Origin of the sequence: Glutamicibacter sp. JL.03c (assembly GCF_025854375.1) — a bacterium.
GTDB lineage: Bacteria > Actinomycetota > Actinomycetes > Actinomycetales > Micrococcaceae > Glutamicibacter.
In genome coordinates this window covers 57672-115342 of sequence record NZ_CP107575.1, presented here as the reverse complement: position 1 = coordinate 115342, position 57671 = coordinate 57672, and the positions used below count along the sequence as shown (strand labels likewise).

The window sequence follows — 57671 nt, the reverse complement described above, 5'->3', positions numbered from 1 at the left end:
ATATCCTCGCCAACCGCACCTTCGGTGAAGGCGACGGCACGCTTCCAGCGGTCCTTGATCTGCTCAACACCGCCGAGCTTGGCAGAGTAGAAGGAGAAATTCTCATTGACGAAATCGCTGGAGAGATACGGGGCAAAGGAACGCAGCACCTGCACGCGTAGCCAGTTCTTCCATGCTTCCAGCGGCTGGCTGTCGAACAGCTCCGCGAGGCCCTGCAGGTAGCTTGGCTGCCAAACGACAACTTCCTGGTAGTACTTCTCTTCAATGCCTGCTCCAGCTAGCCAGGTTTTCAGGCCAACGAACAGCTCGAAGAGATCAACACCTGTCATCAGGTTGTAGCGTGCCTGGGCGTCGCGAACCTTGACGCGGTCCCAGTGGTGTGAGGCGATGGCCTTCTCGAGGTCTACAACACTTGCGGCCGCAGCCTGGGCATCAGCGATGGCGCCCAGGGCCAGAAGCCGCTTGAGGTGCTCCTGATAGTCGGCAAGGGTTTCAGCGAACTGCTCCTCGCGATAGTAGGACTCATCGGGCAGGCCAAGTCCGCCCTGCAGGAAGGTCAGGAGGTTGCGGTCTGGATTGCCCGCATCATTGCTGGCACCGATGTCCAAGAATCCGCTGATGCCCTTGCGGTGGAATGAGCCGGTGACCTCGAGCAGCTGGTCGGTGCTCTGGATATCCGAGATGGCCTCCAAGAAACCGGCAACCGGTGTCGCACCGCGTTCTTCGATGACTGCTTCATTCATGAACGAGCCATAAAGCTGAGCAATACGCTGGGTTGCTCCGTCGCTGGCCGAACCGGATTCGTAGGCCTCGACCGTTTCTTTGATGATCGCGTGAACGGCATCTTCTGCCTGATCGCGAAGTTCCATGAAAGAACCGTAGATTCCCTGGTCACCTGGGATAGTGGCGGTTTCGAACCACTTGCCGTTGCTGTGCCGATAAAGATCGTCCTGGGGACGAATCGAATCGTCTCGGTAGCGCAGCGGGCTCGTTGTCTCGGTGGTCAAGGCGGGGCTCCCCCTAAATAGCAGATCTCGTTTTATCTACTACACACTGTAACCAGTTCACCGACGAAAAAGAGCGTCAGTGCCGCTGATGCGCGGACGGCTTAAACAGGTGAGGCCCTGACACACACCGTGTGCCAGGGCCTCAAACCATCATCTCAAGTTAAGTCCGGCGGTGACCTACTCTCCCACACCCTCACGAGTGCAGTACCATCGGCGCAATGGGCCTTAGCTTCCGGGTTCGGTATGGGACCGGGCGTTTCCCCCACGCTATGACCGCCGTAACAATCACGAAGCACACAAACCAACTCATGGTGAACGTGTATTCGGTGCTACCAGCAAGACCACCAAGGGTCCTGCCTCAAACCTCATGTTTTCCGGTAAGAGGTTGTTGTCTCGTAACCGCATAGTGAACGCGAACAGCAATAATAATTGCTAGTAAAATATTGTTTTATTGTGTGTTGAAAGTCATCGGCCTATTAGTACAGGTCAGCTACACAAGTCTTCAGTCCTTGCTTCCACATCCTGCCTATCAACCCAGTGGTCTAGCTGGGGGCCTCACACACACAAGGTGCATGGAAATCTCATCTCGAAGCAGGCTTCCCGCTTAGATGCTTTCAGCGGTTATCCCTTCCCAACGTAGCTAATCAGCGATGCACTTGGCAGTACAACTGACACACCAGAGGTTAGTCCGTCCCGGTCCTCTCGTACTAAGGACAGCCCTTCTCAAATTTCCAACGCGCGCAGCGGATAGGGACCGAACTGTCTCACGACGTTCTAAACCCAGCTCGCGTACCGCTTTAATGGGCGAACAGCCCAACCCTTGGGACCTACTCCAGCCCCAGGATGCGACGAGCCGACATCGAGGTGCCAAACCATGCCGTCGATATGGACTCTTGGGCAAGATCAGCCTGTTATCCCCGAGGTACCTTTTATCCGTTGAGCGACGGCCCTTCCACGAGGTGCCGCCGGATCACTAGTCCCGACTTTCGTCCCTGCTCGAGCTGTCACTCTCACAGTCAAGCTCCCTTGTGCACTTACACTCGACACCTGATTGCCAACCAGGCTGAGGGAACCTTTGGGCGCCTCCGTTACATTTTAGGAGGCAACCGCCCCAGTTAAACTACCCATCAGGCACTGTCCCTGAACCAGATCATGGTCCGAAGTTAGGTGACCGGTACAGCCAGAGTGGTATTTCAACGATGACTCCACCTGAACTAGCGTCCAAGCTTCACAGTCTCCCACCTATCCTACACAAGCTGCACCGAACACCAATACCAAACTATAGTAAAGGTCTCGGGGTCTTTCCGTCCTGCTGCGCGTAACGAGCATCTTTACTCGTACTGCAATTTCGCCGAGTTCATGGTTGAGACAGCGGGGAAGTCGTTACTCCATTCGTGCAGGTCGGAACTTACCCGACAAGGAATTTCGCTACCTTAGGATGGTTATAGTTACCACCGCCGTTTACTGGGGCTTAAATTCTCAGCTTCGCCACAAGGGCTAACCAGTCCTCTTAACCTTCCAGCACCGGGCAGGAGTCAGTCCGTATACATCGTCTTGCGACTTCGCACGGACCTGTGTTTTTAGTAAACAGTCGCTTCCCCCTGGTCTCTGCGGCCCACACCCGCTCAAAGAAGCAAGTTCTCATCACGAGGCAGGCCCCCCTTCTTCCGAAGTTACGGGGGCATTTTGCCGAGTTCCTTAACCATGATTCTCTCGATCGCCTTAGTATTCTCTACCTGATCACCTGTGTCGGTTTGGGGTACGGGCGGACTGGGACCTCGCGCCGATGCTTTTCTAGGCAGCATAGGATCACCGAATCACCCGCCAAAGCGGGCGCCTATCAGGTCTCAGAACATATGAGCGGCGGATTTGCCAACCACTCTTCCTACACCCTTGGACCAGGTCAATTCCATTGCCTGGCTCGGCTACCTTCCTGCGTCACACCTGTTAATACGCTGACCTCACTGCATCGGTTCCCACCACACCACCAGCAACCATTCCCGAAGGAACACATCACCGGATCCGTCATGGTTAGCATCCACAGCTCAGTATGGGCGGTCCTTCGCCGGTACGGGAATATCAACCCGTTATCCATCGACTACGCCTGTCGGCCTCGCCTTAGGCCCCGACTAACCCAGGGCAGATTAGCTTAACCCTGGAACCCTTGATCATTCGGCGGACGGGTTTCCCACCCGTCATTCGCTACTCATGCCTGCATTCTCACTCGTATAGCGTCCACCGCTGGTTTCCACCGCGACTTCACCCGCTATACGACGCTCCCCTACCCATCCAAACACCCAATCGAAACCGGGCAAAAATTTGAATGACGCAACTTCGGCGGTGTGCTTGAGCCCCGCTACATTATCGGCGCGGAATCACTTGACCAGTGAGCTATTACGCACTCTTTCAAGGGTGGCTGCTTCTAAGCCAACCTCCTGGTTGTCACAGCAACTCCACATCCTTTCCCACTTAGCACACGCTTAGGGGCCTTAGTTGGCGTTCTGGGCTGTTTCCCTCTCGACTATGAAGCTTATCCCCCACAGTCTCACTGCTACGCTCTCACTTACCGGCATTCGGAGTTTGGCTAAGGTCAGTAACCTTGTAGGGCCCATCGCCTATCCAGTAGCTCTACCTCCAGCAAGAAACACGTAACGCTGCACCTAAATGCATTTCGGGGAGAACCAGCTATCACGAAGTTTGATTGGCCTTTCACCCCTACCCACAGCTCATCCCCTCCATTTTCAACTGAAGTGGGTTCGGTCCTCCACACGCTCTTACACGCGCTTCAACCTGGCCATGGGTAGATCACTTCGCTTCGGGTCTAGACCGTGCCACTCAAACGCCCTATTCAGACTCGCTTTCGCTACGGCTACCCCACACGGGTTAACCTCGCGACACAGCACTAACTCGCAGGCTCATTCTTCAAAAGGCACGCCATCACCCAGGAACAAGTCCCAGGCCCTGACGGATTGTAAGCGCACGGTTTCAGGTACTATTTCACTCCCCTCCCGGGGTACTTTTCACCATTCCCTCACGGTACTGATTCACTATCGGTCATCAAGTAGTATTCAGGCTTACCAGGTGGTCCTGGCAGATTCACACAAGGTTTCACGGGCCCCGTGCTACTCGGGTATCAACACTAGAACGGCAGACACGCATTACACCTACGGGACTATCACCCTCTATGGTCCGGCATTCCAACCGATTCACCTATACGCCTGCACCTCATCCCGCCAGCAAGATAGCACTGGCACATGTCAACCCCACAACCCCGATGATGCAACGCCTATCCGCTATCACACACCAACCGGTTTAGCCCCATCCGCGTTCGCTCGCCACTACTAACGGAATCACTATTGTTTTCTCTTCCTGCGGGTACTGAGATGTTTCACTTCCCCGCGTTCCCTCCACACAGCCTATACATTCAGCTGCAGGTCACACCACATAACATGGTGCGGGGTTCCCCCATTCGGAAATCCTGGCCTCAACGTCCGGTTATCGACTCCACCAGGCTTATCGCAGATTCCCACGTCCTTCATCGGCTCTTGATGCCAAGGCATCCACCGTGCGCCCTTAAAAACTTCAACACAACATCAAAGTCTCAAAAGTATGAGCAATAAAACAATCTAACAAAATCACGCAGACAAGACTCAAACACCAGGCAACCCCAGGAAAAGGGCCACCCGACTCATCTCATCCGCAAGATGCTCGCGTTCACTATACAGTTCCCAAACAACAACCCCGCACCCCCGCAACCACACCACCGGCAAAGGCAGCACGACCACGGCAAACACAGGACAAACACCGAAACACCAAGAACCCCACACCACAACAACAACCCCCACAAAAAAGGGGCCATCACCGCGGCCTGGAGGCTTGTTGCCTCAAAACCCAACAGCATGCCAAACCATACAAACCACACAACACCACCACCGCTTTTCCAACACCACAACAACCCCGAAAGATCATCATGCTGCGTACTCACCAGCAACAACACCATGCAGCCACAGCCAGTACCCCACACACACCACACAACCCCACAAAGGATCGAACAGCATGCATGCCTTCCAGTACTGAGTCCATTGATATTCCACCCATGAGCAACCCACCCGCACCACACTCGGGCACAGACATGGGCAACCAAAAATGGTTAGCTCCTTAGAAAGGAGGTGATCCAGCCGCACCTTCCGGTACGGCTACCTTGTTACGACTTAGTCCCAATCGCCAGTCCCACCTTCGACGACTCCCCCCACACAAGGTGGTTAGGCCATCGGCTTCGGGTGTTACCAACTTTCGTGACTTGACGGGCGGTGTGTACAAGGCCCGGGAACGTATTCACCGCAGCGTTGCTGATCTGCGATTACTAGCGACTCCGACTTCATGGGGTCGAGTTGCAGACCCCAATCCGAACTGAGACCGGCTTTTAGGGATTAGCTCCACCTCACAGTATCGCAACCCATTGTACCGGCCATTGTAGCATGCGTGAAGCCCAAGACATAAGGGGCATGATGATTTGACGTCATCCCCACCTTCCTCCGAGTTGACCCCGGCAGTCTCCCATGAGTCCCCACCACTACGTGCTGGCAACATGGAACGAGGGTTGCGCTCGTTGCGGGACTTAACCCAACATCTCACGACACGAGCTGACGACAACCATGCACCACCTGTGAACCAGCCCCGAAGGGAAACCCCATCTCTGGAGCGGTCTGGCACATGTCAAGCCTTGGTAAGGTTCTTCGCGTTGCATCGAATTAATCCGCATGCTCCGCCGCTTGTGCGGGCCCCCGTCAATTCCTTTGAGTTTTAGCCTTGCGGCCGTACTCCCCAGGCGGGGCACTTAATGCGTTAGCTACGGCGCGGAAAACGTGGAATGTCCCCCACACCTAGTGCCCAACGTTTACGGCATGGACTACCAGGGTATCTAATCCTGTTCGCTCCCCATGCTTTCGCTCCTCAGCGTCAGTAAATGCCCAGAGACCTGCCTTCGCCATCGGTGTTCCTCCTGATATCTGCGCATTTCACCGCTACACCAGGAATTCCAGTCTCCCCTACATCACTCTAGTCTGCCCGTACCCACCGCAGATCCGAGGTTGAGCCTCGGACTTTCACGGCAGACGCGACAAACCGCCTACGAGCTCTTTACGCCCAATAAATCCGGATAACGCTTGCGCCCTACGTATTACCGCGGCTGCTGGCACGTAGTTAGCCGGCGCTTCTTCTGCAGGTACCGTCACTTTCGCTTCTTCCCTACTGAAAGAGGTTTACAACCCGAAGGCCGTCATCCCTCACGCGGCGTCGCTGCATCAGGCTTCCGCCCATTGTGCAATATTCCCCACTGCTGCCTCCCGTAGGAGTCTGGGCCGTGTCTCAGTCCCAGTGTGGCCGGTCACCCTCTCAGGCCGGCTACCCGTCGTCGCCTTGGTGAGCCATTACCTCACCAACAAGCTGATAGGCCGCGAGTCCATCCCCCACCGATAAATCTTTCAACAACCCACCATGCAGTAGGAAGTCATATCCGGTATTAGACCCAGTTTCCCGGGCTTATCCCAGAGTCGGGGGCAGGTTACTCACGTGTTACTCACCCGTTCGCCACTAATCCACCCTGCAAGCAGGGCTTCATCGTTCGACTTGCATGTGTTAAGCACGCCGCCAGCGTTCATCCTGAGCCAGGATCAAACTCTCCATAAAAAACAAAAAGCCACCGAAACCCCTCGGAAAATAAGGGAGAATCAATGAAAAAATCCTGGCGAATAAAAAACACTCAAGAACACTGCACGGGGGTGCAATGCCTCAAGCAAATGTCATGTATTCACCAAATAAAATAATTCGGTATCAACAAACTTGGCACACTATTGAGTTCTCAAACAACAAACACTTACCGGTTCTCCATTGCACAGCAATTCAGGCAATGATTTCGTCCAGCGTTATATTCAAATCTTATCACCGCGAATTTCTGAAAGTCAAATCAATTGTTTGTGATTTGAAACAGTATTCTTGGTTCCCATTCTTTCATCATTTTCCCACAGTGACCTGTGTGAAACCGTTGATTTTCTGGGGTTTCGCCGCTGTTTTGCATCCGGTTATTTCTTCCGTTTTGCTCTCGGCGACAAGGAAAAACTATACACAGGTTTGGGGGGCCGTGCAAATCGGGTGGCTGCTTTTTACGGGTGAGCGTCGACACTTAATTTCTGCATCGCTGTTTAGACCCCCGTTGCCCACCCAATAGCGAAGTACAAATGCACGTTTAGAGTCGCTCAAGGGGTCCCGGCTCTGCACTATGTACCGGACGTCTCCCCTTATTCCACTCTCTGAATCGCGAAGCAACGCGGTGGCCTCCCAGCCGCATCTACGAATGATGCCGTACCTGCGCAGTCGTACGTCTGAGCAACGGATATATACCGCAGCGAGGATCGAAGCTGAACGCGAGTGGCCTACAGGCATAATCCAGCCGGTTCAGGGACAGCAGAGCGCACGACAAGGCATACAGGCCAGGCAGTCCTCTCCTCGTGCCTGCGAGTGATTCTCTGCAGGTATCGCATTCAGCTACTGCGAAATGCGATGTGGCTGAGCTACAGGCCAACGTATAGTTCTCAATGACATCACTACTGTTCTTGGTGGACCGCCGGTAGCACATAGGAAGGCATGAATGACCTACACCGCGTTAGACCGCTACTGCCTCATCACTGGGCAGGCACACGGCGAAGTTATTCCCGAAGAGCAACAGAGCGATTACCAAGCCGGCATCGCTGAAATCGACGGTCAACTATGGCGAATAAGAACCGCAAGGACCACGCCAACGAAGTCTGGCGGCTTCGTAGCCATATGGCATCGCGATGAAACTGGATCCACCGCACCGTACGTTTCCGATGCAGAGCTGCACGGCGCAATGGTCTTTATCGAACAGTCCGAGTACTTCGGAGTCTTCCGCTTCACGCAGCAGCACCTCGAGCAGCTGGGCGCCTACGCATCAGCGACTGCTCCAGGGAAACGCGGCTTTCGCGTCTACCCTTCATGGGTCACTGGGCTCCATGGGCAAGCGAAGAAGAGCCAAGATGCCCAGCGGCCCGCATTCTTCGTGCTCGTAGACTGACAGCCGATACCTGGCTCTCTACTCCAGCTCCATCCGTCGGAACCTCAGTTCCCGTTGGGCACCGCGTAGTGGCGACCCCTCAAAGGGCAGCTCGTCGAGGTCTGCAGTGATTGCAGCCTTCAACGCGAGCTGGTTTGCCGACTGGGCAGCCCTATCCGCTAATCCGAGCTCTCCTGCAAGTTCGGCCCAGTGCTTCCTTTTCAGGTTCTTCGTTTTACCCGCGACAGTTAGAGCCATAGTGTCATCACCGTAGACCAAGGTACAGGGGACGTCGTATATCGGCGCGACATCGAAGCGTCCTTGCTCGTTTGCGAGGATCGAAACATTCTTTCCATGCAAGTCCCCGTTGCCGGTAAGCCAGGCGAAGACGAATTGGATGTAGAGATTCCGTCTAGCCAGAACCGGTGCCTGGCAGTGTTGAGATAGAGCCTGGATAACCTGCTCCGCGCTTACTGCATATTTGCTTGCCGGTGGAAGGTTGAGTACCTGCATGGCATCTTCCAACGGCAATCGTTCCGGTTGCGCCTCGAGCTCGACTGCCATGCGGTCAAAGCGCTCTACAAGCAGCCCGGGATTCGCCTTCGAATCCATTACCAGTTGATTCTTCGCGACCGGTAGTTTCAGAACTCTTGCTGCTTTGAGGTGCAGGGCCTCGTTTAACACCAGATGTGGATGGTCTCGAGGATCGAGCTTCAGCAGATAAGCACTGTTCTTGAATTCGACTGGTGTGGTCAACATGGTCGCGCTGATCTTGTCTTGAACACCTGGAATCGAATGGCGATCCAAAGTCCTTGAGAGCAGTGAGAAGTCGAGATCCTCCGTAGTGCTGAATTCAGCAACCACAGGTGTTTGCTCTAACTTCGATCCGGCCGGGATGACCCGGACATTGCCGGGGGTATCAGACCCGACGGCCATCAAGAGGGTCAGCTCGTCAGAGAGGCTCGTCTTCGTTGCATCTTTGAGAACGGTGAGTCGATGCCCCTCGGGTAATAGTCCTGAGAAGAAAGAAGGCAATGCGCCACCGGGCCCGACGTACGCGTAGCGGGCCGCCGGCAGGGATGTGGCTATGGCGGAGCCGCCATCGTGAAGATAGTGAACGTCGTAAGTGAAGGCAATGCTTCCGTCGTCTTGTCGGGTTAGGTACCCAGCCAAGTTGTCATTGCAATAGACATCAGCCTGGGCGACCAGCTTGAGTTCTTGGAGTGACGGAGTCATTTGGCCACTACGATTCTCAGGCCGAGTACGTCAGCCACGGAAAGTACGGCCTCTATGGAAGGGTTGCCGGCACCGCGTTCTATTGAACGCAACGTACGTTCAGAGATACCAGCCAACTCGGCGAGTTGTTCCTGAGTTAGACCATTTTGCTTTCTAGCGCGCTGCAATTCGGCTCCGAGCTCAGACACAGAATTCATAGATAGTCCTCTTCCGGCAGCATCTCGCCGATCAGCAACATTCCGCTCTCTATCATCCAGCACAAAAGAGGATTCGGCAAGAAATTACCGATATCTGCGATGAGTGGGGCAACTCGACCCGAATCGAACTAGAACGGCAAGATACTGCCGTGCAGATACGACCTAGCTAGAAATGTCGAGGCAGTCAGCAAGACATGCGAGCAACTACCCAGCCCCATTGGGCCGGCAATATCTGTTGTCGTCGATCCCGTTTCTGCCACGGTATTCCGGAAGAGAACTGACTTGCCTATGGGTGTTGGTTGCATTCACGGCGCCCTGTCGAAAACAGACCAGTTGCCCGGTTGGCTCTAGTTCTGCGCGCCCCCTATCGAGTACGCTCTCAAAATGGCCGAGAAACCGACTTCTTGAATTGGTCCCTGCCCCAAGTGATGTCATTTCCATAGTCCACAGGCTAGTAGAAAGCCGAAGGCCGAAGAACGATAGCCAGCGCGAGGCGCTATTTACTCAGCTTGGATTTATCTCGCGAATTAGCCAGGACAACCCCGATGAGCAATCCGCTCTCCGCATCAATCCCCTGGGCATTGGGCGTGGGAGCACTGTGCTCGGCACGTGGGGCACATACGAGGAAGACTTCCTTGATGTCACGCTTCATCTCTACACTTCAACAAACCCTGGGTCGGCCGAAACGCGGCAAGGTCTTCTTCAGATAAAGAACCAGTTGAGCGACCTCTATGGTCCAGCCACGCACCCCTGGGAAGATGAACAGCAGCCTCCATGCATATGGGAGTGGACTGGCTGGACGATCACTATGAATCTATTCAATGCTAGAGACAGTGCAGTAATGCTTACCGTCGAAAACACGGATCGAGCCCAACGCATAGACGCTGAAGAAGCAACCCGCTGATCTGAGCCCTTAAACAAGAACAAGGGGCGAGCTGATAGCCCACCCCGCCAACAACACCAGGCCAATCGCCGGCGGGCTTCGGCTGGCACCAACACCAAGCCGGCAACCAGCCCGCCACCAAACTACTGGTTAAACAGATGAGGCCCTGACACACACCGTGTGCCAGGGCCTCAAACCATCATCTCAAGTTAAGTCCGGCGGTGACCTACTCTCCCACACCCTCACGAGTGCAGTACCATCGGCGCAATGGGCCTTAGCTTCCGGGTTCGGTATGGGACCGGGCGTTTCCCCCACGCTATGACCGCCGTAACAATCACGAAGCACACAAACCAACTCATGGTGAACGTGTATTCGGTGCTACCAGCAAGACCACCAAGGGTCCTGCCTCAAACCTCATGTTTTCCGGTAAGAGGTTGTTGTCTCGTAACCGCATAGTGAACGCGAACAGCAATAATAATTGCTAGTAAAATATTGTTTTATTGTGTGTTGAAAGTCATCGGCCTATTAGTACAGGTCAGCTACACAAGTCTTCAGTCCTTGCTTCCACATCCTGCCTATCAACCCAGTGGTCTAGCTGGGGGCCTCACACACACAAGGTGCATGGAAATCTCATCTCGAAGCAGGCTTCCCGCTTAGATGCTTTCAGCGGTTATCCCTTCCCAACGTAGCTAATCAGCGATGCACTTGGCAGTACAACTGACACACCAGAGGTTAGTCCGTCCCGGTCCTCTCGTACTAAGGACAGCCCTTCTCAAATTTCCAACGCGCGCAGCGGATAGGGACCGAACTGTCTCACGACGTTCTAAACCCAGCTCGCGTACCGCTTTAATGGGCGAACAGCCCAACCCTTGGGACCTACTCCAGCCCCAGGATGCGACGAGCCGACATCGAGGTGCCAAACCATGCCGTCGATATGGACTCTTGGGCAAGATCAGCCTGTTATCCCCGAGGTACCTTTTATCCGTTGAGCGACGGCCCTTCCACGAGGTGCCGCCGGATCACTAGTCCCGACTTTCGTCCCTGCTCGAGCTGTCACTCTCACAGTCAAGCTCCCTTGTGCACTTACACTCGACACCTGATTGCCAACCAGGCTGAGGGAACCTTTGGGCGCCTCCGTTACATTTTAGGAGGCAACCGCCCCAGTTAAACTACCCATCAGGCACTGTCCCTGAACCAGATCATGGTCCGAAGTTAGGTGACCGGTACAGCCAGAGTGGTATTTCAACGATGACTCCACCTGAACTAGCGTCCAAGCTTCACAGTCTCCCACCTATCCTACACAAGCTGCACCGAACACCAATACCAAACTATAGTAAAGGTCTCGGGGTCTTTCCGTCCTGCTGCGCGTAACGAGCATCTTTACTCGTACTGCAATTTCGCCGAGTTCATGGTTGAGACAGCGGGGAAGTCGTTACTCCATTCGTGCAGGTCGGAACTTACCCGACAAGGAATTTCGCTACCTTAGGATGGTTATAGTTACCACCGCCGTTTACTGGGGCTTAAATTCTCAGCTTCGCCACAAGGGCTAACCAGTCCTCTTAACCTTCCAGCACCGGGCAGGAGTCAGTCCGTATACATCGTCTTGCGACTTCGCACGGACCTGTGTTTTTAGTAAACAGTCGCTTCCCCCTGGTCTCTGCGGCCCACACCCGCTCAAAGAAGCAAGTTCTCATCACGAGGCAGGCCCCCCTTCTTCCGAAGTTACGGGGGCATTTTGCCGAGTTCCTTAACCATGATTCTCTCGATCGCCTTAGTATTCTCTACCTGATCACCTGTGTCGGTTTGGGGTACGGGCGGACTGGGACCTCGCGCCGATGCTTTTCTAGGCAGCATAGGATCACCGAATCACCCGCCAAAGCGGGCGCCTATCAGGTCTCAGAACATATGAGCGGCGGATTTGCCAACCACTCTTCCTACACCCTTGGACCAGGTCAATTCCATTGCCTGGCTCGGCTACCTTCCTGCGTCACACCTGTTAATACGCTGACCTCACTGCATCGGTTCCCACCACACCACCAGCAACCATTCCCGAAGGAACACATCACCGGATCCGTCATGGTTAGCATCCACAGCTCAGTATGGGCGGTCCTTCGCCGGTACGGGAATATCAACCCGTTATCCATCGACTACGCCTGTCGGCCTCGCCTTAGGCCCCGACTAACCCAGGGCAGATTAGCTTAACCCTGGAACCCTTGATCATTCGGCGGACGGGTTTCCCACCCGTCATTCGCTACTCATGCCTGCATTCTCACTCGTATAGCGTCCACCGCTGGTTTCCACCGCGACTTCACCCGCTATACGACGCTCCCCTACCCATCCAAACACCCAATCGAAACCGGGCAAAAATTTGAATGACGCAACTTCGGCGGTGTGCTTGAGCCCCGCTACATTATCGGCGCGGAATCACTTGACCAGTGAGCTATTACGCACTCTTTCAAGGGTGGCTGCTTCTAAGCCAACCTCCTGGTTGTCACAGCAACTCCACATCCTTTCCCACTTAGCACACGCTTAGGGGCCTTAGTTGGCGTTCTGGGCTGTTTCCCTCTCGACTATGAAGCTTATCCCCCACAGTCTCACTGCTACGCTCTCACTTACCGGCATTCGGAGTTTGGCTAAGGTCAGTAACCTTGTAGGGCCCATCGCCTATCCAGTAGCTCTACCTCCAGCAAGAAACACGTAACGCTGCACCTAAATGCATTTCGGGGAGAACCAGCTATCACGAAGTTTGATTGGCCTTTCACCCCTACCCACAGCTCATCCCCTCCATTTTCAACTGAAGTGGGTTCGGTCCTCCACACGCTCTTACACGCGCTTCAACCTGGCCATGGGTAGATCACTTCGCTTCGGGTCTAGACCGTGCCACTCAAACGCCCTATTCAGACTCGCTTTCGCTACGGCTACCCCACACGGGTTAACCTCGCGACACAGCACTAACTCGCAGGCTCATTCTTCAAAAGGCACGCCATCACCCAGGAACAAGTCCCAGGCCCTGACGGATTGTAAGCGCACGGTTTCAGGTACTATTTCACTCCCCTCCCGGGGTACTTTTCACCATTCCCTCACGGTACTGATTCACTATCGGTCATCAAGTAGTATTCAGGCTTACCAGGTGGTCCTGGCAGATTCACACAAGGTTTCACGGGCCCCGTGCTACTCGGGTATCAACACTAGAACGGCAGACACGCATTACACCTACGGGACTATCACCCTCTATGGTCCGGCATTCCAACCGATTCACCTATACGCCTGCACCTCATCCCGCCAGCAAGATAGCACTGGCACATGTCAACCCCACAACCCCGATGATGCAACGCCTATCCGCTATCACACACCAACCGGTTTAGCCCCATCCGCGTTCGCTCGCCACTACTAACGGAATCACTATTGTTTTCTCTTCCTGCGGGTACTGAGATGTTTCACTTCCCCGCGTTCCCTCCACACAGCCTATACATTCAGCTGCAGGTCACACCACATAACATGGTGCGGGGTTCCCCCATTCGGAAATCCTGGCCTCAACGTCCGGTTATCGACTCCACCAGGCTTATCGCAGATTCCCACGTCCTTCATCGGCTCTTGATGCCAAGGCATCCACCGTGCGCCCTTAAAAACTTCAACACAACATCAAAGTCTCAAAAGTATGAGCAATAAAACAATCTAACAAAATCACGCAGACAAGACTCAAACACCAGGCAACCCCAGGAAAAGGGCCACCCGACTCATCTCATCCGCAAGATGCTCGCGTTCACTATACAGTTCCCAAACAACAACCCCGCACCCCCGCAACCACACCACCGGCAAAGGCAGCACGACCACGGCAAACACAGGACAAACACCGAAACACCAAGAACCCCACACCACAACAACAACCCCCACAAAAAAGGGGCCATCACCGCGGCCTGGAGGCTTGTTGCCTCAAAACCCAACAGCATGCCAAACCATACAAACCACACAACACCACCACCGCTTTTCCAACACCACAACAACCCCGAAAGATCATCATGCTGCGTACTCACCAGCAACAACACCATGCAGCCACAGCCAGTACCCCACACACACCACACAACCCCACAAAGGATCGAACAGCATGCATGCCTTCCAGTACTGAGTCCATTGATATTCCACCCATGAGCAACCCACCCGCACCACACTCGGGCACAGACATGGGCAACCAAAAATGGTTAGCTCCTTAGAAAGGAGGTGATCCAGCCGCACCTTCCGGTACGGCTACCTTGTTACGACTTAGTCCCAATCGCCAGTCCCACCTTCGACGACTCCCCCCACACAAGGTGGTTAGGCCATCGGCTTCGGGTGTTACCAACTTTCGTGACTTGACGGGCGGTGTGTACAAGGCCCGGGAACGTATTCACCGCAGCGTTGCTGATCTGCGATTACTAGCGACTCCGACTTCATGGGGTCGAGTTGCAGACCCCAATCCGAACTGAGACCGGCTTTTAGGGATTAGCTCCACCTCACAGTATCGCAACCCATTGTACCGGCCATTGTAGCATGCGTGAAGCCCAAGACATAAGGGGCATGATGATTTGACGTCATCCCCACCTTCCTCCGAGTTGACCCCGGCAGTCTCCCATGAGTCCCCACCACTACGTGCTGGCAACATGGAACGAGGGTTGCGCTCGTTGCGGGACTTAACCCAACATCTCACGACACGAGCTGACGACAACCATGCACCACCTGTGAACCAGCCCCGAAGGGAAACCCCATCTCTGGAGCGGTCTGGCACATGTCAAGCCTTGGTAAGGTTCTTCGCGTTGCATCGAATTAATCCGCATGCTCCGCCGCTTGTGCGGGCCCCCGTCAATTCCTTTGAGTTTTAGCCTTGCGGCCGTACTCCCCAGGCGGGGCACTTAATGCGTTAGCTACGGCGCGGAAAACGTGGAATGTCCCCCACACCTAGTGCCCAACGTTTACGGCATGGACTACCAGGGTATCTAATCCTGTTCGCTCCCCATGCTTTCGCTCCTCAGCGTCAGTAAATGCCCAGAGACCTGCCTTCGCCATCGGTGTTCCTCCTGATATCTGCGCATTTCACCGCTACACCAGGAATTCCAGTCTCCCCTACATCACTCTAGTCTGCCCGTACCCACCGCAGATCCGAGGTTGAGCCTCGGACTTTCACGGCAGACGCGACAAACCGCCTACGAGCTCTTTACGCCCAATAAATCCGGATAACGCTTGCGCCCTACGTATTACCGCGGCTGCTGGCACGTAGTTAGCCGGCGCTTCTTCTGCAGGTACCGTCACTTTCGCTTCTTCCCTACTGAAAGAGGTTTACAACCCGAAGGCCGTCATCCCTCACGCGGCGTCGCTGCATCAGGCTTCCGCCCATTGTGCAATATTCCCCACTGCTGCCTCCCGTAGGAGTCTGGGCCGTGTCTCAGTCCCAGTGTGGCCGGTCACCCTCTCAGGCCGGCTACCCGTCGTCGCCTTGGTGAGCCATTACCTCACCAACAAGCTGATAGGCCGCGAGTCCATCCCCCACCGATAAATCTTTCAACAACCCACCATGCAGTAGGAAGTCATATCCGGTATTAGACCCAGTTTCCCGGGCTTATCCCAGAGTCGGGGGCAGGTTACTCACGTGTTACTCACCCGTTCGCCACTAATCCACCCTGCAAGCAGGGCTTCATCGTTCGACTTGCATGTGTTAAGCACGCCGCCAGCGTTCATCCTGAGCCAGGATCAAACTCTCCATAAAAAACAAAAAGCCACCGAAACCCCTCGGAAAATAAGGGAGAATCAATGAAAAATCCTGGCGAATAAAAAACACTCAAGAACACTGCACGGGGGTGCAATGCCTCAAGCAAATGTTATGTATTCACCAAATAAAATAATTCGGTATCAACAAACTTGGCACACTATTGAGTTCTCAAACAACAAACACTCTCGACACCACAACCACCACAACACGGTGACTGCTTCGCTCCGGAGCAACTTTTCTAGCCTACCATGTTTCGTGATCCGGTCAAAACCGGTCGAAACCCTTCGGTGAAAAGTGATTGGCTGCCGGGTAAACAACTCTTAGATTCCGTGTTGTTTCCGTTCCGGCAACAGATAAAAACTATACAGAGGTTTCCGCGATGTTACAAATCGGGGAGCCGCGTTCTAGGTCACATCGAGAAAGCTGTTCTACTCTGGGCACATGAGCGACTTGCAACGCCTGCTTGGCTACCGCGAACCCATCTTCAATGCGCCCATGGCCGGAGCTGCCGGAGGCGCATTAGCCGCAGCCGTTTCCCAGGCCGGTGGCATCGGAATGATCGGTGTCTCGGGATCACCTACTCCGCAGTGGATTCAGGAACAGGCAGGACATGTTGCCGCCTTGGATTCGCCTTGGGGTGTCGGCTTCATGGCGTGGTCCCTGGAGACTGACCTATCGCCGCTAGAGAGCTTCCTCGAATTCTCCCCCTCGCTGGTCTCGCTGAGCTTTGGCGATGTCACCAGAGGGGCGGCCTTGGCCCACGAAGCCGGAGTGCTCACCGCCATGCAGATCGGCAACGCGGCAGAACTGGAACGAGCCATGGAAGATGACATCGACATCATCATCGCTCGCGGCAGCGAGGGCGGCGGACACGGACGCAATGAATCGGGCACCTTGCCGCTAGTGCAACTGGCCACCGCGCAACAGATGAAGCCCGTCATCGCCGCGGGCGGCATCGGCACGGCCAACGGGGTGGCGGCGGTACTCGCCGCTGGCGCCCAAGCGGCCTGGGTCGGAACCCGGTTCCTCTCATCTGCCGAGTCCCTGGGACATGAGAATTTCAAGAGCGCCGTGCGCCAAGCCGGAATGGACGACACCACGTATACCCGGGCCTTTGATATCGCCCAGCAGCTTGCTTGGCCCGCCGAATTCGGCGGCCGCGCGCTGCGCAATGAATTCAGCGACAGCCACGAAGACCTGTCGGCGTGGGAAGCCACCAGCGAACTGCGGGAGGACATGGCGCGGGCCCGCGCCGAAGCGCAGCCGGCCATGGCCCCGGTATATGCCGGCCAGGCGGTGCAGTTCGTGCAAAGGCCACAGGCGGCGAAGGAGGTCATGGCCGACTTGGCTGGCTTCCGCCAGATCTTGAGCGAGACCGCCCGCCGCTTTGCCTAGGAGCTAGGCGCTGATCGGCTGATTGTCGATCAAACGAACCTTGCCCACGGTGGCGGCCACAAGGATCAGGCCCTCACCGGTGAACGGGGTGTCCTGGCAGTTGAAGGCCAGCTCCTGCAGTGTATTGGGGTCAACCACCACGAAGTAGTCCAGCTGGACCAGCGGTTCCATCTGGAACAGCCCGATGGCGTCCTCGATATTCAGCGGCTCGTTGCGTGCGGCGCGGTCGGCGATCAGCTGGATGGAGCGATGCAGGATCAGGGCCGCTTCCTTCTCCTGATCGCTGAGCAGCGCATTGCGGCTGGAGAGAGCCAGTCCCCTGGCACTGCGCACGATCGGCACCAGGCGCAGTTGCACCGGGTAGTCCAGGTCGGCGACCATGCGGCGGATGAGCACTACCTGCTGGGCATCCTTCTGCCCGAAATAGGCGCGGTATTCGCCCTGGCGCGGATCGGCCAGGTGCAAGAGCTTGGAGACGACGGCCAGCATTCCATCAAAATGGCCGGGCCGCGAGGCCCCTTCGTAGACCTCGCCCATGCTTCCGGACTGCAGCTGGATCAGCGGGAGTCCTGCGTGGTAGATCTCGTGGGCCTCGGGGGCGAAGATGATATCGACTCCGGCTTCGCCGGCCAGCTGGGCGTCTTGCTCGAGCTGGCGCGGGTAGCGGGCGTAGTCGTTGGCGTCATTGAACTGCAGTTCGTTGACAAAGATGGAAATGACGACCAGCTCGTTTTCGTCGCGAGCGGCTTTGAACAAGGAACCGTGGCCTGCATGCAGGGCTCCCATGGTGGGCACGAAGCCCAATGATCCCGGGTTGGCTTGGGCAATGGCAGCCTTCAACTCGGCACGGGTCTTGACGATCTTGGGGGTTTTCACGCTTCTATTCTAGAACTCGCAGCAGTTCCTGCAGCGTGCCCTGGGAGATCAGCCCCCGCTGGGCCGCGCGCAAGGCGGTGGCCCGCGAGAGGCTGCGGTAGGAATTATTGGTTTCGGCAGGATCCCCGGACAGGGCATCCAGGTGCGCGGCCACGGTGCCGATATCGCCGCGGGACACCGGTCCGGTCAAGGCTCCGGCACCCGAACGCAGGGCGTTATCGAGGCTGGCATTCATCAGCGCGCGCAGCGTATTGGCGGGGTCCTCGACACCGATGCGGCGCAGGATATCGGCGGACTGCGCGGTGATGGTGTTCAGGTGGTTGGCCGCATGGGCCAGGGCCGCATGGTAGCTGGCACGGTCGGCCTCCGCGATGACCACCGGCTCGGCCCGCATTTCCACCACGAGGGCCTGGGCTACCGGCAGCATGGCTTCCTCGGCGGTGACCGCGAAGACGCAGTCGGTCAGCCGGGTCAGATCCATGCTCATCCCGGTGAAGGTCATGGCGGGGTGGATTGCCAAGCCAAAGGCCCCGGCATCGAGAGCCGGCTGCAGGATGGAGGTGCCGTAGCGCCCGGCAGTGTGGGCGATCAGCTGCCCGGGCTGGATATGGCCGGCGGCGGCCAGGCCGGCAACCAGCTCGCCTAGCACGTCATCAGGCACCGCGAAGAGCACCAGCTCGCTGCGGCGAAGGATCTCTGGCGGATCCAGCAGCGGGGCCTGCGGCAAGAGCGCGTCGGCGCGCACCCGGGAGGCTTCGGAGACGGCGTGGATCCCGGTGATGCGGTGGCCGCTGGCGGACAGCGCGGCCCCCAGGACGGTGCCGACCTTGCCGGCGGAGATGATCCCGATTCCCAAACGTGGTGCGTCCACTTCTACCTCTCAACCTGGCGTGCGGCTTGGGCCAGGGTAAATTCCGCCGCGATTTGCGCATCAACCTGATGCAGGTAGCCGATGATGTTGCCTCCGGCGCAATGCAGCCGGACCCCGGCCAGCTTGCGCTTTTGCTCCCACGGCCCCTGCCTGTATTCGGTCCCCTGGACCCGGGAGTGCGGGACAAAGCTGGCGGTGCGGGCCAGCCACCCATAGCGGGAAATCACCGTGGTGGAGGTGGCCAGGAATCCCTGGTGCTTCCAGGCGCCCGGCGAGAGCTGCCTGGCTCGTGGCGGGGAGCCGACGAACCCGTGCTCGTAGCCGGTGCTCACCGCGGTGCGGAGCACTTCGCGCTGGTGGCCGACGCCCAGATCGGGCAGCAGGATGCCCATGATGCGGGCGACCGCTTCGAAGTCGCCCACCGGCAGCACCTGCAGGTTGTCCAGGTCGTCGTTCTTGGTGCCCAGGACGTTGACTTCCACCTTGTACCAGCCCAGCAGCCGCCACAGCAGCGGCGCAGTGACCGAGATGGCCTGCACCCGGCCGGTGGGGATGGAGTGCTGGCGGGTGTCGGCCAGGCCGTAGCTGATGCGCATTCCGGTATCCGAGGCGCTGGCGGTGTAGTTCCAGCCCTGGTTCAGCTGCTTGTAGAACCAGCTGCCGAAGCTGAGCAGGATCGGCAGGACCGCGGCGATCATGCCCTGGATGCCGCTGAGCCACAGGATCACGATCACCGCGCAGGCCGCCAGGCCGGTCATCACCGGCAGCTGGAGGAACAGCGAGGCCAGCAGCCGGGTGGCGGGCACCTTGGCCATCAGCGGCGCGGCCGGTTCGGCGCTGGCTTGGGGCGCGGCGGGGTGCGTTGGCGCTTCGCCTGCCTCTTCGTGCGGCTGGCCGCTGGCGCGCTGCAGGATCAGCTGGCGCAGGGCCTGCGCGTCGGTGGCGGACAGGAAGGCCAGACGCAGCACCGATTCGGAGGAGTCGGCCACGTCGAAGCGCAGTTCGGCCAGGCCCAGGAGCCGGGCGAGCAGTGGCTGGGCGATGTCGATGCCCTGCACCTTGTCGATCCGCGCCTGCTTCTGGCTGCGGAAGAGCATGCCGGAGTTCACGTAGACGTGGGTGGCGGTGAGCCTGTAGCGGGTGAAGTACCAGGAGAGGAAATAGAACACCAGCACGACGAGCAGCGCCGCGCCGGCCAGCACAACCGTCCAGACAAGCCGGTCTCCGGAGAAGCGTTCGGCGAAGGAGAGCTCGTCGGTATTCTGCCAGTAGATGTAGAGCAGGCCGACGATGGCCAGCCAGCCGCGCACGAACGGGCTGGCTGGATGCACCCGCTGCCAGTTCTCGTCCTGGTTCACAGCATCTTCTCTTCACCAGCGGCCACCAGGCGTTCGCGCAGCGCGTGGCCCTGGGCCTCGGACAATCCGTACACGTGGGCGGTGGCCCCGGCACCTGCGGTATTCAGCGTCAGCTGGCACAGCCCGTAGCGGCGTTCCAGCGGTCCGCTGTTGACCTCGACATATTGCATGCGCCCGTAGGGGATGACCAGCTGCTTGCGCCACATCACCCCGGAGCTCACCACGAAATCCTCCTCGCGCTCCAGGTAGCCCAGGGCGCGGACCTGGCGGCGCAGGATGCGCAGGATCAGCAGGGCGATCACCAGCACGAGCAGCGCCGGGATGATCGCCAGCCATGGCGGCACGCTGGCTCCAGTGGCCAGCAGCACACCCGGGACCAGGCTGGCAAGGAAGATCAATCCCCAGGTCAGAGCCCAGGTGGTGAGCTTGACCTTGAAATACGCGGGGTCGGCGGGGGTGAAGCTATTCGGTGACCACGGAGTCGTTGGCGTCATCGGTATCCTCCGGAGGTAGCTTGCACAGGTGCTGGACAATGTAGCCGATGATCACCATCAGCACCCCGGCTCCGGCCAGCACCAGGCCGCGGGTCAGGGTCGGGCTTTGCCCACTGGCCAGCACGAGGGTCACGATGGCCGGCACATGCCAGCCGGTGATGACCGCGCCGGCGTAGGCCGAGGCCTGGGCCAGCACCAGGGTGCGGGCCGCGGCGATCGGCTCGACATGGGATTTGCCCAGGGTGGAGCGCTTCACGCGGATGCCGAGGAAGAGGATGACCGCGCAGACCGCGCCCAGGGAGTACAGGGCCGAGTAGTCCAGCACCGGGGCGTAGCGGCCGGCGGCGGTGAGCACCCGCAGGACGATCCAGCCGGCGACGGCCCCGATCACCGCGCACCACAGCACCCACCGCAGCTTCAGCTTGCTCATAGCCGGATGATGTCCTTGGTATCGGCGGCTTCGGCAGCCAGCCGGGAGACCAGTTGTCCCTCGAGCACCGCGTCGGGATCCATCCAGCTCCACGGGGCCAGCACGAATCCGCGGATCGCGGCCCGCGGATGCGGCAGGGTCAGCCGTTCATCATCCAGGCGCAGCTGGTCGTAGGTAATCACATCCAGGTCCAGGGTGCGCGCTTCCCAGCGCACCTCGCGGGTGCGGTGGTGCTTGGCTTCGATGCTTTGGCACAGATCCAGCAGCTCGTGGGCCGAGCGCCGGGTGCGCACTTCGATGACCTGGTTGGTGTAGTCCGGCTGGTCCGGCGGTCCGCCCACCGGCTTGGTGATCGCCAGCGGCGAGAGATTGAGGATTTCCAGCTCTTCACCCAGGTCCTCGACCGCCTGGGCCAAGGTGGCCTGCGGGTCGCCGAGGTTGGCGCCCAGGGCGATGATCGCGGTGTGCTGCTTCTGCGCGCGGGTCAGCGAGATGGTGACATCGGTGAAGGGCACCGGAATCGGTGCCTGCGGCTTGTGCACCACCACGTCGATGTGTTGCACGCTGGGGTAGGCGGCGAGGATCGCGTCGGCAATCTCGCTGCCCAGCTTTTCGATCAGGTCCCAGGGACCGGCCTGGATCTGCTCGACCACCAGCTCGCTGACCTCGCCATAGTGCACGGTGTCGAGCACATTGTCGCTGGCCGCGGCGCGGGTGATGTCCACGTGGAGCACCACGTCGATGATGAACTCCTGGCCATCGCGCTTTTCATGCTCGAACACCCCATGGTAGCCGGTGGCAGAAATCCCGTAGATGCTAATGCGATCCATAGGCCTTCACGACTTCGATGGCGTCGCGGCTGCCCACCACGTCATGCACGCGCACGGCCCATACCTGGTCCTTGGCGGCCAGCACGGTGGTGGCCGCGGTGGCGGTGTCGCGTTCCAGCGGGGGCCGGCTGCTGCCGGATTCGGCCAGCAGTTCGCCCAGGAAGCGCTTGCGGCTGGTGCCGATCAGCACCCGGTGGCCCAGTTCCTCGATGGCTCCCAGGCTGCCCAGCAGCGCCCAGTTGTGCTCGGCGTCCTTGGCGAAGCCCAGTCCCGGATCGATGATGATCTGCTCCGGGGCCACGCCCTTGGCCACGAACTCATCGCGCAGGGTGCGCAGTTCGCCGATGACTTCGGCGGCCACGTTCTCGTAGTTCGCTTCGGCGACCATGGACTGCGCGGTGCCGCGGCGGTGCATCAGCACGTAGGGCACGCCGCTCTGGGCGATCAGCTCGGGCATGCCGGCTTCGTAGGTCAGCCCGGAGACGTCGTTGATGATGTGCGCGCCGGCGTTGATGGCCGCGCGGGCGGTGTCCACATGCATGGTGTCCACCGAAACGATGGCGCCGGCCTTCACCAGGGTCTCGATGACCGGGATGATGCGCGAGCGCTCCAGTTCCGGATCGACATCCTTGGCTCCGGGGCGGGTGGATTCCCCGCCCACGTCGATGATGTCGGCGCCCGAGTACAGCATCTTCAGGCCGCGGTCGATCGCCGCGTCGGCGTCCAGGTAGGCGCCGCCATCGGAGAAGGAGTCTTCGGTGATATTCAGGATGCCCATGACCAGGGTGCGGCCGGTAGGCAGGTCTGCCAAGGTCTTGACCTTGGACTTGCGGATCACGGGCAGGGGGCTGGTGTTCGGGCCGGTGCCCGGGATGGCGCCTAGCGACATGGGGTTCCTACTTTCCGAGGATCAGGCTCATGGCTTCGGCACGGGTGGCGGTTTCCCGCAGCTGCCCGCGCACCGCACTGGTCACGGTCTTCGCTCCGGGCTTTTGCACCCCGCGCATGGACATGCACATGTGCTCGCATTCGACGACGACGATCGCGCCGGCCGGGTTCAGGTGCTCCACCAGCGAATCGACGATCTGCGTGGTCAGGCGCTCCTGGACCTGGGGGCGGCGGGCGTAGACCTCGACGAGCCGGGCCAGCTTGGACAAGCCGGTGACCTTGCCGCCCTTGCCCGGGATGTATCCGATATGGGCGGTGCCGTAGAAGGGCACCAGGTGGTGCTCGCAGGTCGAGTAGAACGGGATGTCCTTGACCAGGACCATCTCGTCATGCTCGATGTCGAAAGTGGTCGACAAATGCTCTGCCGCGTCCTGGTGCAGCCCGGCGAAGAATTCCGCGTAGGCCTTGGCCACCCGCTTGGGGGTGTCTGCCAGGCCGTCGCGATCGGGATCTTCGCCAATGGCTTCCAGGATCTCGCGGACGGCTGCCGCGATCCGCGGCTGATCGATCTGTTCTAGTTCACTCACGCTTCGATCCTAGTCGGTCGAGGAAGCTGCGCGCTCCTTGGGGCTTAATACCGGGCCATCTGAGTGGACCGGACGCCCCTCATTGCTCAGCCACACATCGCGCACCTCGCGCTTTTGCAGATCGGAGAAGATCTCCGCGATTTCCTTCTGGTTCAGCGTCTCGCGCTCCAGCAGGGCCAGGGCGAGGCGGTCGAGCACGTGCCGGTTGGTCATCAGCGCCTGGTAGGCGTCGTTGTGGGCCTGCTCGATCAGCTCGCGCACTTCCTGGTCCACCAGGTGGGCCATTTCGTCGGAGAATTCGCGCTGGGCACCGCCCATCTGCTGTTCCGCCGCGGAGCCGGCCAGGCGCACCGCGCCGACCTTTTCGCTCATGCCGTATTCGGTGACCATCTTGCGGGCCGTGGCGGTGGCCTTCTCGATGTCATTCGACGCGCCGGTGGAGGGGTCGTGGAAGACGATTTCCTCGGCCACGCGGCCGCCCATGGCGTAGGCCATCTGGTCCAGCAGCTCGTTGCGGGTCACCGAGTACTTGTCGGATTCCGGAACCACCATGGTGTAGCCCAGGGCGCGGCCGCGAGGCAGGATGGTGATCTTGGTGACCGGTGCGGTCTGGTTCATGGCCGCAGCCACCAGCGCGTGGCCGCCCTCGTGGTAGGCGGTGACCTTGCGCTCGTGCTCGTCCATCAGGCGGGTGCGCTTCTGCGGGCCGGCCATCACGCGGTCGATCGCCTCATCCAGGGCGCGGTCATCAATCAGGTTGGCATTGGAACGGGCGGTGAGCAGGGCGGCTTCGTTGAGCACGTTGGCCAAATCGGCGCCGGTGTAGCCCGGGGTCTTCTTGGCCACGGCGTTCAGATCCACGGTGGCATCCATCGGCTTGCCCTTGACGTGGACCTTGAGGATGTCCTCGCGGCCGGCCAGATCCGGTGCTTCCACCGGGATCTGGCGGTCGAAACGGCCTGGACGCAGCAGCGCCGGATCCAGCACGTCCGGACGGTTGGTCGCGGCGATCAGGATGACGTTGGTGGTGGCGTCGAAGCCGTCCATCTCCACGAGCAGCTGGTTCAGGGTCTGTTCGCGCTCGTCGTTGCCGCCGCCGATGCCGGCGCCGCGGTGGCGGCCTACGGCGTCGATCTCGTCAACGAAGATGATGGCTGGCGAGTTGTTCTTGGCCTGTTCGAACAAATCGCGCACGCGGCTGGCGCCGACGCCGACGAACATTTCCACGAAGTCCGAACCGGAGATCGAGTAGAACGGCACCTGTGCTTCGCCGGCCACGGCCTTGGCGAGCAGGGTCTTGCCGGTGCCCGGAGGGCCGTAGAGCAGCACGCCCTTGGGGATCTTGGCGCCCACAGCCTGGAACTTGGCTGGTTCCTGCAGGAATTCCTTGATTTCGTGGAGTTCTTCCACGGCCTCGTCAGCGCCGGCGACATCCTTGAAGGTCACCTGCGGCATGTCCTTGGTGATCAGCTTCGCCTTGGACTTGCCGAACTGCATGACCTTGGAGCCGCCGCCCTGGGAGCGGGCGAGGATGAACCAGAAAATGGCGGCGATCAGCAGGAATGGGATGATCACGCCGAGCATCGAGAGCAGCCAGTTGCTTTGCACCGGCTGGTCGGTGAACTTGCCCGGCTCGGCCTTGGTGATCTCGTTGGCAACCTGCTGGGCACGCGCGGTGGAGTAGTAGAAGCTCACCGAATTGCCCTTGTCGACACCGTCGATCTTCAACGAGTCGCGCAGCTTCAAATCGACGCGCTGATCCGAGTCGAACATCTTGGCTTCGGTGACATTGCCACTGGTCAGCTGTTGCAGGCCTACCGACGTGTCGACCTTCGCAGAGCTATTGCCGAAAACCATCGGCAAGAAGAGCACCACGGCCAGCACGCCGAGTACAACCCACATGATCCAGCTATTAAAAAGCTTCTTCGTTTTCATTGATCCGCAAGGCCCCGCGCCTCACGCATCCCCCTCACGCACTACTCTGGCGTCCGGGTCACGCCACCTTCGATACTTCTCAACGCCAGACCGGCGAAAAAAGTTCCCTACTGGTAGATATGCGGAGCCAAGGTGCCCACGCAGTCCAGGTTGCGGTACTTTTCCGCGTAGTCAAGGCCGTAGCCCACGACGAATTCATTAGGAATGTCCATGCCGACGTACTTCACGTCGATCTCGACCTTGGCAGCCTCGGGCTTGCGCAGCAGGGCGCAGATTTCCACCGATGCCGGGCCACGGGATTCGAGGTTGGACTTCAGCCACGACAGGGTCAAGCCGGAGTCGATGATGTCCTCGACGATCAGCACATGCTTGCCCATCAGATCCGAGTCCAGGTCCTTGAGGATTCGTACCACGCCCGAGGACTGGGTGCCTGAACCGTAGGAGGACACTGCCATCCAGTCCATGGTCAGGTGGGAGTTCAAGGCGCGGACCAGGTCGGCCATGATCATCACGGCGCCCTTGAGCACACCCACGACGAGAATGTCGCGGCCCTCGTAGTCCTTGTCGATCTGCGCAGCGAGTTCAGCCACGCGTGCCTGGATTTCTTCCTTGGTGTACAGAACATGCGCCAGATCGGCTTTGACTGCAGTGGAATCCACGAGGGTTCTCCTGATTCTAGAGGTGTGGTACTTACCTAGAGTGCCACATTTAGTGACCTGTTGTTGAGCCGGTCCCCGTGAAAACGATCACCGGTCCGCGCCTGAAGGCGCTGATTTTGCCATCCAGTTGCACCGGACCAGCAGATTTGGACTTGGGCCCGCCGATTCCGGCCAGCGCGCACAGCGCCTGTGTTCGCTCATGGCCCACATTTTTCGCGCCGGCTTCGATCGCGGCTAGCCGCAACACTCTGGAGGCCACCGCCACCGGGAGGGCAGAGAGTTCGCGCAGGTTCAACCCCTGCGCGTCCTTGGCTTGCTGTGCCCATTGGTCCAGTGCCTGGGCATCAGCGGCCGCCAACGATGCGGTGCGGGCCAGGGCCTCGGGCAGATGCCCGCCGAGCCGTTCAGCCAGGAACGGCAGGATCTCATGGCGGATCAGGTTCCGCCGGTAGCCGGTGTCGGAATTGCTCGGATCTTCCCAATACTCGACCCCCGCGTCCTGGCAGATCTCTTCGGTCTGCTTCCGGGCCAGATCCAGCAGCGGCCTTCGGTAAGGTCCGCGTTCGGCCGGGATCCCGGCCAGGGATCGGGTGCCCGAACCACGGAGCAGCCCGAGCAGCACCTGCTCGGCCTGGTCATCACGGGTGTGCGCGAGCAGCAGCCGCTGGGCACCGGTGCGGCGCAGCGCCAGCTCGAACTGCTCATAGCGGGCCGCCCGGGCCGAGGCTTCGTCGCTGGCAGTCTGCACCGGATAAACCAGCACCGGATCCAAGCCCAGCTCGCGGCATTGCCCGGCGGCCCGCTGCGCGACCTGGGCGCTGCCCGGCTGCAATCCGTGATCCACGATCACAGCGCCGAAGGCGTCGGGCAGGGTGGCTGCCGCAATGGCCAGGGCCAGCGAGTCCGCGCCGCCGGAGACCCCGATCAAGGTGAGTCCCGGGCCGGCGACCCGGGCAATGGCGGTGCGGGCCGCGAGCAAAGCCTGGTTCATCGGGTGCGGGCCAGCCAGCGTTCAGGGTTGTCGAGCTCTTCGGCGCTGGGGAACAGTTCCCGGGAGCTGAAGACCTGGTTGAAGCCTTCGTAGCCGATCCCGTCCACCACATGGCGCACGAATTTGGCTCCGCGTTTGTACTGCAGGGCCTTGGCGTCCAGGCCAAGCAGCTTGCCCAGCAAGGTGGCCAGCACCGATCGGTTCTCGCCGCGTGCTTCAAAGCGCCGGCGGATGGTCTTGATGCTGCCGATGCTGGTCACATCGTTCATCACCACCATGGCGTGGCCTTCGAGCACCGACATGATGCTGGTCAATTCGCCCACTTCCGACTTCATGGATTTCAGCCGCTCGCCGAGCTGGTTCATCGAGCCCTCATTCTCCAGCGGCCCGAAGGCCTCGGCGAGGATGGACTTCATGACCTCGGGGATCCATGGAGCGTGCTCGAACTGCAGGCGGTGGGTCTGCTCGTGGGTGGCGATCCACAGATAAAAATCGCGGGCATTCAGGTTCAGTTCGCCGCGGATCTGGGTGATGGTGGGCGCGTTGAGCAGCAGTCGCGGGCCGACGAAGGGGTCGAACTGTCCCAGCACCCGGGTGCCCAGCACCGAGAGCACCGCGCCGAGCTCGGCTCCGGCGACCGCCGGAACCATTGCGGGGACGTTGACCTGGGCGGGCAGCATGGCCGCGAAATTCTGGCTGACGGCCTTGGCCCATCCGGCCCGGTCCACCACCAGGGTCTGCGAGGGCGCGGTGGAGGTCAGCTTGGAGATCTTCTCCGCCTCGGCCAGTCCCTCGCCGGCGGCAATGCGCAGTTCCTCGACAATTCGGGCGGCATCTTTTTTGAAGATCTTCGGCCCGGCAGGCATCAGCGTCTTGGCAGCGTTCGCGGCCAGTTTCCAATCAACAACCTGGTTCATATGCTGCTCCTGCTCCTTTAGCTCTGGCAGCCGCAACCGCGGATGGCGGTTACTGCTGAGTCGATAATCGGCTTATGCGGTGCGAGTGTTCCGCCCGGTTGATGGGCAAAAATCGAGAAGGCCAGCAAGCGCCCGTCCTGGGTGATGGTCATGCCGGTCAACGTGGCTACCCCGGTCAGCGAACCGGTCTTGGCGCGCACCAATCCCAGTGTGGACGACTGGCCTAGGCGATTCATGAGCGTGCCGTTATAGCCGGCGACCGGCAGGGAGTACACCAGTTCGCGCAGTTCCGGCTTGGGGCTGGTGGCTGCCGCGCGCAATACCGTGGTCAGCGCGGCCGGTGAGATCTTGTCCTGTGCGGCCAATCCGCTGGTATCGGCCAGCTGCGCGCCTTCGGCGCCGTGTTCGCTGGCCACGGCGGCGACCGCTTCGCCAGCTTGCTCCGGGGCCATGCCGCGTTTGACGGCGACGAGCCGTCCCATGGTTTCGGCGATGTAGTTATCGGAGACCAGCAGCATGTGCTTGATGATCTGGCGCAGGGGCGCGGATTTCACTTCCGCGATCTGCTCGCCGCCGTCGTAGGAGCCCCGGCCTCCTTCAGCGACCTTCAGGGAGGCTGAGAGCTCTTTGGCGAAGACCTTGCGGACCTGTTCGGCTGCATCGGATTGGTAGGCGGTGCTGGTGCTTTCGCCGGCCCGTCCTGCGTAGTGCGCGATCGGGTACACCTCGCCGATGTTATTCGAGGTGAACAGCGACTTGTCCCAAGCGGAATTGTTATGGGCATCGCCGAAGAGCGAATCATCTAGCCACAGCGAGACTTCGCTGACACCGCGGGATTCCAGTTCCTTGGCGGTCTGCTCGGCCAGGGTGGCCAGGCCCGCGTAGCCCTTGGGGTGCGCCGGATCCGACTTCCCGTCGCCCAACAGCACATCACCCCCGCCGCGCAGGATGAGGGTGTCTCCATCTAGCAGTACCGAGGTGGACAGCTGGCTGTCTCCGCCCAGGGTGTCCAAAGCGGCCAACGCGGTCACGACCTTCAGGCTGGAGGCCGGGGTGCCGCTGGTCTCTGCGTTGCGGTGATAGAGCACCGTCTGGCTGGCGACGTCGACAACCTGCGCACTGAAGCTCGTGCCATCGGAGGTGCCGGCGAGGACCGCATCAAGTTTGGCGGTGAGCACGGAGGTGTCAGGCATCGGGGCATCAGGATCGAGATCTGCCACCGTGGCTGGGTGTTTTTCAGCCTGCTGGGCACTGGCCGGGGTGTAGAACGCTTCGGGTTCACCGGTGAAGAATCGAGGTGCCAGCACCATGGCCAGAATGACTGCAACCACAGCCAGCACGGCCACCCCCAGCGTCAGCGCACGTCGGGCGGCAGTGTTCATATGGTTACATTCCTCTCGAAGTTTTATCGAAGGGGGCCTGCGGGGCGATACCCTTATTAGCGGATAACCCTAAGACTAGTTTAGGAGCGTGCTTTTCATGAGCCACGACGTGACCATCGAGATCCCAACCGGATCGCGCGTCAAGTACGAGATCGACCACGAGACCCACCGCCTGCGTTTGGATCGCGTGCTGTTCACCTCGATGCAGTACCCAACCCACTACGGCTACTTCGACGATACTCTGGGCGAAGATGGCGATCCATTGGACGCCATGGTGTACATCCCTGGCGTTGACCTGATCCCAGGCGTTGTTGTCGAAGCCCGCCCAATTGGCGTATTCAACATGACCGACGATGGCGGTGGCGATGCCAAGCTGCTGTGCGTTCCTGCCGACAAGCGCTTTGACCACATCAAGGAACTTGAAGACATCGACGAATGGCTGATCAAGGAGATCGAGCACTTCTTCACCCGCTACAAGGACCTGGAGCCAGGCAAGTGGGTCAAGGCTGAAGGCTGGGAAGGCCGCGAGGCTGCCGAAGCTGAGCTGGCTCGCTCCATCGAACGTTTCAAGGCCTAGCCTCTTAGACTTAAGCTGAATTGGCGGTGACCCCTTGCGGGGTCACCGCCAATTTTGATTTTAGGCCTCGGGCAGCAACCCGGAGAGAACATCTTCTTGAGCGGATACTTCCAGGGTCTGCACGTCTCGCAGTGTCTTTTCGAGAACACGGCTACGGGTGCCCGCCGCACTGACGGTGTTCTGCGCTGCCGAGAGCTGCTTGCCCAGCTTGTCCCAAACATCCCCGTATTTGCGGAATTCCTCCTTGGCAGCCGAGAGGACCTTCCACACCTCGCTGCTGCGTTTTTCGATGGCCAGGGTGCGGAAGCCCATCTGCAGCGAGTTCAGCAGGCTCATCAATGTCGTAGGCCCGGTAACTAGAACCCGATACTCCGTTTGGAGCTTGCTGGCCAGGCCGGGGCTTCGCACCACTTCGGCGAAGAGCCCTTCGGTAGGCAGGTACATGATCGCGAAGTCGGTGCTGTAGGGCGGGGCGATGTATTTGCTGGAGATCAGTTTTGCCTGCTCGATCATCGCCCGATCCAGCGCCTTGGCTGCTGCATCGATCGCTGATTTCTCTCCAGATTCTTGGGCGTCGAGCAGCCTCTCATAATCTTCCTGCGGGAGCTTGGAGTCAATCGGAAGGTAGATGGTCCCGGCCTCGCGTCCGGGCAGGATCACCGCGAATTCCACTACTTCGCGACTTCCCGGGACGACCACAACATTCTGCTCGTATTGATCCGCGGTGAGGATATCTTCCAGCTGGCGCGAAAGCTGGACTTCGCCCCAGGAGCCGCGGCTTTTCACATTGGTGAGCACGCGCTTGAGCCCGCCGACATCCTGGGCCAGCGATTGCATTTCTCCCAACCCCTGCTGGACCATCTCCAGCCGCTTGCTGACCAGTTCGAAGGATTCGCCCAATCGCCTTTCGAGGGTTCCCTGCAACTTCTCGTCCACGGTCTCGCGCATCTTTTCCAGCTTGGCTTCATTGCCAGTGCGCAGCTTCTCCATTTCCTGCTGCAGCAGGTGCTGGATCTGGATGTGGCGGTCGGCATTGGATTCGCTCATGGCGCGCAGCTTCGCATCAATCTCGGAGCGCACTTCTCCCATGCCCTGGCGCAGTTCATTGCGCTGGGTTCCCAGCTCCTGGCGAAGCTCTGAATTGGCGGACCGCACCGAGTCCCGGATCTGGCCATCCTCAGTGCCTTGGGTGCGTCGAACCAGCAGCAGGGCGATACATGCCGTTGTGAGAATATTGAGGATGACGAGGACAAAAACTGCGATAACCATGTGCACCTATTCAACGGAAGCATTTGAACCTAGATTCAATCTCTATCAGCACGCACCGACAGTTTGAGGACATAATGGGCTCATGCACATTTTGGTGACCGGCTTCGAACCCTTCGGCAACGACCAGTTCAACGCGAGCGGCGAGGCCGTGCGGCTGGTTCCCGACAATGCCGATGGCCATCGAATCACCAAGGCGATCCTGCCGGTATCCTTTCAGCGATCTGGCGAGGTTCTGGCTGCTTTGCTGCAGGAGCACCTGCCGGACGCTCTGATCTGCGTGGGCGAGGCTGGCGGGCGAGTTGAAATCAGCCTGGAGGTCCAAGGCGCCAATGAGGATGACGCCCGCATCCCGGATAACGATGGCGCGCAGCCGATAAAACAGAGCATCGTTCACCCCGGGGAAACCTACCGTCCCGCGAGCTTGGATCCGGAAATGATCCTCCGGGCATTGCATCAGGCCGGCCACGGTGCTTACCTATCCGAAGACGCGGGCAGGTTTGTTTGCAACCACATCGCGTACCTCGCCTATGGGCAGACAGTACCTGCGCTGTTCATCCATGTTCCCGCGCTTCGACCTACAGGGCAGAAGCCCCTGGTGGGCGCCGAGACGGACAAGAGCGAGGCTGCGCTTAGGGTTCAACCTCGGACTGGCTACACACTCCCGGTGCTTGTCGAAGCACTGACCGTGGTCCTAGCGTCCCTTTCCGAGCAAACGGAATAGACTGCTGACATGGATAATGCACTTGCTCTAGACCCCGTTGAAGCCTCCGTGCTGCTTCTTTGGGCCGTCGGAGTCATCTACGTGTGCTGGCGCTTCGTTCAGTGCCGTTCGGTGTACATGCTGATCCTGCTGGTGGGGTCTTTTTGCATCCCGGGGCTTGGCATTTGCTACGCTGCCGGTCAGGCAATTCGGAAATTCACCAATCGCGAGGGCCGGGTCTGAGGAATGAATAAACCTGAAACTCGCTGGCTCGTACCATTGGCAGTCATCATGGGTGCTCTGTTTGTTGGCACCTACGCCCTCATTGCCCCTGGAGTATTGGCCGCCTGGCTGGATTAGTCCACGGATTGCCCCATCATGCCCAAGGATCGGTTCAATCTCACGCAGCCACCTTGTGCCATGCCTCGGCAATAGCCGGAAGCGCCCGCTCCAGATCGGCTCGGTCCTGGGCAAATGGCAAACGCAGATAGTGCTCCAAGCCGTGACCTTCAACAGCGAAGGTGGATCCTGGGGCAAGCAACACTGACTTGAGCTGTCGAGCCAGCGCGCTGGAACGCGGCTGCGGCAGCTGGCACCACAGGCTCAGGCCGCCTGCAGGCTTGTTGGGCTTCCACTGCGGCAGCAATCGTTGCAGTTCAGCGATCATCCAATCCCGGTTGTCCCGCAAGCCATCTCGGGAACCCTGCGCAAGGCTGGCGCCTGCATTCAGCAGGTTGGCCAGCACCAGTTGCTCCAGCACGGGCGCCCCGAGATCCATGCTCATGCGCGAGCGCGCGATGGCGCCCGAGAGATGCCGTGGCGTTCGGATCCAGCCAAGGCGCAATCCGCCCCAGTGCGATTTGCTGGCGCTGCCCACGGTGATGAGGTTCTTGGAAAAGGCGGCCATCGGCAAAACGTCCGGCTCGGAGTCAAGCCACAGCTCGGCGCAGGTTTCATCGATGATGCCGATGGTTCCCGCCCGGTCCAATTCCGCAGCCCAGCGTTCTCGCCTTGCGTCATCCAGCAAGGTTCCCACCGGGTTGTGGAAATCGGGCAGGCACAGCATCACTGCCGGGGATACTGTGCGCAAGGTCGAAGCGATCTGTTCCATGTCGGACCCGTCCTGCCCGATGGGCACCGCAGCGGTGCGAGCGCCATGCGCCTTGAGCGCAAGCAAGGAATTGGGGTAGGTCGGTGACTCAGCCAGCACGCTCTGCCCGCGACCCATGACCGCGCGTCCGGCGGCCGCCACCGAGGACAGCGCACCTGAGGTGACAACGATCTGATCGGGACCGGTGGGCAGTCCCTTGCGCGTGTAGTAATTGGCGAGGGCCAACCGCAACGGCTCGAGCCCCAATGGGTAGTAGCCCATTGTTGCCGCATAGCGCGGAAGCTGTTCCAACGCTGCTTGGAATTCTCCAAGCATTCCAGTCGGGGCGTTGGGTGCCGCGCAGGTCAGATCGAGCGCGGTGCTTCCGGGCATTGGCCCGAATCCGCCGAGCGGCAGTGGCTCTGCTCCGCCGGCAACCGGCCCTCCGGGAATCTGGGCGACTGTTCCCGAGCCCTGGCGGGAGCTGGCGTAGCCGCTATCGCGAAGTTCTGCGTAGGCACGTGAAATGGTGGTGCGGCTCAGCCCCAGTCGGGCCACGACTTCGCGTTCGCTGGGCAGTACCGAGCCATGCAGGATGCGGCCATTGGCTATGAGCGAGCGCAGGGTTTCAAAAAGCCACCGGTAGGCAGGTTGGGAAGTGTCGGCGGCTCCCAGCATTCCGGCGAGCGCAGCGGCTGTGACACGGCCCATAAGTCCACCTCTTCAAAATTGGCTATTTTTTACATGGCCAATTTAGCGGATTATTTTATTCATGACCATCACTAACCTGACACCGCGCCAACAGCTCGCCAGCGGGCGGTTGCCCTTGCGATTCTTCAACCTCTTCGCAGGCCTGTCCCTCTACGCCTTGGCAATGGCAATGATTATCAGGGCGCAGCTGGGCGTTGATCCGTGGGATGTATTGCACCTGGGCATCGCCAATCATGTGCCACTGTCACTGGGCACCATCATTATCCTGGTCGGAGCGTTGGTCTTGCTCGCATGGATCCCGTTACGCCAATGGCCGGGCTTGGGAACCATCGCCAACACGCTGTACCTCGGCGTGGCACTCGACTTTTTCCTGCGCTTTCTGCCTGAAATCAACGGTCTTGGCTGGCAGATCCTCACCCTCGTGGTCGCAATCCTCATCAACGGCTTGGGAGGCGCCCTCTACATCGGCAGCCATTTCGGTCCCGGCCCGCGCGATGGGCTGATGACCGGACTGCACCTGCGCACCGGGCTGTCGCTGCGACTGATCCGCACCGCACTGGAACTCTCGGTACTGGGCATCGGCTGGCTGCTCGGCGGCCCGGTGGGCCTGGGCACGGTGGCCTACGCGGTACTCATCGGACCAGCCACACAGCTCTTTGTTGCACGCACCAGCGTGCGATTGCCGCAACAACAATAACGGCAACATCTCGGGCAGTACTCGCGACAAACCCGCTTGCACAGGCAATACTGGAAACATGTTTGTCGTTGCGCTCAGCCCCCGGCCCCGCTCGGTTACCGATGTTGCCGACGCCAGCGAGCAATTGTGGCATCAGCTCTCCCAGGTGGACACCCTCGCGCCCTTTACCGCGCTGAGCGGGCAACTGCTGCTGGGCGTGCCCAGGGATCCCGACGCCGCGGTGGATGCACTTATGCGGGTAACAAGGTTGAACTTCTGCAATATAGGCTTGGGCATCGGCAGCCTTTATGAGCCGGTGCCAACCGAGGCGGACCTGGTTGAAGGCAAAGCTGCACGCCGGGCACTGGGCGCGCTCGAGGCAGCAAGCCATCGCGGCGAACGCGTGCCGATCTGCGTTTCCTCCGGCGCCGATGAGATGGATTCGGAACTGGAAGGCCTGCTGCGCATGCTCGGCCAGTGGATCCGTACCCGCACCGAAGCCGAATGGTCCGTGGTGGATCTGCTCACCCCGGGCGTGCGCGGCCAGCAGAAAGCAGTAGCCGAGATCCTCGGAATCACCCCGCAGGCGGTATCTGCCGCGATTGTGCGATCAGGCTACAACGATGAGCTCGGTGCCCGGGCTGCCATCTCCCGGTTGCTGGAATTCACCGACCAGCTCTAGGACACGGCAGGCAGCAGCCACTATCCCTGCAATAGGACTAGCCCTGAAGCAGCCCCTCGAGGATGATCGCCAAACCGTCGTCGTCGACTCCTTCGGTCACAGCGTCGGCTGCATCCTTGACCTCGTCTGGCGCCTGGCCCATGGCCACACCGTATCCAGCCCACTGGAGCATCTCGATGTCATTGCGGCCATCACCTACGGCCAGCGAATCGGCCAGATCAAATTTGAGGATTGCTCGCAGGCGCTCCAACCCGCTGGCCTTGGTGGTTCCGTCTGCTGCGATATCCAGCCAGGCCGTCCACCCTACCGAGTAGGTCACCCCGGACAGGCCCAGGCCTTGCACCGCATGCCCGAATTCCTCGGCAGTGTTGTCGGTGGAGAACACCACAACACGCACTGCCTTGTTGCCTAGTAATTCTTCGAAATCCACCACTCTGGTTTCGACGCCAAAGCTGGCATCGCCAAAGGTCTGGTTGGAAAGGAATTCACCGCGCTCGTTTTCCAGCGCGTATTTGGCCTTGGGAAGCTGCTTCCACAGGGCCTTGAGTGCTATAGAAGGATCAAAGACTTCACGGTGGATCACTTCGACGTCCCCGTCGCTCACCTTGGCCAGCACGCCGCCGTTGCTGACAACCACATAGCCGTGGTCAATGCCCAGATCTTCCATGACGGGAAGGGCAGCACCAAGGGAGCGTCCAGTGGAGATGACCACTTCATGGCCTTGCTCCACCACTGCCCGGGCTGCGTTGCGTACCCGCTGGCTCATATGGCCCTGATGGTTGACGATGGTTCCGTCCACATCAAGGCAAATCATCATTTTCTGCTTATTCAGTCGGTCGTCGTTGCCGATCTTTGTCATGACTGTCATGGCTCAAGTTAACCATCACCGCCACAATTTAGCGATGACCCACAGCACAGGCTCACTTGAACAGCTGGTTAAAAGCAGTTGCCGGCCATCCCGGAAGGATGGCCGGCAACTGATTGAGCCCTGATTTACTTGAGGACTTCGAGTCCACCAAGGTATGGCTGCAGGGCCTTGGGCACGTTGACCGAGCCGTCCGGGTTCTGGTGGTTTTCCAGAATCGCAACGATCCAGCGGGTGGTTGCCAAGGTGCCGTTCAGCGTTGCCACCGCACGGGTCTTGCCTGGCTTGCCGTCGACGATTTCGCGTTCGCGAATGTTCAGGCGGCGGGCCTGGAAGGTGGTGCAGTTCGAGGTGGAGGTCAGCTCGCGGTAAGCGTCTTGGGTCGGGACCCATGCTTCGCAGTCGAACTTGCGGGCAGCGCTCATGCCGAGGTCGCCGGCGGCGGTGTCGATCACGCGGTACGGAAGTTCCATGCGTCCAAGCATTTCTTCTTCCATGGCCAGCAAGTTCTGGTGCTCGGCTTCAGCGTCCTCGACGCTGGTGTAGATGAACATTTCCAGCTTGTTGAACTGGTGTACGCGGATGATGCCACGGGTATCCTTGCCGGCCGAGCCTGCCTCGCGGCGGTAGCACGAGGACCAGCCGGCGTAGCGGATCGGGCCATCGGACAGATCCATGATCTCGTCGGCGTGGTAACCAGCCAAGGCCACCTCGGAGGTGCCCACCAGGTACATGTTGTCACGCTCGAGCTTGTAGATCTCGTCGTCGTGGGCCACATCGAAGCCGGTACCCTGCATAGTCTCTGGGCGAACCAGGGTAGGAGTGATCATCGGGATGAAGCCGCGCTCCATCGCCACGTCCAGAGCCATGTTCATCATCGCTATTTCCAGGCGGGCGCCGATGCCCTTGAGGAAGTAGAAGCGCGAGCCAGAAACCTTGGCACCACGCTCCATGTCGATGGCGCCAAGCTTCTCGCCGATCTGCAGGTGGTCCAGTGGTTCAAAGCCTTCGGCCTTGAAGTCACGGACGGTACCCACGTGCTTGACAATGGTGAAGTCGTCTTCGCCACCGGACGGGATGCCGTCGATGATCAGGTTGGGAATCAGGCGCTGCAATTCGGTGCACTTGGCAGAAGCCTCATCAGACTGGGCCTGGGCAGACTTGACCGAAGCGGCCAGCTCTTTGACCTCGGCCAGCAGCGCAGAGCGCTCATCGCCCTTGGCCTGGCCGACCTTCTTGGAGAACGCATTCTGCTCGGCACGCAGGCGTTCGTAGGTGGCAATGGTTTCACGACGTGCCGTGTCAGCTTCGAGAAGCTGATCAATTAACGACTCGTCGGCACCGCGCGCGCGTTGCGAGGCACGGTACAGATCCGGATTTTCGGTGAGCATTTTCAGGTCGATCACACATTAAGCGTAGCAATCATGAGTACGATGAAAGCACTATGCAGAAAAATCGTGTGATCGTTTTCTCTGCCGTGGCCGCCGCAGCTGCCGCCGCGGCAACCAGTTGGTACTCGGTGCGCAAGCTGTCGCACTACCGAAAGCCTTCGGTGCAAGAGCCTGTTGCCGCAGAACATGCCACCGCGAACAAGGTGGCACTGGTCATCAATCCCTCCAAGTCAGGTGCTGAAGAGGCGCAGAGAGCCGTGGAGCGTGTTTGCGCCGAAGCGGGCATCGAAGCGCCGCTGGTGCTGCACACCACCAAGGATAATGCCGGCCAGGCTGCGGCCCGCGAAGCCTTGGATGCGCAATGCGACACAATTATTGCCGCCGGTGGCGATGGAACGATTCGCGCCGTCGCAGAAGTACTTGAAGGCACCGATGCGTCGCTGGGAGTCCTCCCGCTGGGCACCGGCAACCTGCTGGCCCGCAACGTCGATATCCCCATCGATGACCTGCACACCGCGGCGCTCGTGGCAGTGCGCGGCATGGTGCGGCGCATCGACGTGGGGCATATGAAGCTGAAGCTGCTCGATGGCGCAGAGGCGGACCACGCATTCCTGGTCATTGCCGGCGTTGGCACCGATGCCGATCTCTTCGACGACACCAATGAGGAGCTGAAGTCCAAGGTGGGCTGGCTCGCCTACTCGGAGGCTGGCCTGCGCCAGCTGCCCGGGAAGCGCAAGAAGGTCAACTTCAAGCTGGAAGGGGACGAGAACTGGCAGACCCGCAAGGTCCGCTCGGTGCTTTTCGCCAACTGCGGCAAGCTGCAGGGCTTGGACTTCGTCCCGGACGCCAAGATCGACGACGGCGTACTTGACGCGGTGATCCTGTCGCCGCGCTCCGCCGCTGGCTGGATGTGGATCCTGCTCAAGACCGCGTTCCGGGCCAAGAACAAGATTCCGGTGATGAGCTTCTACCAGACTCCAGGGGTTGCCCTGCGTTGCACCGAGCCGATGAATACCCAGATTGACGGGGATCCCACGGGGCAGGTCAACGAGCTGGAAGTCAGCATTTCACCAAGCGCGCTGCGCCTGCGCACCCCTTAGCAAAGAGCCCGCTCCAGGCAAACGAAAAGCCCTGGTGTTCCGTGAGGAGCAACAGGGCCTTCTGCATACCAGCTAGAACCGATCGCGCAGCGACTGCACCCAGGTGCGGGCGTCGCTGAACGCGGCATCTGAATTATGCGTGTCCACGAAGGGTTCTACGCCCTGGGCCGCCGGGTAGGAACCGAGGAAACGCAGCTCCGGGGACAAACGGTGCAAACCCGAGAGTGCCGCGGCGACACGTTCGTCGGCGACGTGGCCCTCGAAGTCAACAGAGAAGAAGTACTGGCCCAGGCCCTGACCGGTGGGACGCGATTCAATACGCGAAAGGTTCACGCCGCGCGCAGTGAATTGCTCAAGGAGTTCCATCAGGGCACCGGGACGGTCTTCGGGCAGAGGCAGGATCAGCGTGGACTTGTCCACGCCGCTGGGTGCCGGGATCTTTCCCGGACGTGTAACCAGGATGAAGCGGGTGACCGCCCCGATATTGTCTTCCACCCCGCGCACCAAGACATTCAGTCCGCGTTCTTCAGCCACCAACGGGTTGCAGATCGCCGCGTCATGCTGCGGGTCGTCCTCGATGAGAGCCACCGCGGCGGCCGCGGTGGACGAGGCCGGGGTGAAGACCGCACCGGGGATATTCGCTTCTGCCCACAACCGGCATTGCGCCCACGCGTGCCCGTGGGTGGAGATGAGCTTGATCTGGTCCAGCGAATCGATGCCCGGGCGTGCCGCCAGCACGAAGGTGATGGGTACGAGGATCTCTGCGACAATCTGCAAGGACTGGCCCTGGGCAATGGCATCCAGGGTGGCCGAGACGCCGCCCTCCACCGAATTCTCAATGGGCACCATGGCGGCGTCAACGCTTCCATCACGCACCATGGCAAGGGCCACGTTCACGTTCGCTGCAGGGATGCGCTGAGCGTCGGGTGCCCCGGGAACCTGCAACAGCGCCGACTCGGTGAAGGTGCCGGCAGGTCCCAGATAGGCATATTTCATCGGACGGTTGGCTCCTGGCCATTCTCCGATTCCATCGGCAATCCGGCTTCAATCCACGAGTCGGATCCACCGGCAATGTTGAATGCGGTGTAGCCCATGCCCGTCAGCCACGATGCGGCCTGTGCGGAACGTCCGCCGGTACGGCAGATCACGTAGGTATCGACATCCGGATCCAGTTCGCCAACACGCTCTGGCAGGGTGCCGAGCACGATGTGGGTGGCACCGGTTGCGTGGCCAGCTTCCCATTCGAAGTCTTCGCGCACGTCAAGGATGAAGGCATCCTTTGGGACATCGTTGACCGAGACAGTCTCAAAATCGCTCACAGCTAGCATTCCTCACTTATAGGGTGTTTGCTTATAAGACTAGTCATTTCCTGCGTCGAAAGCTGACATGTTTCCCTCCAGTGCCTTGAAATTGCGAGACGAGCTGGCTCGTGGCGAGATTTCCAGCCGCGAGCTCACCGAGCACTACCTGAACCGCATTGAACAGCAGCAAGATCTGGGCGCCTTTGTGCATGTAGCCGAGGACGCCATGTCCGCAGCCCAGGCGGCCGATAAGGCGCAGGTGCGGGGCGAGCTCGGGCGGCTGCATGGGTTGCCGACCGCGTTCAAGGATCTTAATGACGTTGCAGGGATGCCGACCACTTATGGTTCGGCCGCCGTGGATCATCCGGTCGCCACCCGTGACCACTCGCTGGTCCAGCGTTTGCGCGATGAGGGTGTGGTCATTCTCGGCAAGACGCAGGTGCCCGAATTCGGGCTGAGCAGCCATTCGGAAAATCTGGTGGCCCCGCCCTCGCGCAACCCTTTTGATCCGCAGCGCTCTTCCGGAGGTTCTTCGGGCGGCCAGGCCGCCGCGGTAGCTGCCGGAATGATTGCGGTGGGCCCTGGGTCCGATGGCGGCGGATCGGTGCGCATTCCGGCTGCGGCCTGCGGGCTGATCGGGCTCAAGCCATCCCTGGGCCGGGTGCCCTCGGATGTGCAGGACGGCTATGTCGACCCGTTGGGTGCGCCAAAGCTCACGGTCTCAGGCCCGCTGGCCCATGATGCCCTGGACGCGGCAATGCTGCTGGATGCGATGCGCGGCAAGGACCACTATCTGCCGCTGCTGCAGGGAAGCTACCCGGACCGCCTGAACGGATTGAACATCGGATTCAGCGCCCATTCGCCCTTTGAATCTGTGTACGACATCTCCCTCTCCCCCGAAGCCCAGGCGGCTTTTAAGCAGGGCCTAGGGCTTCTGGGCGAACGCCACCGGGTGCAGCCGGCGGATCTGGACTATGCCACGGACTATCCGGAAACCTTTGCCACGGTGTGGACCAACGGGCTGAAGGACGTACCGATCAATGACGAGTCGCTACTGGGCGAGTTGGCGCGGGACTACCGTCGCCGGGCCGCCGGACGATCGCTGGAGCAGAACCTGCAGGCGGGGTCGAGGCTGAAGCAGATCGCCGCCGATTTTGTGCGCCAGTGGTCGGCCTTCGACGTGATTGCGACCCCCGCCATGGCGAGCATTCCACCGCTGATCGGGCACTATACACAATCCACGGCCGATCGCGATTATATGTTGCAATGCCAGTACACCCCGTACACCTCAATGGTGAACGTCGCCTCAGTCGCTGCCATCACCATTCCGGTCACGACAACCAGCGATGGGTTACCGATGAGTATTCAGCTGATTTCCCCGCGTTCTGACGAAGGACTCCTGCTGGCGCTGGCGGCCCAGATGCAGGTGTGAGCTTTCCCATATAAGTAGGTACTCGGGTAGGCAAAAGCGAAAAATATTACGTATGTCTACTGCAACATCGAGCACTTCTAGCACCGGAAGGACCTTCTTTGGTCACCCCGGTGCGCTCGCAAGCCTCTTCAGCGTAGAAATGTGGGAGCGATTCTCCTTCTACGGCATGCAGGGCTTGCTGGCCTACTACATGTACTACTCGGCCACCGAAGGCGGCCTGGGAATGGACCAGGGCCTGGCTCTGTCCTTGGTCGGCGCCTACGGTGGCGCCGTCTACCTCTCCACCATTCTGGGCGCGTGGCTCTCGGACCGCCTCTTCGGTTCCGAACGCGTGCTGTTCTTCTCGGCTATCGCCATCATGCTCGGCCACATCGGCCTGGCACTGCTGCCTGGCTACATCGGCCTGATCATCGGCCTGATCCTGGTCGCTGTCGGCTCAGGCGGCCTGAAGGCCAACGCCGTGGCACTGGTCGGTTCGCTCTACTCCAAGGATGATCCCCGCATTGATGCGGGCTTCTCCCTCTTCTACATGGGCGTGAACATCGGCGGCCTGATTGGCCCGCTGCTCACCGGTTGGCTGCAGGTTGCCTACGGGTTCCACATCGGTTTCGGCGCTGCCGCCATCGGCATGGCCATCGGCCTGGGCATCTACACTGCCGGTCGCAAGAAGCTGCCTGCTGGCGGCAACATCCCCAACAACCCCTTGCCTGCCAATGAGCGCAAGCGCTACGTGGTGATCTTCGCGGCTGTCCTGGTGATCATCATCGCCGCCTTTGCAACCAAGATCGTCACCCCGGAAAACCTCGCAAGCACCCTTGCCTACGTCGTGATCGCTGCTTCGGCCATCTACTTCGCGCTGATTCTGCGCAGCAACAAGGTCAATGCGACGGAGCGCAAGCAGGTGTGGGCATTCATTCCGTTCTACATCGGCTCGGCTGCCTTCTGGGCGCTGTTCCAGCAGCAGTTCACGTTCATCGCCGCATACTCGGATCAGCGCCTGGACCGCCACCTGGGCAGCTGGGAGATGCCGCCGAGCTGGGTCACCTCCATCAACCCGGTCTTCATCATCATCTTCGCCGGAGTCTTCGCTGCCATGTGGACCAAGCTGGGCAAGCGCCAGCCACATACTGCCGTCAAGTTCGGACTCTCACTGGTGATCGTAGGAGCGGCCTTCCTGTGCTTCATTCCGCTGGAATCCTTCACCATGACTCCGCTGCTGGCGCTGGTGGGCATCTTGCTGCTGTGCACCTTCGCAGAGCTGCTGCTCTCGCCGGTGGGCCAGGCCATCGCCACCAAGCTGGCCCCGGCGGCTTTCGGCACGCAGATGATCGCACTGTTCTTCTTGTCGGTATCCCTGGGCACCACCCTCTCGGGCGTGCTGGCCGGTTACTACACGCCAGGCAATGAGATCCCCTACTTCATCGCCATGGGCGGCACCGCAGTGGTGCTGGGTGTAGCCATGATGGCTGCAACCCCGGGGCTGAAGAAGCTGATGGGCTCGATTCAGTAGCGCCACGCGCCAACTCGGAATTGCTGGTCCCGTCTTTGCGGGGCCAGCAATTTTTTGGTTCTCGGGAAGTTTTTGCGCTGATTCGAGCTTATGAGTAGGTCATATTCTCGTAATAGGAATAGTCGCCATACTCGGAACCGGCCCACCAGATCATCCAGATGGCCAGTGCGTAGATGATTGTGGCTAGGAGCAATCCGATCCACGAGGTGATCAGACCGGCAATAGCCAGGCTCCTGGATTGCGGTTCGCGACGCCACGCAAGGTGCCCCGTGATGACTCCGGCCAGTGGAACGAGGATAATTGCAGCAAAGCCCAACATCGACAAGATGCCCAGCACGAGGGAAGCCACAGACAGCCCGGTGGACTCTCTCGGCAGCGGGTAGGGGTTTGGCGGATACTGGTAGTAGCTCATCACCTACTATTCTTCTATGAATTCGCATAAAGCGCATCAACCCGAGAGGCAATTTGTGGCACACCTTCGAACTGGCCAACCAGCAAACGAATCCGACCTGATTGATCTTCAGGAGGTGCTCGATGCCTACAGCAGCATCTTTCCTTCCAGCGACAATCCAGACCAGGCAGTCATCTTCGGCACCTCGGGGCACCGCGGCACTTCGCTGAACGGCACCTTCAACGAGGCGCATATCGCAGCCATCACCCAAGCCGTAGTGGACTACCGCGTCGCAGCCGGGATCACCGGCCCGATGTACGTCGGCAAGGACAGCCACGCGCTCTCGGGCCCTGCCTACCAGACCGCACTTGAGGTGCTTGCAGGAAACAACATCGAGGTCCTCGCCGAAGACGGACTGACTCCTACCCCCGCGGTCAGCCACGCCATCCTCGTGCACAACGCCAAGGGCGGCGATCAGGCAGACGGCCTGATCATCACCCCGTCGCACAATCCGCCAACCGACGGTGGCATCAAGTACAACCCGCCTCACGGCGGCCCAGCAGAATCCGAAATTACTGGACCCATCGCTGCCCGCGCCAACGAGCTGCTGGCCAGCGGAGAAATCAAGCGCGGCGAAGCCGCCGCCAAGCCTTTCGATTTCCGCGAGTTGTACATCACCGACCTGGCAGAAGTCATCGACTTCAAGGTCATCGCTGAATCCAGCATTTCCATCGGGGCCGACCCGCTAGGCGGCGCTTCGGTGCACTACTGGGGCGAAATCGGCCGCCGCTACGGCCTGAACCTGGAGGTAGTCAACGAATCCGTTGACCCGCGCTTCGGCTTCATGACCCTGGATAAAGACGGCAAGATCCGCATGGACTGCTCCTCCGCCCACGCCATGGCATCCTTGGTCGCCAACCGCGAAAAGTATGACATCGCCACCGGCAATGACGCTGATGCGGACCGCCACGGCATCGTCACCCCCGACGCCGGCTTGATGAACCCTAACCACTTCCTGGCAGTGGCCATCGACTACCTTCTGACCCATCGTGGGAATTGGCCGGCAAATGCCGAGATCGGCAAGACCCTGGTCTCCTCGGTACTCATCGACAAGGTCGTCGCCTCGCACAACCGAACCCTGCGCGAAGTTCCAGTGGGCTTCAAGTACTTCGTAGAACCGCTGGCCTCCGGCAAGGTGGCCTTCTGTGGCGAGGAGTCCGCCGGCGCAAGCTTCCTGGACTTCTCCGGCAAGGCATTCAGCACCGACAAGGACGGGCTGATGCTCGCCTTGCTGGCTAGCGAGATGCGCGCGGTCACCGGAAAGAGCCCGAGCCAGTTGCACGCAGAACTGGTGGAGCGCCACGGTTCCAGCTTCTACGACCGCTTTGATGCCCCGGCGAACCGCGAGCAGAAGGCCGTGCTGTCTCAGCTGGATCCATCGATGGTCTCCGCCACCGAATTGGCGGGCGATGCGATCACCGCGAAGGTGACCGAAGCGGCCGGATTCGCCATTGGCGGCCTGAAGGTTTCCAGCGAGCGTGCCTGGTTCGCGGCCCGTCCTTCGGGCACCGAAGACATCTACAAGATCTATGCGGAATCAACAAAATCACCCGAGCATCTGCAGCAAGTGCTCGCTGAAGCTCGGGTGATTGTCGACGCTGCCTTGGCTGGCTAGTTCAACTTCGCGGTCCATGGGTCGATGACCTCGGCTGGCTGCTTGCGAGTAGCCAGCCAGTGGCCCAGCCACAGCAAGAGGAAGATCGGCAGGCCGACATAGCTTGAGGCCATCTGCAGCAGATTGCCGTCCAAGACTGCCTGGTAGTTCTGGCCGGCGATGACCACCAGCAGGATGACAAAGGCAAGGATCGGGCCCAGCGGGAACAGCGGAGCCTTGTACGGCAGGTCGGCCAGATTCTGGCCGCTGGCCACATACGCCTTGCGGAATTGATAGTGGCTTACCGCAATGCCAACCCACGCGATAAAGCCGGACAGCCCCGAGACGTTCAGCAACCAGGTGTAGGCCTCGCCCTGTCCGATGATCGCGGTCAGGAACCCGAAGAGCCCCACCGAGGCGGTCAACAGCATGGCTGGGACCGGAACGCCACGCTTGTTCAAGCGTGCGAAGATCCTCGGCGCCTTGCCGTCCTTGGCCATGGAATAAAGCATGCGCGCAGAGGCATATAAGCCGGAGTTGCCTGCCGACAGGATGGCCGAGAGGATCACGGCGTTCATCAACGCGGCGGCGAAGGCGATGCCGGCCCGCTCGAAGACCAAGGTGAATGGCGAGGTGGCGATGTCAGATGCCTCGGACGAGAGCAGTGAGGGGTCCAGGTATGGGATCAACATGCCGATGACAAAGATGGCGCCGATGTAGAAGAGCATGATGCGCCAGAAGATGGTCTTAATGGCCTTCGGCACGTCGCGCTGCGGGTTTTCTGCTTCACCAGCGGCGACACCGACAAGCTCGGTTCCCTGGAATGAGAAGCCGGCAATCATGAACACCGAAACGATGGACAGCCAGCCGCCCACAAATGGCGCGTCGCCCTCGGTCCAGTTGCTGAATCCTGGCGAGGATCCGCCGATGATGCCGAAGATCATCGCGAAGCCGCAGATCAGGAATACGATGACTGTGATGACCTTGATAGCGGCCAGCCAGTATTCACCTTCGCCAAAGGCCTTGGATGACAGGGCGTTGAGCCCGGTGAGCAGCACCAGGAAGATGGCGGCCCAGATCCATCCGGGAACGTCCGGGAACCAGTAAGACATCACGATACCCGCGGCAACCAGCTCGGCGGCGACGGTAATGGCCCAGTTGAACCAGTAGTTCCACCCGATCGCGAAGCCGAAGTGGCGGTTGACGAAAACGGTGGCATAGGTCTGGAATGAGCCTGCCACCGGGAGGCGTGCACTCATCTCACCCAGTGACTGCATCAGCAGCAGCACCATAATGCCAATCAGGGCATAAGCGACGAGCGCGCCACCGGGGCCAGCTTCAGAGATCGTGCCGCCGGACGCGACGAATAGTCCGGTACCAATTGAGCCGCCAATGGCAATCATCTGCATATGGCGAGCTTTGAGGCCACGCTTCAGGCCGTCCTGCGACGGTGCGGGCTCAGTCATGCGTTACATCTCCTGATGCTTAGAAATTTCCAACCTTTCAATCCAAGCACTCTGACCAGTCGCAAAGCTATGAACCGCGCTACAGTAAGCGATCAATAATCTTTCGCTTAGCCCATGAATAAGGAGGATAAATTGCGCTCAAGGTATCAACCACCGTGGTTTTGTTGAGTTCCGAACGCATTTGCGAAAGCCGGTCAAAGCCATGCTTGCCGTGATATGAGCCCATGCCGCTGGCGCCCACGCCGCCAAAAGGCAGGGTGGGAATGACCATCTGGGCCAAGGGTGCGTTGTGCACAATTGCGCCAGCGCGCACCCGGTCCGAGAAAATCGACTGCAAACGAGGACTCTCGCTCATCAAGTAGGCAGCTAGCGGCGAGGGGCGCCGGGCAATGAATTCCAGGGCTTCCTCGAAGCTCTTGACCTCGATGACCGGAAGAATCGGGCCGAAGATTTCCTCGGTCATCAGGGTGCCGTCCAGCTCGACGTCGCGCATGACGGTCGGTGCAATACGCAGGGTCTCTTCGTCGTACTCGCCGCCGAACACCACCTCGCCCTGTTCCAGCATTGCGAGCAATCGTTCAAAGTGCTGGCTGCTGGCAATGCGCCCGAAGTCCGGGTGGGTAATGGGTTCCTTGCCGTAGAAGCTGGTGATTGCCTGCCCCAGGCGGTTGATCAGCGGCGTGGCATCTCCGATGCATAGGATGTAATCCGGTGCGACGCAGGTCTGGCCCGCGTTCATGAACTTCGCATAGGCCAGGCGCTTGGCGGTGGCTGGCGAATGGTTGTCCACGACCGCCGGCGACTTTCCGCCGAGTTCCAGCGTAGTCGGGGTCAGGTGCTTTGCGGCCGCCATGGCGACAATCTTGGCAACCCGCTCCCCGCCGGTATAGAAGATATGGTCCCAACGAGCGGCCAACAACTCGGTTGAAGTATCCACTCCTCCTTCAATGACCGCGAAGACTCGCTCATCAAGATAGAGCGGGAGGAATTTCGCCAAAGCGCCGGAGGTGGCAGGAGCTAGTTCGGAGGGTTTGATGACCGCGGCGTTGCCGGCGGCGATGGCGGCGACCAATGGCGCCAGCACGAGCTGCAGCGGGTAGTTCCACGCGCCGATGATCAGGACCACTCCCAGAGGGCGCGGCTCGATCTTGGCCATGGCTGGCTGCAGTGCCAGGGGCACCTTCACCCCGGTGCTGTCCATCCATTCGGCCAGGTGCCTCAGTGCATATTCGATTTCGGCGCGCACCACGTCGACCTCGGCGAATTTGGCTTCGGTGGGGCTTTTTCCCAGGTCATCGTTCAATGCCTGGAGGAAGTCATCAAGATGTTCCTCGAGCATCTTCTCCAAGGCACGCAGCTGCTGGATCCTAAAGCGGCGCGGATGGGTAATTCGTGCATCGGCCGAACGACGCAGATGGTTCAGCACCGTGGCGATGCGAGACGGATGCTCGTCCACCGGAGGGGCGGAATCGCCGACCGGCTCGGGCAATGGAGTAGAGGTAAACAGACCCATGAACTGAGCGTACGCCACCGAGCAGTATTTCCATCGGATAATTTGCAACGGGATTCATAATGTATCAAGCATTTGATACATTAAAGGTCTTCGGGAGGAACTCATGGAATCTCTGTCATCACAATTCGGCACGTTCGCGGTAGCTGCAATGATCGTTTATTTTTTGTTGCGACTCTATGGCCCAACCAATGACAGTAACTTGCTCAATAGCGCACGGAGGCATGCGTTTTGGTGCGCAATCATTGGCTACTTCGCCAGCAGCTCCTCAAATTGGTTCAGTGATGCCATCAACGTTCCCATTGATGAGCAAAGTACCCTCGATACCGCGGTGGGCATTGCGGTGGCAGCCACCCCGGGCGTGTGGATCGCCTTCATCTATATCGCCAGCCAGTACACCTGGCCGCGCAAATTAAAACCGCTACGCACCGCGACCCTCACTCCACGTTCCTTGACCAGTCCCATACCCAAGATGCTAGTGGCCGCGTTGCTCATCGTTCTGGTCTTAGCGTGCGTGAGCCTCTATTCGGTTCGGGATGTCACAGCCATTGCACCTGTACCCGAGCTTGAAATCAGCACCGATGACTATTATTCCAACAGCCCTTCGCAGGATGGTTTGCGCGCCGCAGGCGAGGTCCTACCGTTCCTCTACGCAAGCCTAGGGTTCCTGATGCTGGCAGCGGTGATCGCTTCCACTGTCATTCTTCGGCGCAAACCACTGCCGGGCATCTCACAGCACAATAACCAGCTGCTCCGCACCACATGGTTGAACCGCCTCTACCGCACTGTCACGGTGTCGATCACGGTCCAGGCCGGAGAAGCCCTGCACTACAAGGCCCAATGGTTTCATAATGAATCCTCACGCTATATCGATGGGACGGGTGCGGGTATCGATTTCATGGAAAGCATGTCCCGAATCGGCGGAACCTTGGATGCGACAGCAAATTACGCTGTGCTGGGCATTTCGGCAGTCATGCTGCTTTGGCGACCACCGACAGATTTTGAAAATGTCACGGTCAGGAAAAAAATTCAGTCCAGCAGGCTGCGCGAGCAGCTACTTTCACTGCAGTTCGCAACAGCAACGCTCACATTCATTGTCCTTTTCGTCGTTTGGCAGCTTCTGCCTGAGATTGATGAATACGCGATGCCTGCAGCCGAACGTGTGACCTGGATGTTGGTGATTCTCACCGGGGCGGCGCTGTTCTATCTTGCCCTCAATGCGCTGTACCTGGGATATGTGAATGTGGTTTCACGCCAGATTTCTGCCGCCAACAAACATTCGGCAAACCTGCCCCTGTGGCCATATATTTGCGCCGGATTGCTCGTCGCCACGAGCACATACTTCTTAATTTTTCCTCCGCTGGACTACCTATGGGGATTCGTTGCGCCCAAGAAAGTTACCGTCATCGCCCTAGTAGTCGTATTGATCATTGCGCACCTAGGATTCATCTGGTTCACGCGCAGAGCCAACATGGCATGGGATGTCTCGGCAGACGAAGAAATCTGGTACCGCCGAGTCTTGGAGCTTCGCTCTTTGCGGACCATTACCGCGGCTATCGTTGCCATGGTAGTTATCGGCTACGAATATCCTGTCCGACTAGAGTTCCTCGCGGTCATGGTCTTCTTGTGGCCTGCGGTCGTATTCCTTGAACGCCCCGTGGGCGGCGTAGCCAAGTCACTAAAGAAATCCATCACCTCATGAGCACGCAGATCACTGTGGATCTTGAAGCAGCCACCGCACCCTACGAACAGATCCGTTCGCAGATCGCCTCTCTCATCAACCTCGGCGAATTAGCCGCCGGGAGCAAGCTGCCGACCGTGCGTGCGCTGGCCACAGACCTCGGAGTAGCCGCCGGAACGGTGGCCCGCGCCTACAAGGAGTTGGAAGCTGAGGGGTTTATTTCTTCGAGGCGCCGCGCCGGCACGATAGTGAATGCCCGATCCGAACCCGTAGACACGCAGGAAGATCTGGTGGCAGCGGTCGACCACCTGTGGCAGTTGGCTGCCGCGCAACATGTGGATGCAGCGACGCTGAAGGCTTTGGTGGCGCGACGTGAACGGTAAGGATTTGTTCTAGGCAACCCTTCTGCGTACTCTCTAAATCAGTGACACGGGGTGTCGGAGAAGCCGACTGAGATGAAACCCGTCGAACCTGATCTAGTTCACGCTAGCGGAGGGATGTCGCATGACTCTGCCTACCGTTGCCCAAAAATACCGGCAACGCTCCCCCTTGGTTTTCTGCCTGACGAATACTGTCGTCACCAACTTCACCGCCAATGTCTTATTGGCTTCGGGTGCTTCACCGGCCATGACCAACCTGCCCGGCGAGGCTGGCGGGTTTGCGGCCCTGGCCTCTGCGGTACTGGTGAATCTCGGCACTCCCAGCACCGAGCAAATGATTGCCATGGAGGAAGCGGTAGCTTCGGCGAGCGCCGCCGGAACCCCCTGGGTATTGGATCCAGTAGCCGTGGGCGCCCTGTCCGTGCGCACCGATTTCGCACACCGTATCGTGCAGCAGCGCCCCACCCTGATCCGCGGCAATGCTTCAGAAATCCTGGCCCTGGCAGGCAAGGACTCCAGCGGCCGCGGCGTCGATTCGGCCGATACCGTCCAGGCGGCGCTGGATGCCGGACGCGAACTGGCCAGCGAACATGGATGCGTTGTCGCCATCTCCGGTGAAGCCGACGCCATCATCGATGCAAGCCGCAGCGTCCTGGTGCACACCAACGGCATCGGGCTGACCAGGATCACGGGCGGCGGATGCGCGCTAGGCGCCTTTAACGCCGGCATGCTCGCGGTACACGAGGACCCTTTCGAAGCGGCCATCGCCGCCCACGGTTTCTACGGCCTTGCCGCAGAAAAAGCGCTGGCAGCGAGCAACGGCCCCGGCAGCTTCGCCGTCGCCTTCCTGGACGCCCTGGCCGCCACCGAACCTGAAGAACTGCAGAATTTGAAGTACGAGGAACTGAACCATGGATAATATCGGCGCATACCTGGTTGCCAACACCGCCAGCTGCACTCCACGCACCACCCTGGAAGTCATTGAAGGCGCGGTGGCCGGTGGCATCGAGTGGATCCAGCTTCGGGCCAAGGATGAGACCGCGCGGGAGTTCTTCGAGCTGTCCTGCCTCGCGGCCCGGCTCACCGAGGGCAAGGCGAAGCTGCTGATCAACGATCGGATCGACGTGTTCCTGGCTGCCCGCGCGGCGGGAGCCGCGGTCAATGGCATCCATATCGGGCAGAAGGATATTCCGGTGCGCCTGGCACGCCAGATCATCGGCGAAGGCATAATCGGCCTGAGCGCTTCCACCGATGAACAGCTGGCGCAGGCCAATCTTGATGCCGAGGCCATCGACTACCTCGGCGTCGGCGCAGTACGCGCCACCCCCACCAAAAAGGACCATCCCACTCCGTTGGGCCTGGATGGTTTTGCGCGTGCCGCCTCGCTGACCGAGCTGCCCTGCGTCGCCATTGGCGCAATTACCGCTGAAGACGCCGGCGCCATCCGCGCCGGTGGCGGCTCCGGGCTGGCAGTAGTCCGGGCCATCTGCAATGCCGAGAACCCGCAAGAAGCCAGCGAACAGCTGGTCGCTGCCTGGGCGGCGGCCCAGTGAAAAACATTCTCTCGATCGCCGGCTCTGACCCCTCGGGCGGAGCCGGAATCCAGGCGGATCTCAAAGCCATCGCCGCCAATGGCGGATACGGCATGTGCGTGATCACCGCGCTGACCGCACAGAATACCCAAGGGGTGAGCGCAGTGCAGGCCATCGGCGGCGAGTTCGTGCTCGCCCAGTTGGAGGCCCTCAGCGCCGACGTGCAGATCGATGCGATCAAGATCGGGATGCTGGCCAACGCCGAGGTGATTCGCGCAGTCAATGGATGGCTCGATACGGTCGATGCCCCCGTGGTCCTGGACCCGGTCATGGTTGCCACCAGCGGAGACCGGCTCCTGGAGGACGAAACGGTGCTCGATTCGCTGTTGGACCGCGCCTCGGTGATCACGCCTAATCTGCTGGAGCTAGCCACTCTGCTGGGTGAACCGGCAGCAGCCAGCTGGCCGCAGGCCCTGGAGCAAGCGCAACGCCTGGCCGCCAAGCATGATGCACTGGTCCTGGCCAAGGGCGGGCACCTGGACGGAGAGCTCTGCCCCGACGCACTGGTCTCGAGCGAGGGCGTGCTGGCTGAGTTCAGCAACCCGCGCCTCGATACCAACAACACCCATGGCACCGGCTGCACCCTCTCCAGCGCCCTGGCCACCCTTTTCGCGGCATCCGGCGACTGGGTCGGCGCCCTCGAACAGGCCAAGGCGTATTTGTTCCGCGCGATCGGCGCGGCCGATGCACTGAACGTCGGCAGCGGGCACGGTCCGGTGAACCACTTTGCCGACTTCTTCAGCGACGCCGATCCGATGGATGGCTGGTGGCAGCAGATCCAGGGGCTGCGCGACTCGATCGACAATCTGGAGTTCATCACCCAGCTGGCCGATGGCACGCTGGCCAAGGCGGACTTCGAATACTATCTGGCCCAGGATGCCCTGTACCTGCAGCGCTACGCCCAGGTATTGTCCGAGGCCAGCTCCTTGGCCCCGGATCTTGAGGCGCAGCGCTTCTGGGCGAATTCCGCCAGCGAGATCCTGGAAGGCGAGTTGCAGCTGCATCGCAGCTATTTGGCCGAGGGCAGAGCGAACCCCAGCGCCATCACGCTGAACTACGTGAATCATCTGGCCGCGTCCGCCTCGAGCTATGCCGAGCTGATTGCCGCGATCCTTCCGTGCTACTGGCTTTACCAGGACATCGGCCAGCGCCTGGCCTCGGCCAACCACCAGGGGCACCCGTACAAGCAGTGGCTGGTGACCTATGCGTCCGAGGCATTCGACCGCGCCACCGAACGCGCCATCAGCATGGTGGGCGAAGCATGGAAGCAGGCTGATCCCGAGCTGCGCGAACGGATGCGGGTGGCATTCATGCGATCTTCAGAACATGAAGTGGCCTTCTTCGATCAGGCGCGGCAGAACCGAGTAGAATTTCCTACGGCCTGAAACGCGCGGGCCACGATCTGGAGGATTGCATGAGCTGGAGCATTCACGGCAACGGAAAGACCATCACCCCGGGCGAGGTCGTCACCCCGGAGGAACGGCTGCACTGGCCGCAAACCATTTCCATTGGCGCCCAGCACATCCTGGCGATGTTCGGCTCCAGCATCCTGGTCCCCACCTTGACCGGTTTCCCGGTCACCACCACCTTGCTGTTCACCGGCGTGGCCACCATCATCTTCCTGCTGATGACCAACAACAAGGTCCCCAGCTACCTCGGCTCCTCCTTTGCGATGATCGCTCCGGTCATCTCCACCACCCAGTCGCACAGCATGGCTGGCGCGCTGGGCGGCATCGTGATGACCGGCGCCCTGCTCTTCGTGGTGGGCCTGATTGTTCAGGTGACCGGCACCGGCTGGATCCATGCGCTGATGCCTCCGGTGGTGATGGGCACGATCGTTGCCTTGATCGGCTTGAACCTCGCCAGCGCGACGCTCGCTCCGATGACCGATGTCCCGCTGACCACGTTCCTGACGGTGATTTTCACGGTGCTGGCCACGGTGGCCTTCAAGGGATTGCTGGGCCGCCTGTCGATTCTTGTCGGCTTGGTTCTGGGCTACTTGGCGGCGTTGGCGCAGGGCCAAGTGGATTTCAGCGCGGTCCAGTCGGCCAGCTGGGTCGGCCTGCCGCAGTTCACCGCTCCGAGCTTCCACTTTGATACCGCGCTGATGTTCCTGCCGGCCGTCTTCGTGCTGATTGCCGAGAACATCGGGCACGTGCGCACGGTAGGCGTGATGACCGGGCGGGACCTGTCGAAGTTCAACGGCCGCGCCCTGATGGCCGATGGCGCCGCCAGTGTTGTTGCCGGTCTCGGCGGCGGTTCTGCCACCACCACCTATGCGGAGAATATCGGCGTCATGGCCGCCTCCCGCGTGTACTCCACCGCCGCCTACTGGGTGGCGGCCATTGTGGCGATGGCGCTGGCCTTCCTGCCGAAGTTCGGTGCCCTGGTCGGCACCATCCCGGTGGGTGTCATCGGCGGGTTGGGCATTGTCCTTTACGGCATGATCGGCATCGTCGGCGCCCGCTTGTGGATCGAGGCGAAGGTCGACTTCGGCAACCCGATCAACCTGATGACCGCGGGCACCGGATTGATTATCGCCATTGCCGTCACCAGCGATATCAGCTTCGGCCAGTTCCAGCTCGGCGGCATCGCCCTGGGTTCGATTGCCACCTTGGTGGTCTACCACTCGATGCGTGCCGTGGCCACGCTGCGCGGCAACGATCTCGTGGATCATTCGAAAGAATCCTGAGAGTTTAAAAGAATTTTTTCAGCCGGCCGGTTTTGCGACGTTATTCGCGAGACCGGCCGGCTTTTTGATGCAATCCCCGGCTGGTTAGGCAAGAGACGCAGGGGTAGACCAACAGCCTGGGTGAAACATGTAAGGACTCCTTCCAAAATGTGATTGTTCTCCCACCAAAATCTGAAAATTACGGATTTCCACCCCGGACAAATCGGATAGCATGGCAGATTGTGACTGCGACAACATCAGACGGAAAACTCTCCGCACGACTCATCTTCATCGCCCTCGGGGCGGCGTTGGGTGGGTTCGTTTTTGGATATGACTCATCAATCGTTAACGGCACCGTAGACGCTGTCGAGCACGAATTCGGGCTCAACGCGGTGACTATCGGTTTCACTGTTTCCTGCGCCTTGCTCGGTGCAGCTCTCGGCGCATGGATTGCAGGCATGGTCTCCGAACGCGTGGGACGCGTACGCACCATGCTTTTCGCCTCCATCCTCCTTGCCATTTCGGCCATCGGTTGCGGCCTGTGCTTCAGCGCGGCCGACCTCATCGTATGGCGCATCGTCGGCGGCATCGGCGTGGGCTTCGCTTCGGTGATCGCTCCTGCCTACATCGCCGAGGTCTCCCCAGCGGCCCATCGTGGACGCCTGGGCACCATGCAGCAGATGGCCATCGTGCTGGGCATCTTCGTAGCCTTCCTGGTCAGCGCGCTGCTGGTCTTCGTCATGGGCTCCGCAGATGCAACCGGCCTGTTCGGCCTGGCTGCCTGGCGCTGGATGTACCTCTCGCTGCTGGTTCCAGCAGTGCTCTACGGCGCGCTCTCGCTGCGCCTTCCGGAATCCCCTCGCTACCTGGTCGAGCGCGGCCGCTACGTTGAAGCAGCGACCGTGCTGACCCGTGACATGGGCATGAACGCCGGCGAAGAGACCGAGAAGAAGATCGAAGAAATCCGTGCCACCGTGCACGTGGAACGCCGCCAGAAGTTCAGCGACCTGCTGGGCCGCTTCGGCTTCCACCCGCTGGTGTGGGTAGGCATCCTGCTGTCGGTTTTCCAGCAGTTCGTCGGCATCAACGTGATCTTCTACTACTCCACCACCCTGTGGAAGTCCGTGGGCTTCGCCGAATCGGATTCCTTCACCATTTCGCTGATCACCTCGGTGACCAACGTGGTGGCCACCATCGTGGCAGTATTGCTGATCGACGTCTTGGGACGCAAGCTGCTGCTGACCATCGGTTCGGCCATCATGACCCTGTCCCTGGGCATGATGGCCATGGCCTTCGCGCAGTCGCAGACCATCGACGGCGCGGTGTCGCTGCCTGGCAGCTGGGGCATCATCGCCCTGGTCTCGGCCAACCTGTTCGTGGTCGGCTTCGGTGCTACCTGGGGCCCGGCCGTATGGGTGCTGCTCGGCGAGATCTTCCCGAACTCCATCCGCGCCATGGCCCTCGGTGTGGCTGCCGCCGCGCAGTGGATCGCCAACTTCGTCGTCTCCACCACCTTCCCGGCCCTGGCCGACGCAGGCCTGGCGCTGGCTTACGGCATCTACGCAGTGGCCGCGCTGCTCTCCTTGCTCTTCGTGATCTTCATGGTCAAGGAAACCAAGGGACGCACCCTGGAAGATATGAAGCTGTAAAGCAGGCTCGCCCCTAGCTGGGCATGGACGAGGCGGTGCGGAACCATTGCGGTTCCGCACCGCCCCACTGTTTAACCCCGGCTCGTTTAGCCCCGCCGGGAGCTACCAGGCCTTGCGGGGCACGTCCACCCCGGCCTCGCTTTGGACCTCGAGGACCTTGTCCAGGCTCGGGCGCCCCTCGCGCACCGGACCCTGATCGGCCAGCGGAACCACGATGCTTTCTCCCGGAACCAGATCCACCTGCTCCCCGCGTACCCAGATCGGGCGCGAGTGGGCGCCGTCCAAGGTGAAGGTGATGCTGGCGCGTTCCAGGCGGACCGCGATCCGCATGCCGTGCCAGGCCAGGCTGAAGCTGATCGAGCGCCAGGCCTCGGGCAGGCGCGGGTCGAAGCACAGCCGGTCGTCGTCATCACGCAGGCCCGCGAAGCCGTAGATCAGCCCGGACCAGACGCCGCCGGTGGAAGCCACGTGGACGCCGTCGCCGGTGTTGCCGTGCAGGTTCTCAAGATCGACGTTCAGCGCATGCTCGAAGTACTCCCAGGACAGCTCGCGGTACCCGACCTCGGCAGCCAAGATGGACTGCACCGTGGCCGAGAGCGTCGAGTCGCCGGTGGTCAGCGGATCGTAGTAGTTGAAGTCCGCGAGCTTCTGCTCGGCGGTGAAATCGCTGGAGCGCAGCCACAGGGCCAGCACCGCGTCGGCCTGCTTGATCACCTGGAAGCGGTAGATCACCAGCGGATGGTAGTGCAGCAGCAGCGGGCGCTTATCCGGCCCGGTATTGGCCAGATCCCACACCTCGCGGTTCAGGAAGTGCTCGTCCTGCGGGTGGATGCCCACAGATTCCGAATACGGAATATGCATGCAGTCAGCGGCCTTGAGCCACAGGGCGATTTCCTCGTCGCTCAACTCCAATTTGGCGGCAAGGCTGGCGTATGGCCCGGGGTGCTGCCCGGCCAGCTCGGTGAGCAGCTGGGCGCTGCGCCGCAGGTTAAAGCGGGCCATGACGTTGGTGTACAGGTTGTCGTTGACCACTGCGGTGTATTCATCCGGTCCGGTCACGCCATGGATGTGGAAGCGCTCATGGCCTTCCTGGCCGCGCCAGAAGCCCAGCGACGCCCACATGCGCGCGGTGCCCGCCAGGATCTCGGCGCCCCCGGCCAGCAGGAACTCGTCATCCTCCATCACGCTCAGGTAGCGGTTGAGCGAATACACGACGTCCGCGTTGATGTGATACTGCGCGGTGCCCGCCGGATAGTAGGCACTGGCCTCTTCGCCGTTGATGGTGCGCCATGGGAAGAGCAGGCCGGCCTCGTTCATGATGCTCGCCCGCCGCGTCGCCGCCGGGATCATCGCCACCCTGGCGCGCAGGGTATTACGGGCCCACTGCTGGTTGGTGTAGGTCAAGAACGGCATCACATAGATTTCGGTGTCCCAGAAGTAGTGCCCCGAATAGCCGTTGCCGCTCACGCCCTTGGCGCTGATGCCCAAGCCGTCGGCGCGGCCGGCGGCCTGGGCCAGCTGGAACAGGTTCCAGCGGATCTTGCGCTGCAAGCCGGCGTCGTCGCAGTCCACCACCACATCGCTGCGCTGCCAGAAGTCGGCCATGAAGTCGCGCTGGGTGCGGAAGT

The 57671-nt window shown here is 60.2% G+C and carries 44 protein-coding genes, 6 rRNA genes and 1 riboswitch (2 of these 51 cut by a window edge); of the genes, 18 read left to right on the top strand and 32 right to left on the bottom strand.

The window, feature by feature from the left end; translation table 11 throughout:
- The 4 genes from OF385_RS00525 to OF385_RS00510 form a co-directional block, all read right to left on the bottom strand.
- A protein-coding gene (locus tag OF385_RS00525) for a M13 family metallopeptidase (protein WP_264276486.1) crosses the window boundary here: on the bottom strand, positions 1–1007 show its 5' portion. 967 nt of this gene lie to the left of the window's left edge; only the first 1007 of its 1974 coding nucleotides appear in the window; the start codon lies at positions 1005–1007; its stop codon lies off the left edge, out of view.
- Positions 1008–1171: 164 nt separating this feature from the next.
- Positions 1172–1288 (bottom strand): 5S ribosomal RNA (gene rrf, locus OF385_RS00520).
- A 174-nt stretch (positions 1289–1462) separates the two neighbouring features.
- Positions 1463–4594 (bottom strand): 23S ribosomal RNA (locus OF385_RS00515).
- Positions 4595–5169: 575 nt separating this feature from the next.
- Positions 5170–6695, bottom strand: a 16S ribosomal RNA gene (locus tag OF385_RS00510).
- Together the 16S, 23S and 5S rRNA genes form the textbook arrangement of a ribosomal RNA operon.
- 958 nt (positions 6696–7653) lie before the next feature.
- On the opposite strand from OF385_RS00510, the gene OF385_RS00505 reads away from it, so the two are divergent.
- Positions 7654–8097, top strand: coding sequence for a MepB family protein (locus OF385_RS00505; protein ID WP_264276485.1), 444 nt, complete (start codon positions 7654–7656; stop codon positions 8095–8097).
- An 18-nt stretch (positions 8098–8115) separates the two neighbouring features.
- Here OF385_RS00505 and OF385_RS00500 read toward each other — a convergent pair whose 3' ends face one another.
- The 5 genes from OF385_RS00500 to OF385_RS00480 form a co-directional block, all read right to left on the bottom strand.
- Positions 8116–9312 (bottom strand): type II toxin-antitoxin system HipA family toxin, encoded by a 1197-nt coding sequence (locus tag OF385_RS00500; RefSeq protein WP_264276484.1) that lies wholly within the window; start codon positions 9310–9312, stop codon positions 8116–8118.
- Positions 9309–9509, bottom strand: a complete 201-nt coding sequence (locus tag OF385_RS00495) for a helix-turn-helix transcriptional regulator (RefSeq protein WP_022877199.1) — start codon at positions 9507–9509, stop codon at positions 9309–9311. The genes OF385_RS00500 and OF385_RS00495 overlap by 4 nt, the downstream gene beginning before the upstream one ends.
- A gap of 1096 nt (positions 9510–10605) precedes the next feature.
- Positions 10606–10722 (bottom strand): 5S ribosomal RNA (gene rrf / locus OF385_RS00490).
- A gap of 174 nt (positions 10723–10896) precedes the next feature.
- Positions 10897–14028 (bottom strand): 23S ribosomal RNA (locus OF385_RS00485).
- Positions 14029–14603: 575 nt separating this feature from the next.
- A 16S ribosomal RNA gene (locus OF385_RS00480) occupies positions 14604–16129 on the bottom strand.
- A gap of 444 nt (positions 16130–16573) precedes the next feature.
- On the opposite strand from OF385_RS00480, the gene OF385_RS00475 reads away from it, so the two are divergent.
- Positions 16574–17527 (top strand): NAD(P)H-dependent flavin oxidoreductase, encoded by a 954-nt coding sequence (locus OF385_RS00475; protein WP_264276483.1) that lies wholly within the window; start codon positions 16574–16576, stop codon positions 17525–17527.
- 3 nt (positions 17528–17530) lie between these two features.
- Here OF385_RS00475 and panC read toward each other — a convergent pair whose 3' ends face one another.
- The 13 genes from panC to dacB form a co-directional block, all read right to left on the bottom strand.
- The gene (gene panC / locus OF385_RS00470; RefSeq protein ID WP_264276482.1) at positions 17531–18403 is read right to left on the bottom strand and encodes a pantoate--beta-alanine ligase; all 873 of its coding nucleotides are present in this window, start codon (positions 18401–18403) and stop codon (positions 17531–17533) included.
- Positions 18404–18407: 4 nt separating this feature from the next.
- Entirely contained in the window at positions 18408–19274 is an 867-nt protein-coding gene (locus tag OF385_RS00465) for a Rossmann-like and DUF2520 domain-containing protein (RefSeq protein WP_264276481.1), read from the bottom strand.
- Between the two features lie 2 nt (positions 19275–19276).
- On the bottom strand, positions 19277–20632 hold the full coding sequence (locus OF385_RS00460; protein WP_264276480.1) for a PH domain-containing protein: 1356 nt from the start codon (positions 20630–20632) through the stop codon (positions 19277–19279).
- Positions 20629–21126 (bottom strand): PH domain-containing protein, encoded by a 498-nt coding sequence (locus OF385_RS00455; protein ID WP_264276479.1) that lies wholly within the window; start codon positions 21124–21126, stop codon positions 20629–20631. Before OF385_RS00455 ends, OF385_RS00460 begins: the two co-directional genes overlap by 4 nt.
- Entirely contained in the window at positions 21095–21556 is a 462-nt protein-coding gene (locus OF385_RS00450; RefSeq protein ID WP_264276478.1) for a DUF3180 domain-containing protein, read from the bottom strand. The genes OF385_RS00455 and OF385_RS00450 overlap by 32 nt, the downstream gene beginning before the upstream one ends.
- Positions 21553–22386 carry a 2-amino-4-hydroxy-6-hydroxymethyldihydropteridine diphosphokinase gene (folK, locus tag OF385_RS00445; RefSeq protein WP_264276477.1) on the bottom strand — a complete coding sequence of 278 codons (834 nt, stop codon included), beginning with the start codon at positions 22384–22386 and terminating at the stop codon, positions 21553–21555. Before folK ends, OF385_RS00450 begins: the two co-directional genes overlap by 4 nt.
- On the bottom strand, positions 22373–23275 hold the full coding sequence (gene folP, locus OF385_RS00440) for a dihydropteroate synthase (protein WP_264276476.1): 903 nt from the start codon (positions 23273–23275) through the stop codon (positions 22373–22375). The genes folK and folP overlap by 14 nt, the downstream gene beginning before the upstream one ends.
- A 7-nt stretch (positions 23276–23282) precedes the next feature.
- Complete coding sequence (folE, locus tag OF385_RS00435) at positions 23283–23861, bottom strand: GTP cyclohydrolase I FolE (protein WP_264276475.1); 579 nt, start codon at positions 23859–23861, stop codon at positions 23283–23285.
- A 9-nt stretch (positions 23862–23870) separates the two neighbouring features.
- Positions 23871–25796 (bottom strand): ATP-dependent zinc metalloprotease FtsH, encoded by a 1926-nt coding sequence (ftsH, locus tag OF385_RS00430; protein ID WP_264276474.1) that lies wholly within the window; start codon positions 25794–25796, stop codon positions 23871–23873.
- 107 nt (positions 25797–25903) lie between these two features.
- A complete protein-coding gene (hpt, locus tag OF385_RS00425) occupies positions 25904–26455 on the bottom strand; it encodes a hypoxanthine phosphoribosyltransferase (protein ID WP_264276473.1) in 552 nt (183 codons plus the stop codon).
- A gap of 49 nt (positions 26456–26504) precedes the next feature.
- On the bottom strand, positions 26505–27446 hold the full coding sequence (gene tilS, locus OF385_RS00420; RefSeq protein ID WP_264276472.1) for a tRNA lysidine(34) synthetase TilS: 942 nt from the start codon (positions 27444–27446) through the stop codon (positions 26505–26507).
- Entirely contained in the window at positions 27443–28363 is a 921-nt protein-coding gene (locus tag OF385_RS00415) for a zinc-dependent metalloprotease (RefSeq protein ID WP_264276471.1), read from the bottom strand. The genes tilS and OF385_RS00415 overlap by 4 nt, the downstream gene beginning before the upstream one ends.
- A gap of 17 nt (positions 28364–28380) precedes the next feature.
- Positions 28381–29745, bottom strand: coding sequence for a D-alanyl-D-alanine carboxypeptidase/D-alanyl-D-alanine-endopeptidase (gene dacB, locus OF385_RS00410; protein ID WP_264276470.1), 1365 nt, complete (start codon positions 29743–29745; stop codon positions 28381–28383).
- A gap of 97 nt (positions 29746–29842) precedes the next feature.
- On the opposite strand from dacB, the gene OF385_RS00405 reads away from it, so the two are divergent.
- Positions 29843–30322, top strand: a complete 480-nt coding sequence (locus tag OF385_RS00405; protein WP_013347472.1) for an inorganic diphosphatase — start codon at positions 29843–29845, stop codon at positions 30320–30322.
- Positions 30323–30382: 60 nt separating this feature from the next.
- Here OF385_RS00405 and OF385_RS00400 read toward each other — a convergent pair whose 3' ends face one another.
- Positions 30383–31591, bottom strand: a complete 1209-nt coding sequence (locus OF385_RS00400) for a DNA recombination protein RmuC (protein ID WP_264276469.1) — start codon at positions 31589–31591, stop codon at positions 30383–30385.
- Positions 31592–31673: 82 nt separating this feature from the next.
- On the opposite strand from OF385_RS00400, the gene OF385_RS00395 reads away from it, so the two are divergent.
- On the top strand, positions 31674–32312 hold the full coding sequence (locus tag OF385_RS00395) for a pyroglutamyl-peptidase I (RefSeq protein ID WP_264276468.1): 639 nt from the start codon (positions 31674–31676) through the stop codon (positions 32310–32312).
- Positions 32313–32321: 9 nt separating this feature from the next.
- Positions 32322–32534, top strand: a complete 213-nt coding sequence (locus tag OF385_RS00390; protein WP_264276467.1) for a hypothetical protein — start codon at positions 32322–32324, stop codon at positions 32532–32534.
- A 157-nt stretch (positions 32535–32691) separates the two neighbouring features.
- Here the strand turns inward: OF385_RS00390 and OF385_RS00385 are convergent, their stop codons facing one another.
- The gene (locus OF385_RS00385; RefSeq protein WP_264276466.1) at positions 32692–34092 is read right to left on the bottom strand and encodes a PLP-dependent aminotransferase family protein; all 1401 of its coding nucleotides are present in this window, start codon (positions 34090–34092) and stop codon (positions 32692–32694) included.
- A gap of 61 nt (positions 34093–34153) precedes the next feature.
- Between OF385_RS00385 and OF385_RS00380 the strand changes: the two genes are divergently transcribed.
- Together OF385_RS00380 and OF385_RS00375 are read left to right on the top strand one after the other, a co-directional pair.
- The gene (locus OF385_RS00380; RefSeq protein ID WP_264276465.1) at positions 34154–34789 is read left to right on the top strand and encodes a YczE/YyaS/YitT family protein; all 636 of its coding nucleotides are present in this window, start codon (positions 34154–34156) and stop codon (positions 34787–34789) included.
- A 58-nt stretch (positions 34790–34847) separates the two neighbouring features.
- Positions 34848–35450 carry a hypothetical protein gene (locus OF385_RS00375; protein WP_264276464.1) on the top strand — a complete coding sequence of 201 codons (603 nt, stop codon included), beginning with the start codon at positions 34848–34850 and terminating at the stop codon, positions 35448–35450.
- A 37-nt stretch (positions 35451–35487) separates the two neighbouring features.
- On the opposite strand, the gene OF385_RS00370 is transcribed toward OF385_RS00375, so the two are convergent.
- Positions 35488–36318 (bottom strand): HAD family hydrolase, encoded by an 831-nt coding sequence (locus OF385_RS00370; RefSeq protein WP_264276463.1) that lies wholly within the window; start codon positions 36316–36318, stop codon positions 35488–35490.
- A gap of 125 nt (positions 36319–36443) precedes the next feature.
- Positions 36444–37721, bottom strand: coding sequence for a serine--tRNA ligase (gene serS / locus OF385_RS00365; protein WP_264276462.1), 1278 nt, complete (start codon positions 37719–37721; stop codon positions 36444–36446).
- 38 nt (positions 37722–37759) lie between these two features.
- On the opposite strand from serS, the gene OF385_RS00360 reads away from it, so the two are divergent.
- The gene (locus OF385_RS00360; RefSeq protein ID WP_264276461.1) at positions 37760–38806 is read left to right on the top strand and encodes a diacylglycerol/lipid kinase family protein; all 1047 of its coding nucleotides are present in this window, start codon (positions 37760–37762) and stop codon (positions 38804–38806) included.
- A gap of 72 nt (positions 38807–38878) precedes the next feature.
- On the opposite strand, the gene pheA is transcribed toward OF385_RS00360, so the two are convergent.
- Together pheA and OF385_RS00350 are read right to left on the bottom strand one after the other, a co-directional pair.
- Positions 38879–39802: a prephenate dehydratase gene (pheA, locus tag OF385_RS00355; protein WP_264276460.1), complete on the bottom strand. Its 924-nt coding sequence runs from the start codon at positions 39800–39802 to the stop codon at positions 38879–38881.
- Positions 39799–40125, bottom strand: coding sequence for a rhodanese-like domain-containing protein (locus OF385_RS00350; protein ID WP_022874421.1), 327 nt, complete (start codon positions 40123–40125; stop codon positions 39799–39801). Before OF385_RS00350 ends, pheA begins: the two co-directional genes overlap by 4 nt.
- Positions 40126–40192: 67 nt before the next feature.
- Here OF385_RS00350 and OF385_RS00345 point away from each other — a divergent pair, with 67 nt between their 5' ends.
- Together OF385_RS00345 and OF385_RS00340 are read left to right on the top strand one after the other, a co-directional pair.
- Complete coding sequence (locus tag OF385_RS00345) at positions 40193–41539, top strand: amidase (protein WP_264276459.1); 1347 nt, start codon at positions 40193–40195, stop codon at positions 41537–41539.
- Between the two features lie 52 nt (positions 41540–41591).
- Complete coding sequence (locus tag OF385_RS00340; protein ID WP_264276458.1) at positions 41592–43049, top strand: peptide MFS transporter; 1458 nt, start codon at positions 41592–41594, stop codon at positions 43047–43049.
- Between the two features lie 88 nt (positions 43050–43137).
- Here OF385_RS00340 and OF385_RS00335 read toward each other — a convergent pair whose 3' ends face one another.
- A complete protein-coding gene (locus OF385_RS00335; protein WP_264276457.1) occupies positions 43138–43461 on the bottom strand; it encodes a DUF4190 domain-containing protein in 324 nt (107 codons plus the stop codon).
- A gap of 55 nt (positions 43462–43516) precedes the next feature.
- On the opposite strand from OF385_RS00335, the gene pgm reads away from it, so the two are divergent.
- Complete coding sequence (pgm, locus tag OF385_RS00330; RefSeq protein ID WP_264276456.1) at positions 43517–45115, top strand: phosphoglucomutase (alpha-D-glucose-1,6-bisphosphate-dependent); 1599 nt, start codon at positions 43517–43519, stop codon at positions 45113–45115.
- Here the strand turns inward: pgm and OF385_RS00325 are convergent.
- Entirely contained in the window at positions 45112–46560 is a 1449-nt protein-coding gene (locus tag OF385_RS00325) for an amino acid permease (protein WP_264276455.1), read from the bottom strand. The genes pgm and OF385_RS00325 overlap by 4 nt on opposite strands.
- Before the next feature lie 79 nt (positions 46561–46639).
- A complete protein-coding gene (locus OF385_RS00320) occupies positions 46640–48073 on the bottom strand; it encodes an aldehyde dehydrogenase family protein (protein WP_264276454.1) in 1434 nt (477 codons plus the stop codon).
- Between the two features lie 103 nt (positions 48074–48176).
- On the opposite strand from OF385_RS00320, the gene OF385_RS00315 reads away from it, so the two are divergent.
- From OF385_RS00315 to OF385_RS00285, 7 genes are all read left to right on the top strand, one after another.
- Complete coding sequence (locus tag OF385_RS00315; RefSeq protein ID WP_264276453.1) at positions 48177–49772, top strand: hypothetical protein; 1596 nt, start codon at positions 48177–48179, stop codon at positions 49770–49772.
- Positions 49769–50134: a GntR family transcriptional regulator gene (locus OF385_RS00310; RefSeq protein ID WP_264276452.1), complete on the top strand. Its 366-nt coding sequence runs from the start codon at positions 49769–49771 to the stop codon at positions 50132–50134. The genes OF385_RS00315 and OF385_RS00310 overlap by 4 nt, the downstream gene beginning before the upstream one ends.
- A gap of 37 nt (positions 50135–50171) precedes the next feature.
- Positions 50172–50266: riboswitch (TPP riboswitch) on the top strand.
- Positions 50256–51050, top strand: a complete 795-nt coding sequence (gene thiM, locus OF385_RS00305; RefSeq protein ID WP_264276451.1) for a hydroxyethylthiazole kinase — start codon at positions 50256–50258, stop codon at positions 51048–51050. (Overlaps the previous riboswitch by 11 nt.)
- Positions 51043–51684 (top strand): thiamine phosphate synthase, encoded by a 642-nt coding sequence (gene thiE, locus OF385_RS00300; protein ID WP_264276450.1) that lies wholly within the window; start codon positions 51043–51045, stop codon positions 51682–51684. Before thiM ends, thiE begins: the two co-directional genes overlap by 8 nt.
- A complete protein-coding gene (gene thiD, locus OF385_RS00295) occupies positions 51681–53108 on the top strand; it encodes a bifunctional hydroxymethylpyrimidine kinase/phosphomethylpyrimidine kinase (RefSeq protein WP_264276449.1) in 1428 nt (475 codons plus the stop codon). The genes thiE and thiD overlap by 4 nt, the downstream gene beginning before the upstream one ends.
- 29 nt (positions 53109–53137) lie before the next feature.
- On the top strand, positions 53138–54415 hold the full coding sequence (locus OF385_RS00290) for a uracil-xanthine permease family protein (RefSeq protein WP_264276448.1): 1278 nt from the start codon (positions 53138–53140) through the stop codon (positions 54413–54415).
- A gap of 221 nt (positions 54416–54636) precedes the next feature.
- Positions 54637–56043, top strand: coding sequence for a sugar porter family MFS transporter (locus tag OF385_RS00285; RefSeq protein ID WP_264276447.1), 1407 nt, complete (start codon positions 54637–54639; stop codon positions 56041–56043).
- A 102-nt stretch (positions 56044–56145) separates the two neighbouring features.
- On the opposite strand, the gene OF385_RS00280 is transcribed toward OF385_RS00285, so the two are convergent.
- On the bottom strand, positions 56146–57671 hold the 3' portion of the coding sequence (locus OF385_RS00280; RefSeq protein WP_264276446.1) for a beta-phosphoglucomutase family hydrolase. The gene runs 1663 nt beyond the window's last position; 1526 of the gene's 3189 nt are visible here — the last part of the coding sequence; the start codon falls outside the window, past its right edge; it ends in the stop codon at positions 56146–56148.

Coding starts and splice junctions, on each gene's coding strand:
- OF385_RS00505 (WP_264276485.1), top strand. CDS start 7,654: ATGACCTACACCGCGTTAGACCGCTACTGCCTCATCACTGGGCAGGCA.
- OF385_RS00500 (WP_264276484.1), bottom strand. CDS start 9,312: ATGACTCCGTCACTCCAAGAACTCAAGCTGGTCGCCCAGGCTGATGTC.
- OF385_RS00495 (WP_022877199.1), bottom strand. CDS start 9,509: ATGAATTCTGTGTCTGAGCTCGGAGCCGAATTGCAGCGCGCTAGAAAG.
- OF385_RS00475 (WP_264276483.1), top strand. CDS start 16,574: ATGAGCGACTTGCAACGCCTGCTTGGCTACCGCGAACCCATCTTCAAT.
- OF385_RS00455 (WP_264276479.1), bottom strand. CDS start 21,126: ATGACGCCAACGACTCCGTGGTCACCGAATAGCTTCACCCCCGCCGAC.
- OF385_RS00450 (WP_264276478.1), bottom strand. CDS start 21,556: ATGAGCAAGCTGAAGCTGCGGTGGGTGCTGTGGTGCGCGGTGATCGGG.
- folK (WP_264276477.1), bottom strand. CDS start 22,386: ATGGATCGCATTAGCATCTACGGGATTTCTGCCACCGGCTACCATGGG.
- folP (WP_264276476.1), bottom strand. CDS start 23,275: ATGTCGCTAGGCGCCATCCCGGGCACCGGCCCGAACACCAGCCCCCTG.
- ftsH (WP_264276474.1), bottom strand. CDS start 25,796: ATGAAAACGAAGAAGCTTTTTAATAGCTGGATCATGTGGGTTGTACTC.
- tilS (WP_264276472.1), bottom strand. CDS start 27,446: ATGAACCAGGCTTTGCTCGCGGCCCGCACCGCCATTGCCCGGGTCGCC.
- OF385_RS00415 (WP_264276471.1), bottom strand. CDS start 28,363: ATGAACCAGGTTGTTGATTGGAAACTGGCCGCGAACGCTGCCAAGACG.
- dacB (WP_264276470.1), bottom strand. CDS start 29,745: ATGAACACTGCCGCCCGACGTGCGCTGACGCTGGGGGTGGCCGTGCTG.
- OF385_RS00405 (WP_013347472.1), top strand. CDS start 29,843: ATGAGCCACGACGTGACCATCGAGATCCCAACCGGATCGCGCGTCAAG.
- OF385_RS00400 (WP_264276469.1), bottom strand. CDS start 31,591: ATGGTTATCGCAGTTTTTGTCCTCGTCATCCTCAATATTCTCACAACG.
- OF385_RS00395 (WP_264276468.1), top strand. CDS start 31,674: ATGCACATTTTGGTGACCGGCTTCGAACCCTTCGGCAACGACCAGTTC.
- OF385_RS00390 (WP_264276467.1), top strand. CDS start 32,322: ATGGATAATGCACTTGCTCTAGACCCCGTTGAAGCCTCCGTGCTGCTT.
- OF385_RS00385 (WP_264276466.1), bottom strand. CDS start 34,092: ATGGGCCGTGTCACAGCCGCTGCGCTCGCCGGAATGCTGGGAGCCGCC.
- OF385_RS00380 (WP_264276465.1), top strand. CDS start 34,154: ATGACCATCACTAACCTGACACCGCGCCAACAGCTCGCCAGCGGGCGG.
- OF385_RS00375 (WP_264276464.1), top strand. CDS start 34,848: ATGTTTGTCGTTGCGCTCAGCCCCCGGCCCCGCTCGGTTACCGATGTT.
- OF385_RS00370 (WP_264276463.1), bottom strand. CDS start 36,318: ATGACAGTCATGACAAAGATCGGCAACGACGACCGACTGAATAAGCAG.
- OF385_RS00360 (WP_264276461.1), top strand. CDS start 37,760: ATGCAGAAAAATCGTGTGATCGTTTTCTCTGCCGTGGCCGCCGCAGCT.
- pheA (WP_264276460.1), bottom strand. CDS start 39,802: ATGAAATATGCCTATCTGGGACCTGCCGGCACCTTCACCGAGTCGGCG.
- OF385_RS00345 (WP_264276459.1), top strand. CDS start 40,193: ATGTTTCCCTCCAGTGCCTTGAAATTGCGAGACGAGCTGGCTCGTGGC.
- OF385_RS00340 (WP_264276458.1), top strand. CDS start 41,592: ATGTCTACTGCAACATCGAGCACTTCTAGCACCGGAAGGACCTTCTTT.
- OF385_RS00335 (WP_264276457.1), bottom strand. CDS start 43,461: ATGAGCTACTACCAGTATCCGCCAAACCCCTACCCGCTGCCGAGAGAG.
- OF385_RS00325 (WP_264276455.1), bottom strand. CDS start 46,560: ATGACTGAGCCCGCACCGTCGCAGGACGGCCTGAAGCGTGGCCTCAAA.
- OF385_RS00320 (WP_264276454.1), bottom strand. CDS start 48,073: ATGGGTCTGTTTACCTCTACTCCATTGCCCGAGCCGGTCGGCGATTCC.
- OF385_RS00315 (WP_264276453.1), top strand. CDS start 48,177: ATGGAATCTCTGTCATCACAATTCGGCACGTTCGCGGTAGCTGCAATG.
- OF385_RS00310 (WP_264276452.1), top strand. CDS start 49,769: ATGAGCACGCAGATCACTGTGGATCTTGAAGCAGCCACCGCACCCTAC.
- thiM (WP_264276451.1), top strand. CDS start 50,256: ATGACTCTGCCTACCGTTGCCCAAAAATACCGGCAACGCTCCCCCTTG.
- thiE (WP_264276450.1), top strand. CDS start 51,043: ATGGATAATATCGGCGCATACCTGGTTGCCAACACCGCCAGCTGCACT.
- OF385_RS00290 (WP_264276448.1), top strand. CDS start 53,138: ATGAGCTGGAGCATTCACGGCAACGGAAAGACCATCACCCCGGGCGAG.